This is a genomic window from Echinicola sediminis (genome assembly GCF_054777495.1).
In genome coordinates this window covers 12901-70571 of sequence record NZ_BAAHAP010000019.1, presented here as the reverse complement: position 1 = coordinate 70571, position 57671 = coordinate 12901, and the positions used below count along the sequence as shown (strand labels likewise).

Here is a 57671-nt window from a genome sequence, read left to right as displayed (position 1 = left end):
CCGGTAATCACCACACGTCCTTTAGAACCTAATATCCCCATTACGCAGGATTCGAAACCTTCATCAATGTTGGAAATCATATTTTGAAGGGCTTCGGCTTCGGTTTGAAGAACTTTTGCGGCACTCTTTTTAATATTTTTTATTATATTCAATTTTACCGAGGTTATTATTAAATTTGTACAAAGGTAAAATTATTTACTTTAAATATTTAATGAAAAGCATTCGGCACATCATTAAAAAGAGAGAATGGAGTGGATATAAACGTTAAAGAAAACCTCAAAAAGATTTTTGGCTTCAATCAATTTCGAGGAAACCAAGAAGCAATCGTAGACAATATATTACAGGGTAAAAACACCTTTGTAATCATGCCCACAGGAGCCGGCAAATCGCTGTGCTATCAGCTACCTGCAGTCACCAACCATGGCACGGCAATTGTCATTTCTCCACTGATCGCCCTGATGAAAAACCAGGTGGATCAATTGAATGCCTTCGGCATCAATGCCCATTTCCTAAATTCCACCTTAAGCAAGACCGAGTCCAACCGGGTAAAAAAAGAGGTGCTCAGCGGAGACACAAAACTGCTGTATGTCGCCCCTGAATCCCTGACCAAGGAGGAAAACATAGAGTTCCTAAAAACGGCCAGGCTCTCATTTGTAGCCATCGATGAAGCACACTGTATCTCTGAATGGGGACATGATTTCCGTCCGGAATACCGCAAAATAAAATCCATCATCGGTCAAATCGGCGAAAATCTTCCGATCATCGCCCTGACCGCAACGGCCACCCCAAAGGTTCAGCAGGACATCCAGCGAAACCTGACCATGGAAGAAGCCGACCTGTTCAAATCTTCCTTTAACAGGACTAACCTCTTTTATGAGGTCAGGCCTAAAGTCAAAAGCGACACCAAAAAGCAGCTCATCAAGTACGTAAAATCCCACAAAGGCAAATCGGGGATCATCTACTGCCTGAGCCGTAAAAAGGTAGAGGAAATCGCAGAGCTCCTGAAAGTAAACGGCGTCAATGCCGCTCCTTACCACGCGGGGCTGGAATCCAACACCCGGATCAAAAACCAGGACGACTTCCTTAATGAAGAAGTCGATGTGGTTGTGGCCACCATTGCCTTTGGCATGGGGATCGACAAACCTGACGTACGCTATGTGGTACATTACGACGTACCAAAATCCCTGGAAGGCTACTATCAGGAAACCGGAAGAGCCGGAAGGGACGGACTGGAAGGCCATTGCTTGATGTTCTACAAGTACGATGACATCATCAAGCTTGAAAAGTTCAACAAAGACAAACCTGTAAATGAGCGTGAAAATGCCAAGGTCCTGCTTCAGGAAATGGCTGCTTACGCCGAAAGCTCCGTATGTCGCCGAAGGGTCCTCCTTCACTACTTTGGGGAAAACCTGAAGGAAGACTGCGGTTTCTGTGACAACTGCAAAAAGAAAAAAGACGCTTTTGATGGCCAAAAGGACATCCAGATTGCCATCGAAGCTGTCAAAGAGACCAAACAACGCTTCAACCTCGACCATATCGTCAACGTCATTCGTGGAGAGCAAAACGAATACATGGAGAGCTACCAACATGACGGACTGCCAGTATTTGGTCAAGGCAAAGAGCAAGAAGAAAAACATTGGAGGAGTGTCCTTAGACAGGCCATGATCCTTAATTTCCTCGAAAAGGACATTGAAAACTACGGAGTTATCAAACTCTCGCCTGTCAGTGAAGATTTCCTTAACAATCCCCAATCGGTGATGTTGAGCAAAGACCATGATTTCGAAGAAATGATCGAAAATGATGAGTCTGAAGACATCAATGGAAGCAACAAAGCTTACGACGAGAAACTCTTTGAGCTCCTTAAACTGGAAAGAAAGAAAGTCGCCAAGTCCAAAGGGCTGCCCCCCTATGTCATCTTCCAAGATCCCTCTTTGGAGGAAATGGCCACCGTATATCCTACCTCAAGGGAAGAACTTGCCCAAATAAATGGTGTAGGTATGGGAAAAGTGGCTAAATTTGGGGCACCGTTTCTGAAACTGATCTCGAATTATGTGGAAGAAAACGATATCATCACGGCCTCCGATGTGGTGGTTAAAACTGCGGGAACACGTTCAAAAGTAAAAATATCTATCATTCAGCAGGTCGACCGAAAAATAGATTTAGATGAAATAGCCACCAATCTGAACATAGAAATGTCGGAGCTGCTACAAGAAATAGAACAAATCATATATAGTGGCACCAAGCTTAACATCAATTATTACATCCATAATATTATGGACGAGGAGCGGGAAGATATCCTTCATGATTATTTCATGTCCGCTGAAACCGACAACATAAGGGAGGCTCTAAAAGAACTTGAAGACGAAGATTTTGGAGAAGAAGAGATCCGCGTCTACAGAATCAAGTTCATTTCTGACCATGCCAATTAAAATTAAGATTTAAATTCATGAATATATTATTATTAGGAAGCGGAGGAAGAGAACATGCCTTTGCTTATAAAATTGCCAATAGCCCAAAGTGTGACCAATTATTTGTAGCTCCGGGGAATGCAGGCACCAAGGAAATTGCCCAAAATGTTCCATTGAGCATCACGGACTTCCCCGCACTGAAAGCCTTTGTGCTCGAAAACCGTATTGACCTGATCGTAGTGGGACCTGAAGAACCTTTGGTCAAGGGGGTAGCCGATTATTTTGCAGACCAAGAAGAGACCAAGTCTCTGCCCGTGGTTGGTCCCAAACAGCTTGGTGCTACTTTAGAAGGCAGCAAAGATTTTTCCAAGCAATTCATGCAGCGAAATAATGTCCCTACTGCAGCATCAGAGACATTCACCCAGAAAAACATCGAAGAAGGACTACAGTTTATCCGTTCTCAAAAACTTCCTGTTGTGCTGAAAGCAGATGGGCTCGCCGCCGGCAAGGGGGTGTTGATCTGTGAGTCTTACGATGATGCAGAAAAGTCCTTTAAAGAGATGCTTCTTGAAAGCAAGTTTGGCGCAGCCTCGGACAAAGTGGTTGTGGAAGAGTTTCTTTCAGGCATAGAACTCTCTGTCTTTGTGGCAACAGATGGAAAAAGCTACAAAATCCTCCCTGAGGCAAAAGATTACAAACGTATCGGCGAAAAAGACACCGGCCTGAATACCGGAGGAATGGGAGCTGTTAGCCCCGTACCGTTTGCGGATGCCTCGTTCATGAGCAAAGTGGAAGAAAACGTGGTTAAACCTACGATCAAAGGGCTCGAAAAAGAAAACATTGACTATAAGGGTTTCATATTCATCGGATTGATGAATATGAAGGGAGAACCCTATGTCATCGAATATAATGTCAGGATGGGCGATCCTGAAACGCAAGCTGTCCTTCCTAGGATCAAAAGTGATTTCGTTGACTTGCTATACGCAATCGGAACAGGAAAACTGGCTGAATATCAGCTTGAATTGGAAACATTCACCGCTACTACAGTTGTTATGGTAGCAGGAGGATATCCAGGATCCTATCCGAAAGGAGACGCTATCAGCGGACTGGATCAGGAAAACGGAACCAGTATTACCTTTCATGCCGGAACGACCACCAATGATCAAGGAGAAGTAGTAACCAATGGAGGAAGGGTTTTGGGAATCACAGGCAAAGGAGACAGTCTGGAAGAAGCACTTTCCAATGCGTACTCCAGGGTAAACGAGATCAGCTGGAAAGATGTCTATTTCCGTAAGGATATCGGACAGGACATCTTAAATTATGGTAAATAACACCATAATCACTTCACGAGGAGTTTGCGGTAACGTACTCCCTAAAATATAGATAGATTTATGGCAGGATGTAGTAGCTGCTCTACCACATCAGGAAGCGGAGGGTGCCAAAACAACGGCACTTGTGGTACGAGCGATTGTAATAAAATGAATTCATTTGATTGGTTGGCCCATATGGGAATTCCAACGGTGGATACATTTGACATAGTAGAGATAAAGTTTAAGGGGGGCAGAAAGGATTATTTCCAAAATGCCAACCATCTTAAACTTACCACCGGCGATCCGGTGGTAGTGGACGTACCCAACGGCCATCACATAGGTTATGTATCCCTGCAGGGTGAGCTTGTCCGCCTGCAGATGCAAAAGCGGAAAATCAAAAACGATGACAACATTCTAAAGATTTACCGCCTTGCCAACCAAAAGGATTTGGAGAAATGGGAAGAAGCAAAAAACCGCGAAATCCCTACTCTCTACCGCACAAAACAGATCATTGATGAAATAAAACTTGACATGAAGTTGTCTGATGTGGAATACCAGGCAGACAACTCCAAGGCCACTTTCTATTACTCTGCCGATGACCGAGTGGACTTCAGAGAGCTGATCAAAATACTTGCCTCTGAGTTTAAAATCCGTGTGGAAATGAGGCAGATAAGCCTCAGACAAGAGGCAGGAAGACTAGGTGGCATCGGTGTCTGCGGAAGGGAACTTTGCTGCGCTACCTGGATCCATGATTTCAAAAGTGTAAGTACTTCAGCGGCACGCTACCAAAACCTTTCGCTCAATCCCACCAAATTATCGGGGCAATGCGGCAGGTTAAAGTGTTGTCTTAATTATGAGCTGGACACCTATATGTCCGCACTGGAAGATATTCCAGCCGTTGAAAAACCCTTACAAACAGAAGCAGGACTGGCCAAGCTCCAAAAAACGGACATCTTCAGAAAGCTGATGTGGTTCAGTTATAACAACGAGAACAATTGGCATTCCATTGATTGCGATAGGGTGAGGGAAATCATTGAGATGAACGAGGAGGGCAAAAAGCCTTTTAGCCTGGAACTCGACGACATGATGGACATGGATGAAGATCCAAACAAATCCAATATGGACTTGGAAATGTTAGATCAGAAATTCAAATCCAAAAACAAAAAAAGAAAAAAACGAAAGCCTAGGCCTAAAGGTCAACCAGGCGGTCCCCAAAACACCGGTCAGGCCAGAGAAGCCAAACCTGCAGTAAAACCAGAGGGACAACAGCAGGCTGCCCCTAAGGGCAAAAAACCAAGGAGAAACGCAACCGGCAGAAAAAGGAATGAAACTCCCAAAGGGAATACGCCTAATAAGCCTGCGCCTAAGGCCTCTGCGGAAAAAGGCAATGCAGAAAACCGTTCTGCCCAACCGCAGGGACAGCAAAAACCAAAAACCAACAGAAGAAAGAACGCACCGAGAAAAAAGAACAATAACAACAACCAAAATAAAGGTTCAAAAAATGAATAAGCGTTTTGAGCCAATGTATCTGCTACTCTCTTTTGCAATGCTCTTTACCACTTTGTCTGGCTGTGACGAAAGGAGAGTTTATGAAGAATACTATGGGCTGGAAGATTATTCTTGGCCCGTATCCGATACTTTGAGTTTCAACGTAAATAAAAAAACGGATGGCCAGGTATCTTCAACCTTACGAATCAAATACAATGAGAGCTATGACTATTACAACATCTATGTGAGGTACCTTCTCAAAGACAGCCTGAACAACACATTGGATAATCAGCTCTTAGACCTAACCTTATTTGATCCGAAAACGGGGAAACCATTGGGCAGCGGATTTGGAAATTCTTTTACCCAAACAGGAACACTTCCGCTCAATTCACTGGCTGATTTAGGCCCTATCACCATTCAGCTGGTCCAGTACATGAGAAGTAGCGACCTGAAAGGCATTGAATCGGTGGGCATCAAATTAGAAAAGGAGTGAATTAATTCACTCCTTTTTTTTGACTCTCTAATTTTGCTTTCAGCATCTCATGCTTATTCAACCAATATTCCCTGCTAAAAACATGTTGTACATCCCAACCTTTCTCCTTGAGTAACTTGGGATGGTAAACAAAAGCTTCTTTTGCAGTTTTAGCGGCAAAAAGACGGTCGTCGTCTGTCAAGATCGTACCAACCACCTTCCCCTCCTTAAACAGTTCGAGATCCATCAACCGGGAAACAGTACAGTTTTTCACCTCGTGACTTCCATGTTTTCCAATAAGCCTATTCTTCAGGTACCATCCTACTTGAAAGCCACTTAAAGGCAGTTCTTTGATCCCCACATGCTCTCCTGCTGCTACACGCTCCACATACTCCAGGTATTCCTTTAGCAGCTTCACCCCGGGATTCATGAGTTGTCTGGCTTTAAAATCAGTGCCTGATATACTGGAAACCACTGTAATACGCCTTCGGGCCCTTGTCACGGCCACATTCAGCCTGTTTCCTCCTCCTTCTTTGGAGAGCAAGCCAAAATTAGCAGTGAATTTCCCTGATTTATTTTTCGCATATCCAATGGAAAAAACCACCTGATCAAATTCATCTCCCTGCACATTCTCTATATTCTTCACTTTAACGTTTGCCCTGGCCAGCCTTTTATCTTTATCAATAAGGTCTTTGATAAGTTCCATTTGAAAGAAATTAAATGTGATCACCCCGATAGAGAACGCCTCATCGCTGTCCAATACCTCTCTTAGCTCATTTACAACAGCTTTTGCTTCGGCCAAATTGGTCTGCTTATCCCAAACACCCTCTACCTTGATCCACTTATAAGAATTCCTATTTTGGTTGAGTGCTTCCATTTCAGGAAGCATGGTCAGCTTATCTTGATAAAAATGCCGATTAGAAAACGCTATCAAGGACAAATCCTTACTTCTATAATGACCTTCCAGAGCATACTTCTTAAAATAATTGGAGGCCAGATCAAGTAAGGAGGTAGCTTCCAGGGCTATCCCATCCTCTTCCGTATCCAATCTCACTTTGTACAGATCAAAAGGCTGCAGTTGTTGCTTATCCCCCGCAATAACCACCTGCTTGCCTCTCAACATTGCCGGAAGCCCTCTTTCCGCAAAACATTGGGACGATTCATCAAAAACCACCAAATCAAAACGACTTTCCATAGGAAACAATGCAGAAACTGTTTCTGGTGAAGCCATCCAACATGGGACGAGTTTGAAGACTTCCTCTTCAAAATACGCTACTAGTTTTTTAATGGTCCATAACCTCTTTTTCTTCCCCACTTGGTGATTAAGTTCCCTGAAACTGATCAGGTTGTTGAGCCTATTGTACTTAAGCTCTGTAAAGGTATTTTCACGCAAGCGCAGCGCAGTAATGTACCTGCTAAGCTTCAGCTTTTCATCAATGGCTGCGGAAAATTCACGCAGCGAATCCTTCACTTTAGGTAAATTGATTTGTTGTAGAACGGGATATTTGGTTTCAATATGTTCTATCCAACTCATTTTCAGACCTGCCAAAAAAACCTCCTTAAGCGATTCAAATTCTCTTTCCGGATATTTATCCAAGAGCTTATTGATTACCTCAAGGTCTATTGCCCTCAACTTCTTCTTTAGGCGGTCCATTGCGACAATTTCGGTGAAATCCTGCAAAATGGTCTGTCGGACATTATCCAGTTTAGTGTCATCAGGAGCCGTAAGCAGGTGCTTTATCTGAATTGTCGTAAAATAATTGTTCCAGTTTTCTGCCTTCATCTCTATCAGTCCATTGATCCCGATGAGTTCCTGTAGCACCATCTGAAACTGGTCAAAGTCCATTTTTTCAGAGATCAGGTAAGATGAAAGTAAGCCTAGCTCTTCAAGAAGAAAACGGGCGTTGACCGCTTTGGTGAGCACGCTAAACCGGTGGTTACACAAAGTAAAATCAAAAGGTTTGGAGGGCATATCGATCCATTCCTTCCTTTCCAATAAGGTATATTGATGATTCAGGTTGAGACGGTTTTCAAGCATTTTGGCCAATACTGCCAATCCATCCTTGTCATTATCAAGCTGATTCTTTTTCAGCAGATCCCAGACTTCACGGTACTCTTTTCTGTAGAATTTTAAGGACAACGACTTCCACCAGGATTCCCGCAGGCTCATAACATGGAGTACTTTCTGATAGGCCTGCTCCTCTTCTCCATCCTTAACAGACCACTCTATCCCTTCTTCAGACAACAGCTTTTTGACAATATCCACTTTATTTACCAACCACAATCTATCCAGGTCTTTGACAGGATAACGCAACAGTTCCTTGAGCTTTGAAAATATCTCCTCAGATGAAACACTTTTCTGCAATTCCTCTAGTCGGTCCTTATGCTCAAAGGATTGATAAATCAATGGAAATTCGAAAGGCTGGTTAAGTAAGTTGCCCAGAATATTTTCAGCAGTAAGCTTCAATTCCTTAATTTCATCCAGGTTTTCTTTGAACCGGTGAATGACGTTAGGGGTAAACTGGGCAAAGTCTACCCTGTGCAACCAAAAGGAATCTGCACTCTCATATTTAGGCCGGTAGTAAAAGTATTCCTTAAAATCCCCAAGCACCTCATCCAAACCGTTCCAATGATAATGTTTATAATATTGGGTAAGTTCTATATGTTCATCCTGAAATGAAGCATCCATATAAAGCTCCTTCACTGGAACCCCGCACTCCTCTGTGTTAAAAAGAGCATGCCGATAATCCTCAAAGAAATCAGCATGATTCTGAATTTTCCTGATGGTCTTGCTAAAACTCCTCTCTAGCTGAATGGCATCCAAACTTCGGTTAAGCTCCTGATACTTTTCCAGGGAGTTGATCTGACTACTAATATTGTGAAAAAGCTCTTTTCGATCAGCCCTAAAATCATGCACCAAAGCCAAAAAAGCTCCAAACCCTTGTTCCTTGAGCCTTTCATGAACAACATCTAATGCCGCTCGTTTTTGAGACACGACAAGGACCTTTTTTCCTCTGGAAATAAAATCGGTCACCAGATTACAGATCAACTGGGATTTACCGGTCCCAGGAGGACCTTCTACAACACATGAATTCCCTTCTCGTACTGACTTGAGCACTGCTTCCTGGCTGGCATCAACGGGAAAGGTGTTGAACATATTCCCATCTTTCGTACTGCCTACTTCCTCTCTGTCACCGGCAAACCATTCATCAAAAAGCTCGTCCAAGCCATCCACCCTATACCTCTCCATGAGCTCCTCATAATCCTCCATCAGAAAAGAACTTTTCTGCGAGAACTGCCCCAAAACCCCATAAGGCTTGAGCTGCAACACCCCTGTCTTAAAAAGCTTTTCACTCTCCGCCCTATCGGTCTCTAAAAAGGCCTCCAACTTGTTCTCGAAAAGCTCCTGGGTAAAATTTAAGGTCAGCTCTTTTTTTAGGTAATGATATAATTCTGTCCGAAATGGGGTAGGGTCTTTTGATAAATTCTCCACAGGGTTCTCCCACCATTCCTTTTTGAATGCCTGCTGATTGGCATGCGTGTATGCCAATAAAAATGCTTTATTGAGAAAAGGCTGGTCCCCTGACTTTTTTCTCAGCACCCAAAACGAGCCATCCCTGATCAGTTTTACAGGAAAAAACAACAAGGGACATCTGACGATCTGCCCATCTGCTAACTTGCCTTCCACAAAAGGCCAAGCTACAAAAAGGCTTTTTTCTCCGCTTTCCTCCTCAGCAACCTGAACATGCTCTTGGATTCTCTTGAGCCTGTTCGATAATTCGTTGATATGCTTATCCCTTGCATCTCCTACCTTTATCAGGGGAATTTTCTTTTTTCTTCCCAGTAGGTCCTCTATATAATCAAAAGTATTGTTCCTTTCTAAAAATTCTAAGTCTTTCAGGTCTACCATTTGTGAACCAATCAGCTTTGGAAGGTATATGGACCTGTTTTTCGTGGATAGATCCATAAGCCTGTTCATATAAACCTGAAAGACATCTTTTATCATATATACCTATTTAAAAGGGGAATCTTTCTCCTTTGCCATGTGGTTATAAACTATTCCATCCATGATACCCGGTATCCATTTGTTCAAAAAAACGGCCAGTTTTCCTTCCCTGGTGAGCACCAGGTCACGCTTGCGCCGCAGCGTTGCTTTGACAATATGATTGGCGACTTCCTCTGAAGTCATCATATCATCCTCGTTCCTCGGCGATTCGCCCTGGGAGCTACCATCAGCGGTCAGCGCATTGTTTCTGATATTGGAAGCGGTAAAGCCTGGACAGGCCACTAATACATGCACCCCCCTTTTCATCACCTCAGTCCTTAAGGACTCCATAAAACCGTTCATGGCATACTTGCTGGCGGTATAGGCCGTTCTTGCAGGGGTTCCCCGATAACCATTGATGGATGAAATACCTATCACAGAGCCTTTATGTTCTATTATGGAAGGCAAACAGTACTTGGTAGCATATACTGTTCCCCAAAAATTTGTATCCATCACCTTGTGAAAAACGGCCGTATCCAGTTCTTCAAAAAGTGCCCGCATGGATATTCCGGCATTATTCACCAAAACATCTATCCTCCCAAAATGCGCTATCGTTTTATCCGCAAGCCTTTGGTTATCTTCCTCCACACTTGCATCTGCCAGAATCCCCAAACATTCAACACCCTCTTTTTCCAGATGCTGTAAACTAGCATCAAGCTTTGGCTGGCTCCTTCCGGTGATAACTACCTTTGCCCCTTCTTTCCCGAATGCCAAGGCACACGCCTCCCCTATGCCAGATGTGGCACCTGTTACGATGACTACTTTACCTTCAAATTTCATTTTCACTCTTACTTTAAGCCTAAATATAAGCATTTCGACAAATATGGGGCTTTTGTAACTGATAACTTATTCTTTTGGCCGATAATCAACGTATTCCTACTGCTCTTTCCCCTCTCTATCACAGCTCTCTTCTTATCGGCTTGCCTCATTTCAAAGAATATGCTTAATTTTGCAGCCTATGTCGAGAAAGATGAAAAATAAGGTTTTGGAAAACCTTACTATTGAGCGGATCGCCTCAGAAGGCAAAAGTGTCACCCACTATGAAGGGAAGGTGGTATTTGTGCCCCAAGTAGCACCTGGTGATGTTGTTGACATCCGTGTTACCCGTGGCAAAAGCAGTTTTATGGAAGGCGAAGCCATCAAATTCCACAAATATTCAGAGGACAGGGTAGCACCTTTCTGTTCCCACTTTGGTGTATGCGGGGGCTGTAAATGGCAGCATATCAATTATGAGCTGCAGCTTTCCTACAAAAGACAACAAGTAGTGGACCAGTTCAGCCGTATCGCAAAGGTCCCTATCCCTGAAGTAATGCCGATCATTGGTTCTGCCGAAACTCAGTATTATAGGAACAAACTTGATTTCACTTTCTCCAATAACCGATGGCTGACACGTGAACAGATCGATTCTGGTGAAGAATTTGAAAGGAATGCACTTGGTTTCCATATTCCTAAGCGCTTTGACAAAATTGTGGACATCGAGCACTGCTACCTGCAGGGAGGCATTTCCAATGATGTCCGAAATGAGCTCAGGAAATTTGCCTTGGAAAACAACATCACCTTTTTCGACATGATCCAGCAGGTCGGCTTGCTCAGAAACCTTATCATCAGGAGCAGCTCCACCGGGGAAACCATGGTCATCGTGCAATTTGGCGAAGACAATCCCGATGATATCCAAAAAGTGATGGAATTTCTGGCCAACAAGTTTCCCGAAATCACCTCACTGCTATACATCATCAACCTCAAGAAAAACGAAACCTTCCATGATCAGGAAATTCACACCTTTAGCGGCAGGGATTATATCATAGAAAAAATGGAAGACCTGGAGTTTAGGGTGGGACCGAAATCCTTCTATCAGACCAACTCAGACCAGGCTTATGAGCTGTATAAGGTGACCAGGGAATTTGCCGGATTGGCGGGGGACGAAGTAGTTTATGACCTGTATACCGGAACAGGCACCATTGCCAATTTTGTAGCCAAAAAAGCCCAACAGGTTATCGGTATAGAATATGTGGAAGCAGCCATTGAGGATGCCAAGCTTAATGCAGAGGTCAATGGCCTCAACAACACGCTATTTTATGCTGGAGACATGAAAGACATCCTCAACGATGAGTTCATTGCCCAGCATTCCGCGGCGGATGTCATCATCACCGACCCTCCAAGGGCAGGTATGCATGAAGATGTGGTCAAAATGCTGTTGAAACTGGAAGCCCCCAAAATAGTCTATGTAAGCTGTAATCCCGCTACCCAGGCCCGGGATGTGGCCTTACTGGGCGAAAAATACCAAGTGGATAAAATCCAGCCTGTGGACATGTTCCCTCAAACGTACCATGTAGAAAATGTTGTATTACTGACGCTAAAAAAATGATGAGAGACGATAATGATCCAGAACTAAGCGGCAAATACTTGGGCACCATCACCAAGGATTTTGTCAAAGTGGCAGAAACGCTAAAGGAAGCATCCTACCAGGTCAGGTCGAGAAAATTTTCGGACCATCCCATATTCCCCATCTGTAAAACAGAACAGCCTATTGGCCAGTTGCTGATCAATAACACTGAACTGAAAGTGGATTGGAACTATTACATTACTTACCTGGATGAGTTCATTCAAAGAAAACTGATCGACCAGGAAGCCATTGAAGAATTCAAAAAGGCGTATAAAGATCCTGATGAATTTTGCTGTCTTTTTGTAGTGGATCAGGACTTTACCAATTTTGTATACATTCCCTATCCCAATGACTCTGACACTAAAAAGGCCTCGCAGATGATCTGCGAGGCCTTTTTAGTGTCAGCTTTTATTTTTCTTTAAAGGTGCACTTCTTTTTTAATCTTCTCTGCAATCTCTGCCATTTCTTCATTGCCCAGCTTCAGCTTGGGTCGGGTAAAATTAATATCATCCATGGTATTTAGCGGTACCAGGTGAACATGTACATGTGGCACTTCCAGTCCAATGACGGCTACCCCTACCCTGGTGCACTTAATGGTTTTGTCAATCGCCTTAGCTACTTTTTTTGCAAAGATATGTAGCCCGGAAAGCAACTCATCTTCAAGGTCAAAAATATAGTCAACTTCTTTTTTGGGGACGACCAAAACGTGCCCTTTTACCAAGGGCATAATATCCAGAAACGCAATGAAATTATCATCCTCAGCCACAATATGGCCGGGAATCTCTCTGTTGATGATCTTTGTGAAAATACTTGCCATGGGATAAAAATAAAAAATCCCGAATGGATTTCCATCGGGATTATAGGTATTTAGTAATTAATTTCCAGTACTTCAAACTCTATCACACCCGCCGGGGCTTTGATCTGGGCTATTTCCCCTACTTTCTTACCCAGAAGCCCTTTTCCAAACGGAGAAGCCAGGGAGATTTTATTTGCTTTCAAATCAGCTTCTTCTTCGGACACCAAGGTATAAGCTACCGTCATGCCATTTTTTACATTCTTGATCTTCACGGTGCTTAAAATACCCACTTTGGAAGTATCCATTTTGGAATTGTCCAATACCCGGGCATTGCCCACCACTTCCTCAAGCTTGGATATCTTTAATTCAAGAAGCCCTTGGGCGTCTTTGGCGGCATCATACTCTGCATTCTCACTAAGGTCTCCCTTGTCTCTTGCCTCTGCAATTTGTCGGGCAATATCCTGCCTTCCCTTCGTCTTCAATTCCTGAAGCTCATCTTTTAGCTTCCTCAGGCCTTCTTCTGTGTAATATTGTACTTTTCCCATAGTCACTTTTAATTTAACAAAGCTTGAAAAATAAAAGAACGGTCTCATTGCTGAAGACCGTTTACGTATTCTTGCTTTTATTTGCTTCTTAGGCAAATATAATCATTACAAAACGATAATACAATCTTAAGGTTTAGATTATTAATGGACCAAAAATCATTTCAAAGGGAAAGCTGCCTTGATTTTTCCCACCAAAACCTGATTGATTTTTTCATAGGACTGAAACGTCCAACCTGCGATATGTGGGGTAAAAAGCACATTGTCTCTTTCCACCAGTCGATCGAAGGATATTTTCTGCGCGGTGTTTAATGTGTGCAATTTTTCGTTTTCCAGCACATCCAACAAGGCCCCCTTAAGAAGTCCCTCAGAAAGGGCATTGTTCAATGTATCCAAGCTGATCACCTCTCCTCTTGCGGTGTTGATGAGATAAAAAGGCTTCTTGAATCCAGCCAACACGGAGGGAGTAAAAAAGTCCCTGGTTTCCTCTGTCAAAGGGACGTGAATGCTCAGCACATCGGCCTGCTCCTGGATTTCCTCAAAACTGGCTTCAGCGGCATAGTTATCACCGTAGTTTTCCCGGTATTTGTCATAAGCCAGTACTTTCACCCCAAAACCGCTCAGCCTTCTAGCAAATGCCTGTCCCATATTCCCATAGCCAAAGACCCCAACCGTCTTGCCCTCTAGCTCCTCTCCACGGTTTCCTTCACGGTCCCAGATTCCTTTCCTTACCTCTTTATCCGCTTTGTTGAGATTATTGAACAAGGCCAACAGCATCCCTATGGCATGTTCCCCAACAGCATCCCTGTTCCCCTCTGGGGCATGGAAAAGCTGCACCCCTTTTTCTTCCATAAAATCCAGGTCTATCTTATCCAGACCAGCTCCTGCCCTTCCTATAAACTTCAGTTTTTCCGCCTTTTCCAACAGGGCCCTGTTCATGGGTGTTTTGGACCGGATCAATAAGCCATCATAATCCCCTACCACTTCTTCTATTTCTGGCCGGGTAATGTCGGGCCTATAATCCACGGAAAATCCCGCCTCCTCCAACAAAGGAGTAATACTGGAATGCATGTCATCTATGATGAGTACTTTCATTTTTCTTTTTTTATCAAATCAAAAGTTAGTTCGAATAATTCCCAGGAGCAATCTTCCTATAATTTGAGCAGCATCATCGCCACTAAAAAATAGACCCCTAAGCCCAACAAATCATTGGCGGTGGTAATAAAAGGACCTGAAGCCATCGCTGGATTCACCCCAATTCTATCCAGGACAATGGGGGTCAATGTCCCCATAAAAGAAGCCAGCAATACCACACTGAATAGTGCCAGACCAACCACAACCCCAAACTCTGGGGTATTCCCATAAACCAACACCACGGTCAAAAATACCACCAGCCCCAAAACGATCCCGTTTAGCATAGCTACCAATAGCACCTTTGCGAAACGCTTACCAATACTCTCTGCAAAAACAGATTTGGCGGCAAGGGACTGAACCACCAATGAGGAAGACTGTATGCCCACATTTCCGCCCGTTGCAGTTATCAAAGGAATAAAAGAAGCCAATTCGATGTATTTACTCAGTCCTTCATCAAATATCCCTATGATCCTTGCCCCCATCAAACCACCAATAATCCCGATCAGCAACCAAGGGAGTCTTGCTTTGGAAAGCCTGAATACAGAATCCGATTCTTCCACATCATCCGAGATACCGGTCATAGCCTGCATATCCTCTTCTGCCTGCTCCCTGATCACATCCAAAACGTCATCGACGGTAATTCGGCCCACCAATTTGTTTTTGGCATTGACCACAGGCAGCGCCTCCAGGTCATATTTACGCATGATCTCCGCCACTTCCTCCTCTTCCATATAAGTGGGCACAGAAATAATATCCTCTTCGTAAATGTCCTTCACCTTGGTATTGGAAGAGGACAGGATAATTTTCTTCAGGGCCACCCTGCCGAGGAGGCTCTCCTTGTTGTCCACCACATAGATGGAATAGATTTTCTCCACATTTTCAGCCTGCCGCCTGATCTCATCAATGGTCTGCACCACCGTCCAGTTGAGGTTGGCCTTGATAAATTCCTTTGCCATCAGGGCACCGGCACTTCCCTCTTCATAGCGCAGCAGCTCCTGAATGTACCCCGACTTTTCGGACTCCTTCAGGTAACTGATCACCTCTTCCCTATCCTTTACCACTAGTTGGTGCAGGATATCCACCGCATCATCCGACTCCATCTTATCCAGCAACTCGGCAAGTTCGACAGAGTCCATTTCCTGCACCACCTTAAATTGCGGTTCCTCGTCCAGCTCAATCAGCACATCCGCGGCAAAGTCTTTCTCCAGTAACCTTAGGACAAAGAGCGCCTCCTCCATGTCCAGCTCATCCAAAAGTGCTGCCACATCAGCTTCATTGACCCCCTCTAAGGATCCGCGAATGGAAACAGAATCCTCCGCTTCGATGCTTTCCCTTAAGGACTCCAGGTACTCTTTCGAAAGTTCAAATTCTCTTATTTTTTCCAAGATGCTTCCAGTTTATTGGTTAGGGTAATAAAAGCTTCCACACTCAACTGCTCAGCCCTTTTATCCAAAATGGGATCTTGCTTCATCTCTTCAGTCAGTCCCATGGATTTCAGGGCATTCCTCAGGGTCTTTCTTCTGGTACTGAACCCTTGTTTGACCACCCTAAAAAACAGTTTTTCATCACAGCCAAGGTTCTCCACATCATTTCTCCTTAAGCGGATCACCCCACTGTTCACCTTAGGCGGAGGATCAAACACTCCGGGAGGCACAGTAAAGAGGTACTCAATATCATAATATGCCTGCAAAAGGACACTTAAGATCCCATAGTCTTTATTACCATGGGGAGACGCTATGCGCTGTGCCACCTCTTTCTGTAGCATACACACGACCTCCGTTACGGTATTTCTATCATTCAAAACCTTAAAAAAGATCTGGGAAGAAATATTGTAGGGAAAATTCCCCGCTATGATATAGGGCCCATCGATGTCCTTTCCGAAGTCATATTTCAAAAAATCGCCATCGATGATCTTACCCTCCAACTGAGGGTATTTTTTATTGAGGTAAGCAATGGATTCTTTATCAATATCCACCAAAAACAGCTCCCAGTTGCCCTCCAGAAGAAAGTCCGTCAATACCCCCATGCCGGGGCCTATCTCCAGCACCTGCTTCACTTCCCGGTGCCCTGTTACCGACTGGGCGATTTTCTCCGCAATTCCCAAGTCGGTAAGAAAATGTTGGCCCAGGTGCTTTTTTGCTCTGACTTTCTCCATCTTTAATTCTCTGATAAAATTATAGTAAATTGCCATTCAAAATTAAGACAATATATGTTAACCGCCATAAGATTACTAGACTCTCCAACAAATCTTCTGTCTGAAGCTGGAGAGGTTTTTATTTCATCTGAAGATGAAATCAACCTATTGCCTCTGGAAGAGGATAAACGAGCTTTTGTCCAAAAAGAGCTTTATGAAAACAAAAGACATGATATCAAATGGACCGACGGCATAACTGACCTCCACTTTATCAAGTCAAAATCGCATGAAGAAGCCGCCTACAAACTTGAATTGGCGAGAAAAGCCGGCGCCCAAAGCTGGAAGTCCATCAGGGAATCAAAGTCCCCAAAAGTATATTACTTTGGCCGGTCGGAAAAGCTTTTGCTAGCCTACCTGGAAGGCATCCTCCTGGCATCTTACAAGTTTGATAAATATAAAAGCAACAAAAAAAGCACCGTTCATCACTTAGAGGTATTTACCGATATTACTGATGAGAACAATATAGAAGAGTTGCTCATCACGGCAAAAGCCACCTTTGAGTCAAGGAACCTGGTCAATGAGCCGGTGATTTACCTCAACGCCCTCAAACTGGGAGAGGAAATTGAAAGGTTGGGAGAAGAATACGGCTTCCAAACCGAGGTATTTGATGAAACCAAAATCGCCTCATTGAAGATGGCGGGATTGCAAGCTGTAAATGCAGGAAGTGAAATCCCTCCCACATTCTCTGTCCTCCATTACAAACCAAATTCCGGGAGGAAGTTCAAAAAACCGATTATTCTAGTCGGTAAAGGAGTCGTGTATGACACTGGAGGTTTAAGTCTGAAGCCCACGCCAAATTCCATGGACTTTATGAAAGCAGACATGGCGGGGGCAGCGGCAGTCATCGGCGCACTCTGTGCGGTGGCAAGGCTAAAGCTACCCATTGAGGTGATTGGACTTATCCCTGCTACCGACAACCGCCCTGGTTTTAATGCGGTAACTCCCGGAGATATTATTACTTTTGCCAATAATAAATCGGTGGAGATCCTCAATACGGATGCTGAAGGCAGGTTGATTTTGGCCGATGCTTTAATCTACGCCAAGAAATACGACCCCAAGCTGGTCATAGATTTGGCCACGCTGACCGGGGCTGCAGCAGGAGCTTTGGGAAAAGAAGGCGCTGTCATGATGGGCAAGGCCTATGATGAAGAGAAAAGTTTCCTTAAAATTGCAGGGCAAGAGGTATTTGAACGATTAGTCGAGTTTCCCCTTTGGGAAGAATATGGAGAACAGCTCAAATCCGAGATTGCGGATATCAGTAACTTGGGCGGGCCCACGGGAGGCGCCATTACAGCAGGAAAATTCCTTGAGCATTTTATAGATTATAACTGGATCCATATCGATATTGCCGGACCGGCTTTTATCAAATCCGGGGAGGATTATAAGCCTGCGGGAGGCACAGGATTTGGCGTCAGGCTAATCACACAGTTTTTGAAAAATATTTCTAATTGATCACTCATGAATCAGAAAAAAAATAAACCCGTCATTGGGATCACCATAGGAGACATCAACGGCATCAGTGCTGAGGTGACGATGAAAGCATTGATGGACAACAGGATGCTGAAACAAATCATCCCGGTGATTTATGCCCATGGCAAAGCAATTACTTTTTACAGAAAACTGCTGAAACTCGAAGATTTCAATTTCATGCAAATCAGAAACATTGACGAAATTCATCCGAAAAAAGTCAATGTCATCAATGTGGTCGAAAACTGTCCTGAGGTAATCCCCGGAGTGGAGACATTGGAATCAGGAAAAATGGCACTTGCCGCCTTGGATCATGCCATTGCAGACCTCAAGAGCAACAAACTGGACGCACTCGTCACTGCCCCGCTCAATAAAAACAACATCAATTCTGAGGAATTGAAATTTGTGGGACATACGGAATACCTCACTTCGGCGTTTGAATCAAAGGAAAGTATGATGTTTATGGTTTCCGAAGACATTCGAGTAGGTTTGGTATCTGGTCATGTGCCATTAGGGGAGATCGTCAAGAATGTCACTCAGGACAAAATCAAGCAGAAACTAAAGATAATGCTGAAATCTTTAACAGAAGATTTCGGGATCCAAAAACCAAAAATTGCAGTCCTTGGACTGAACCCCCATGCGGGAGAAGACGGTTTGCTGGGCAAAGAGGAAGAAGAGATCATCAAGCCCGCCATTAGGGAATTCAAGGATCAGGGACACATGATTTTCGGTCCCTATGCTGCCGATGGTTTCTTTGGGATGATGCACCAAAAAAAGTTTGACGGGGTCCTGGCCATGTACCATGACCAGGGACTGATTCCTTTCAAAGCACTGGCATTTGAGTCAGGGGTAAACTTTACAGCAGGTCTGCCTGTTACTAGAACATCCCCCGACCACGGCACCGCTTATAATATAGCGGGAAAAAACATCGCAGAAGAGGGCTCCATGCGTGCAGCCATCTTTACGGCCTATGATATTATCGCTCAGAAAAAGGACTGGGAAGTAGAAGAAGAAAATTAATTAGTGGCATATTTTATATTACCAAAATAGTTCACTAAATTTGCGGTCTTAAATTAGCAGGAGGAATAGTGAAATTCTGGAGAGCTTTTGACATTGAAATCATCAAATTAAACGAAGGAGAACATGAGTTCACCTTCGATATTAACGATGAATTCTTTAGTCATTTTAAACACAATGACCTTGTTGAAAAAGGTAAATTGACAGCAAGGGTATTGCTTCGCAAAGAAGCTAACCTGCTGGAGGCAATATTTGATATAAATGGAACAGTGCAGCTTGTCTGTGACAGGAGTTTGGAAAACTTTGACCATCTTCTGGAGACCGAGCAAAAAACCATTTATAAGTATGGACCGGAGGAAAAAGAGATCAACGAAGACATCTTCATGATCACCAGAGACACCCCCACCATCAATGTTGCCCAATTGATATATGAGTTTATCATTCTTGCCTTGCCGGCCAAAAGAATCCATCCCGATTACCGGGACGACGAAAACGAGGATGACTTTGACAGTGAAGGCGAATTGGTATATTGGTCTGACGACTCGGATGATGAAGAGAACACTTCTCCTGATCAACCTGAAAACGAAGACCCTGTAGATCCCAGATGGGAAGCTTTAAAAAATATAAAGAAAAAAGATTAATCTAAAAATTGTATAGAGATGGCACATCCTAAACGAAAAATTTCAAAAACCAGAAGAAACAAGAGAAGAACGCATTATAAGTTGAACGCTCCTGGTTTGGCACAATGTCCTACTACAGGCGAGTTTCACCTTCCTCACAGAGCTTACTGGCTAGACGGTAAACTTTACTACAAAGGACAGGTAATCATTGAAAAAGAGGTTCTTGCATAAGCAAGAAAGATCACTAAAGAGTAAATGGCGTCAACCGCTCATTTCAAAAGCTTAAATCCATTTGGAAGTACCCAAATGGATTTTTTTTATGAGTATTAGACGATCCCAATTATTTCGCCCATAAAAAAGTGACATTTAGGATTCTACTTGTTAAAATACTTGGTGGTAAAGCACATTTTAAATAATTTTGGAAGCCTAATTTATTTTGCTGGAAGCGCGCGAACTTAGGAGAATAAGCGCAGCAGCAAAATGGTACACCAAGGAGTAAACGTCACCTGCCCTCCTCTACCTGCAAGTGTTCGTTTGGCCAAAACACAAATTAAATGGAAAAAACTAGAGCTGTTATAACCGGGGTGCACGGATGGGTCCCTGACTACATCCTAACCAATAAAGAGCTGGAAACCATGGTAGAAACCAGTGACGAATGGATCACTACCAGAACCGGTATAAAAGAAAGAAGAATACTGAAAGGAGAAAACCAAGGCACATCGGTAATTGGAGCCAACGCTGTAAAAGGCCTACTGGAAAAAACCAATACCGACCCCAAAGACATCGACCTGATCATTTGTGCCACTGTAACACCTGACATGCCTTTCCCTTCCTGCGCCAACATCATTGCAGATAAAGTAGGCGCTACCAACAGTTACAGTTTTGATATTTCTGCAGCCTGTTCAGGCTTTATCTATGCCCTTACCATGGGTAGCCAGTTTATAGAAACCGGCATGCACAAAAAAGTAATCGTCATCGGCGCGGATAAAATGTCCTCTATCGTCAATTATGAAGACCGGACCACGTGCATCATTTTCGGAGACGGAGGCGGAGCGGTTCTCCTCGAACCAACTACAGAAGAACTTGGTGTAATGGACTCCATCCACCGCACTGACGGTTCCGGAGCCCCCTACCTACACATTAAAGCGGGCGGAAGCCTTATCCCTGCAAGCGAGGAATCAGTAAAGGCCAGACAACATTATGCCTACCAAGAAGGCTCTACTGTGTTTAAATTCGCCGTCACCAATATGGCCGAGGTGAGTGCACAGATCATGGAAAAGAACAAGCTCAAAGGAGAAGACATTGCTTGGCTGGTACCGCACCAGGCCAATAAAAGGATCATCGATGCCACTGCCAATAGAGCTGGAGTAGGCAAGGAAAAGGTAATGATGAATATCGAGAAATACGGCAACACCACCGCCGGCACGATCCCTCTATGCCTTTGGGACTATGAATCACAACTCAAAAAAGGAGACAACCTTATCCTTGCTGCTTTTGGCGGAGGCTTTACTTGGGGGTCAGTCTACCTTAAATGGGGATACGACCCGAAATAATTTAAACAATCACTAAAAAAATCATAATGGCAAGTACTGCAGATTTCAAAAATGGTTTATGCTTGGAATTCAATCATGACATCTACAGCATTGTGGAATTCCAGCACGTAAAACCCGGCAAAGGAGCTGCTTTCGTCAGAACAAAACTCAAAAGCCTAACTACCGGAAAAGTACTGGACAAGACATTTAACGCCGGAGAAAAAGTCACTACTGCAAGAGTAGAAAGAAGGCAGCACCAGTTTTTGTACGCAGACGACATGGGCTTCCATTTCATGGACACTACTACTTTCGAACAGCTTCCTATAGAAGAAAAACTGATCGAAAGAGCCGACCTTATGAAGGAAGGCCAGCTGGTAGACATTTTGATCCATGACGAAACGGACACTCCACTTGGCGTGGAGCTTCCTCCATTTGTGGAGCTGCTGATCACTTATACGGAGCCAGGCCTAAAAGGAGATACAGCTACAAACGCCCTTAAACCGGCCACTTTGGAAACCGGTGCTACAGTAATGGTTCCTCTATTTGTGGACCAGGATACCGTAATCAAAGTGGACACCCGAGACGGGTCTTATTCAGAAAGAGTAAAATAATTGCGTAGGCAAAGGGATTTTTCTAAATTTCGATGCGTACTGTTTTTATAATCCCAAAAAAGGGCCCTTTACTTCGGAAGGGTTTTTTAAAAAAATAAAATTATGAAAGCGAAAGAAATCCAAGAACTAATAGATTTTATTTCAAACTCGGGATTAGCCGAGGTGAAGATTGAAACAGATGAATTTAAACTTTCAATCAAAAAAAATGCAGAAGTACAGGCCGTAAAAGCCGTTGACCATGCGCCAGTGGCTACTAACCCTGCACCGGCTGCACAAGCGGCCACCCCTGCTCCAGCTGCAGAAAAACCTGCCGCCCCAGCGGCCGACACTTCCAATTATGTGGAGATAAAATCTCCAATGATAGGAACGTTCTATGCTTCACCGAACCCTGAATCGGATGTATTCGTGAACGTAGGCGACACTGTTAAAACTGGCCAAACAGTTTGTATAATTGAGGCCATGAAACTTTTCAACGAAATTGAATCTGAAATTTCTGGAAAAATAGTTAAAGTGCTGGTAGAAGACTCCACACCGGTAGAGTACGACCAACCTCTTTTCCTAGTTGATCCAGCTGGATAAATCTTTTTTTACACCAATCAGAAATCAATCGTGTTTAACAAAATACTTATTGCCAACAGGGGAGAAATTGCACTAAGGGTAATCCGTTCCTGCAAAGAGATGGGTATAAAAACAGTGGCGGTGTACTCTACGGCGGACAAGGACAGCCTTCATGTACGATTTGCTGACGAAGCAGTATGCATCGGTGCTGCCCCTAGCCGGGAGTCTTACCTGAACATCCCTAGAATCATTGCTGCGGCAGAAATCACCAATGCAGATGCCATTCACCCAGGTTATGGATTCCTTTCTGAAAACGCAGAGTTTTCTAAGATCTGTGAAGAATACAACATCAAATTCATCGGCGCCAGTGCTGAGATGATTGAAAAAATGGGGGATAAGGCCACGGCCAAAGCCACCATGAAAGAAGCAGGCGTCCCCACTATCCCAGGCTCTGAGGGACTATTGGAATCCATGGAGCAGGGTGTTAAAATCGCCCAGGAAATGGGCTATCCTGTTATTCTAAAAGCAACCGCCGGTGGCGGAGGCAGAGGTATGCGGATCGTACGTCAAGAAAGCGAATTCAAAAAAGCATGGGATGACGCAAGACAGGAATCAGGAGCAGCATTCGGTAATGACGGACTGTATCTTGAGAAATTTGTCGAGGAACCGAGACACATAGAAATCCAGGTAGTGGGCGACAGTACAGGCAAAGCCTGTCATTTGTCCGAAAGAGACTGTTCCATCCAAAGAAGACACCAAAAGCTGGTAGAAGAAACCCCTTCCCCTTTCATCACAGATGAGCTAAGGGAAGCCATGGGTAAAGCAGCCATCAAGGGGGCTGAGGCCATAGGTTACGAAGGAGCAGGAACCATAGAATTTTTAGTGGACAAGCACCGAAAATTCTACTTCATGGAAATGAACACCAGAATACAGGTAGAGCACCCCATTACTGAAGAGGTTACCGATTTTGACCTCATCAAGGAACAGATCAAGGTGGCTGCAGGAATTCCAATTTCAGGTCAAAACTATTACCCGAAACTTTATGCCATGGAATGCCGAATCAATGCCGAAGATGCTGCCAATGGCTTCAGACCTAGTCCTGGAAAGATCAATAACCTCCACCTCCCGGGAGGCCGTGGGGTAAGGGTAGACAGCCATGTGTATGCAGGCTATGTCATCCCGCCAAACTATGATTCAATGATTGCTAAACTAATTGTCAGTGGACAATCAAGAGAGGAAGTCATTGTCAGAATGAAGAGGGCTCTTGAGGAGTTTGTTATCGACGGAATAAAAACTACCATTCCTTTCCATTTAGCGCTATTGGAAGACGAAGAGTTTAAAGCAGGAAACTTCACTACCAAGTTCTTGGAATCCTTTGACTTTTCGGTCATTAAAGGATAAAAGTAAGGTACAACAAAAGGCCATTCCAAATTGGAATGGCCTTTTTCATTGGGCTCACAAAAACGGATGCTTTTTCTTCCCTCAAAGGGAATCACTTTCTTGAAGCATGCCTGTTTTTTCTAATCCACACATACCACCTGTTTTCGAGCCTCAACAACTATTGAATAATAAGAAAAGCGGGGCAGCACTACTTCATAATACACCCATTCCTCTCCCGTCGGCTGCGTTGCTGTCCCTTTGTGGGTATTTAAAAGTTCCGGAGAAATTTTCTCCGTGGGCACCTCATTGTACCCTCCCACTTTGATATTGGCGATATCTGGAGTAAACTCCCAATCGGGAACGTCAATCCTCACCTGAAGCCTGACAAATTGGCCAGGACTTGCTCCATCCGGAACCTCACTTATCAAAAGTTCCCGAACTTTAGCTGCTCCAATGAACTCACCACTATTCTCCAATCTCAAATAAACCCACATTATTTCTTTTCCTACCTCCGCATTTTCATCGTAAGCAGGAATTTCCACATAATTTACTCTTTCTCCTTCAAGATTGTACCGTCCCCCTTTGGCCCAAGCTGTCTTCATATCATAACATATTGGATCTTCAGGGTCCACTTCTTTACAGGCGGCAAGCACTGTAAACAACGCTACCAACGCTAAGCCCAAAACCTTGCTTGGGTAACTAGCTGAAAAAAAATTCCCCATAATTTATTTTAGTTTATCGTAAACGAATATAAGTTTATTGTAAATAAATATACCACTTTTTCAAATACAAAAAAAGTATTTTAAACAACAAAAATCTATATTTAAAATATAAAAATACAAAACCAATTATTTTGTATGCAAAACCAATAAAGACGTAAACAAACATGCGTTTATCTCGATTTTCCGTGATTTAACAAAATATAAATCGGAAAAATATTTTCAACAGCACATTGGATCATACTTCGATTTTTTGGGTATATTGAGTAAAGTCCACATCAAAACCTCACCGTCTATGCAAACCATACTTGGATCCGGAGGAATTATTGGCACATTGCTGGCCAAGGAATTGAGGACATATACCAATAAGGTCCGTTTGGTCAGTAGATCTCCCAAGTCCGTCAATGCTAATGATGAGCTATTTCCTGCCAACCTTTTAGAGTTTAAAGAAGTACAAAGGGCCCTGAAGGACACAAAAACCGCCTACCTCACCGTCGGATTCCCTTATAAAACCAAACTATGGCAGGTATTTTGGCCAAAAGTCATGGACAATGTATTAAGAGCCTGTTCGGAAAACCAGGTAAAGCTGGTCTTCTTCGACAATGTCTATATGTATGATCCCAATTTCATCGGACAGATGACGGAGCTGACCCCTATAAGACCGGTCAGTAAAAAAGGACTCATCAGGGCTAAAACCCAGGACATGCTCCTTGAGGCTGTAGCAAAGGGTGAGCTGGAGGCCTTAATCGCCCGATCCGCTGATTTCTATGGGCCAAACACCCCTTTAAAAAGTATCCTAACTGAAATGGTATTCAAGCCTTTGTCCAAATCAAAAAGAGCCAAATGGTTTGGAAACTCCCACAGCCCCCATTCATTTACCTTTACCCAAGATGCAGCCAAAGCCACTGCCTTATTGGGCAACACACCGGACGCTTCTAACCAAGTATGGCACCTTCCCACAGCTCCGAATCCCCCATCAGGAAAAGAATGGATTCATATGATTGCAAAGGAAATGGGAGTCAGTCCACATTATCAGATCATTCCCAAATGGGTGTTCAACCTTTCTGAAATATTTATTCCTTTTATGAAAGAGCTGAACGAAATGCTTTATCAGTACGAACGCCCTTACGTCTTTGACAGCACTAAATTTGAAAAGCTGTTTTTCTTCAAGCCAACAGACTATTTGGAAGGTATCAGGAGGATTATCAGCACCGAACATCCCGCTTTGGCCAAACATAAAGACGACCTGCTTTACTGAACAAAGCAGGTCGTCGACAATCTGACATTAAAGTGCGCATCTCCCTTAGGGTATAAAGGCACGACTTGTTCCCGTTATCAAGGACTAATTACCCCATCTACACAAAGGAAGGCCTTGCCCTAGATATAAGGTTGTAAGCAGCACCAACTACTCCCCTTCGATCTCTCGCACCAATTCCTCATACCATGCTTCCCCATACTTTCTGATCAGCGCATCTTTTACAAATTTATAGATAGGCACATTCAGTGATTTCCCTAGGGAACAAGCAGCACTGCAGATATCCCATCGGTCATAATTCAAGGCGTCATACTCCTCATATTTAGTTACCCTTACAGGGTAAAGGTGGCAGCTGAGAGGCTTTTTATAATCTATATCCCCATGTATATGGGCCTCTTCAATACCACACTTGAGTATCCCACGCTCGTCCGTTATCGCATAAGCACACTCTTTATTTTCCCCAATGGTAGGGGTTCCTTTGTCCCCATCCATATCATAAACCCAAGTCCCCTGCTCTTCAATCACCTTCCTTCCTTCAGCAGTAATGTACTTCTTTACCTTTGGGTAGATATTTTCCAATATCTCGGTTTCCTCATCTTCCAGAGGTGCCCCCGCATCCCCTTCCACACAGCATGCCCCTTTACACTTTTCCAAATTACATACAAAGAAGTGCTCTTTTATGTCATCACTGAGCACCGCATTTCCTACTAATATCATAACACTCTCTTTATCTTTACAAAGTTAGGAAAACAAATACGTTCTTCATTATAAATAAGCAAGCTTTCCCCTCAAACGGGCAACAATAACTCAATTTAGTTCATAAAAAATCAATGGAAATAACTTATTTTGCAAGGTGCAAGCCAACTTGTCGCCACAGTGTTTCTCTGAAACAAACTGGGGAGGAAAGTCCGGGCAACATAGAGCGCCATACTTCCTAACGGGAAGGGGTTCCGCTGGTAACGGCGGGATTACAGACAGTGCCACAGAAAACAAACCGCCCCAGTCCCGAATTCGGGATCGGGGTAAGGGTGAAAAGGTAGGGTAAGAGCCTACCGGGTGTTGGGCGACCAATATCGCAGGGTAAACCTTATGGGTTGAAAGATCAAATAGGCCCCGGTCCAAGAGCTGCTCGTTCAATCCCGTCAGTCCGCAAGGACGCGGGAAACCGGGGTGGGTAGATCGATAGATCCTGACTGTGAAGTCAGGACCAGATAAATGACAAGTATCCATCTTGATTGTTATCAGGAGGAGACAGAACCCGGCTTATAGGCTTGCACTCTTTTTTTTACATGAAAAAATCAAATGATCATATGCCAAAAATCTTGATTATTGATGACGAAAAGGTCATCAGATCCACGCTAAAAGAGATCCTAGAATATGAAAATTATGACATCGCCGAAGCCCAGGACGGAGTGGAAGGCCTGAAGATGATTGAAAAACAGGACTTCGATTTGGTTTTGTGCGACATCAAGATGCCAAAAATGGACGGCCTGGAAGTTCTGGACAAAGTTTGCCAAATGGACAGGCAGCCCCAGTTCATCATGATTTCAGCACATGGCTCCATCGAATCAGCCGTGGAAGCTACCAAAAAGGGGGCATTTGATTTCATTCCTAAGCCACCTGATTTAAATAGACTATTATTAACAGTCAGAAATGCTTTGGAGAAAAAAGACCTGGTAACAGAAACCAAAGTACTAAAGAAAAAACTCTCCAAAAAGCTGGACATGGTCGGTGAATCTGAAGCCATTGCCCAGGTCAAGGACACCATAGAAAAGGTAGCCCCCACTGATGCCAGAGTACTCATTACCGGTCCTAACGGCACCGGAAAAGAACTTGTCGCCCATTGGCTTCACCAAAAAAGCAACCGGGCACAGGCCCCATTCATTGCAGTCAACTGCGCTGCCATCCCTTCCGAGCTGATCGAAAGTGAATTGTTCGGACATGAGAAAGGCGCCTTCACCTCTGCCAACAAACAACGTCAGGGAAAATTCGAACAAGCCAACGGCGGCACCATTTTCCTGGATGAAATTGGCGATATGAGCCTTTCGGCACAGGCAAAGGTGCTCCGCGCATTGCAGGAACATAAAATAACGCGCGTAGGTGGAGATAAAGACATCAAGGTGGATGTCCGCGTCCTGGCGGCAACCAACAAAGATCTAAAAAAGGAAATTGAGGAAAACAACTTCAGGGAAGACCTTTACCACCGACTGAGTGTGATTTTAATACAGGTTCCGCCACTGAAAGAAAGAAAAGACGATATCCCCTTATTGGTGGACCGTTTTCTGGAAGACATTGCCAATGAATACGGATCGTCAAAAAAGAAAATTGAAGATAAGGCCCTCAAACAATTACAGGAGTTCCCCTGGACGGGCAATATTAGGGAATTAAGAAATGTTGTCGAAAGGTTGGTGATTTTATGCAATCAAACCATCACCTTGGAGGACATAAAAAAATACGCTGATTATTAAACCAGCGTATTTTTTTATCCCTTCACTTCTTTATTATCCAATGCCTTGACATAGGCGGGACAAGGCTTACTGGAAGCACATGCTCCTAATGCCAGTATACTGATGGCTAAAATAACAGCTGCTAGTTTTCTCATAATTTTTATTTTTTGAATTAACCAAATATGTTTATTTATAAAGCGAATACAAAATTAATTGACCATTAAATTGCACCCCCTGATTTCACTGTTGTCAAAGCGACCTAAAATTTCCAGTTCCCCTTTTTTATTATAACGTCCCAAATCCTGGGTCTCTATAAAAGCACAGGAATGAAAATTGGCCAGATCAATGATATTCACTCCTCCCTGGTTCCGTTCACTCCATGACAAGGGGTCGTTTACATCCCTTAAATACACCCGCATAGAAGCAGGCAACACATAACCTCCCCCTCCTTTTGAATAAGCCTGCGACATCAATTCGGTCATTCCGTATTCTGAATGGATATTTTCAACTTTGAAGGCTTTCTTTAAGCCTTCATGGAGTTCTTCACGTATCATTTCTTTTCTTCGCCCCTTCATCCCACCGGTTTCCATCACCACCAAATTGTCCATTTCCGGAAAATCAGCCGAAAATTGCTCTGCAAGATCCAACAGGGCAAAAGTCACCCCCAGCAGCAATACTTTTTTTCCATCGTTTGAAGACTTGAGTTCCTGAAGCTTATTTAATAGTTCCTGATAATTATATAAATAGAACCCGGAATGCTCGGAACCGGAAAGTCTGATAAAATGATCTGCCATGGACACCAGTGAGCTCCCTTTCCTTTCCAGATACGCCGGAAGCAATGCCAAGACATGAAAATCACCAAGCTCCCCGTAGAATTGATTAAAAATTTCCGTGGCATGATCGAGATAAAAACGCTCAGACCATATATAATGCTTACTGGTAATCTGTCCTGTGGTACCGCTGCTGGAAAAAAAACCGCTAAAGCCACTCTCCTCACCGCAGACCACTGGATGGGACTTAAAAAAACCAATGGGCAAGAAGGGGATGTCCTTCACTCTCTTTACACTATCTGGCTCCACCTTCCTGGCTTTTAGATAAGCTTGATAAAGCTTGTTTTCTTTTGCCTGAAAGCGGAATAAATCCAAGGCCATTTCATCAAATTGAACGGCAGACATGTTTTCCACTTTGGCTGAAAAACTTTTGAAATATTTCATCGTTTTATTATCAATAGTGGACAAATTTAGGCAAATTTAGAATTAGGAGTATTTTATCAGAATATTACAATAATATGAAAGCATTCGGCATTACATATGCATTGATTTTGTTTTTTTTAATGGGAGCATGTGTATCTCCTCCCGACAATTTCCCTACAGTACCTGAAATCAGCTTTTCCAATGTCTCCTATATCGAAGTAGAAAGCGCCACTGATTCCCTGATCGTCTCCATCAAATTCAAAGACGCCGAGGGAGACCTTGGTTTAGATGCCCGGGACATCAATCCCCCCTTCCATCCTTTGGAATATTTAAGAGACAACCAGGGAGAGCTCATCACCTATAGCAGCCGCCCACCAGAAGCTCCTGTGTACAACCCCATTGACTGGGTGATCAATCCTTTAGTGGACAACATTGAGGTAAAAGACACCATTTGGGTGGAACAAAACCCGAATTTCAACAATATTTTCGTGCAGTTTTTCATCAAAAGGAATGGCGTATTCAATGAATTCAAATGGTCCGACCCTCCTTATTATACTACTTTTAACGGAAGGTTCCCTGTTATCCTTTCTGGAAACAACCCCCGTTCTGTGGAAGGCACCATCAAGTACTCCATGCAGTCCTTAGGATGGAGATCCATTTTCAGAAATGACACCATCAGACTGGACATACAGGTCCAAGACCGTGACCTTAACAAGAGCAATGTCGTCTCCACGCCTGAATTCACCTTAAACCAAATCATGAAATAAAAACAGCTTCCTTTCCAGGAAGCTGTTTTTATTTCACTTTCACCGTCTCTTTTATACTTACCACATCGGATAAGATACAGGATCCACTTCATGCATGATCCGATAGGCCTTTTCGATCACATCATCCACACTCGGCTTGGAAAAATAATCACCATCCGATGAATAGGCTGGACGATGTGCTTTTGCTGGCAAAGTTACCGGTTCGGAATCCAAATAATAGTAAGCTCCCTGTTCCTCCAAAACCTGCTGCATCATAAAGGCAGTCCCGCCTCCAGGTACATCTTCATCGGTAAACAGCACCCTGTTGGTTTTCTTTATCGAATCAGCAATGACATGGTGCACATCAAAAGGAAGTAATGTCTGCACATCTATCACTTCAATAGAAACACCGTATTCATCCAAATGCTCCGCCGCTTCCATCACTATTTTGCACATGGCCCCATAAGTGACCACGCTAATATCTGTCCCTTCTCTAAGTACTTCTGGCTTTCCAAGAGGAACAGTAAATTCCCCCACATTGGAAGGCATTCTTTCCTTTAGTCTATAGCCATTAAGACATTCTATCATCAATGCCGGCTCATCACTTTTGAGCAGGGTATTGTACATTCCCGCCGCCTGGGTCATATTCCGTGGCACACACACTAGCATCCCTCTCAAACTACCCAAAATAGCAGACATTGGGGATCCTGAATGCCACACTCCTTCGAGTCTGTGTCCACGGGTCCTCACGATCAAAGGAGCTTTTTGGCCTCCTTTGGTCCGATAATGTAAGCAAGCCAGGTCATCGGTCAAGGTCATCAATGCATAGTAGAAATAATCCAGGTATTGGATTTCAGTGATGGGACGTAGCCCCCTCAAAGCTGCTCCTATACCTTGACCAATAATGGTCGTTTCTCTAATGCCAGTGTCGGTAACCCTATGTTCTCCATGTTTTGCCTGAAGTCCCGCAAAAGCCTGATTAACGTCGCCAATTTTGCCCACATCCTCACCAATGGCAAACACCCGGGGATCTCTGCTCATCATCCTGTCAAAGCATGCCTGCAAAACTTCCCGACCATCTACAACGGCCGATTTTTCATCATATTCTACAGGAACCTCCTTTACCTTCAAGCTACTTTCGTCTGATTCACTATATAAATGACTGTTATACCGGTCCTTATTTAATTCCTGATGCTGTTTGTACCATTCCTTCAAATCTGCCCTTACTTCCTCCGCATCAAACCTCATCAGAAACAAGGCCCTCCTCACTGTCCCCATCACATCCTTACGGATAGGATTCAGTGTTTTGGACAATTCCTCAGCGATTTGGCTCAAAACAGCGCTCTTTGCACTTTTTGGAGCAGCCTCCTTTATTATGGCTACAGCCTCATTAAGCTCTTCTTTGATGGCTCCGGAAAAAGACTTCCAGGCCTTTTCCTTCTCCTCCCTAACATATTTTACAGCCTCTTGGTCAATTTCAGCCAGCTCCTCTTCCGTGGCAATTTCATTTTCAAGGATATATGACCGAAATTTCAGAATGCAGTCATGCTGCGCCTCCCACTCAAGCCGCTCTTTGGACTTGTAGCGCTCATGGGACCCAGAAGTAGAATGTCCCTGTGGTTGGGTCATTTCTGTAACATGAATCAGGGAAGGTACAGATTCTTCCCTAGCGAGCCGCTCAGCCTTTTTGTAGGCATTGTGCAGCGCTTCGTAATCCCAGCCATTGACTAGAATAATTTCAAACCCTGGCTTGCCCTCTTCCCGCTGAAAGCCTGCCAAGGCCTCGGAAATACTCTCTTTGGTCGTTTGGTATTTGTTCGGTACTGAAATACCATATTCATCATCCCAAACGGACATGATCATAGGAATCTGAAGTACACCGGCAGCATTGATGGTTTCATAAAACATCCCTTGCGCTGTAGAGGCATTTCCAATGGTACCCCAGGCTATTTCCTTTCCTAGTCCTTTAAACTCCTCCATTTCCTGAAGGGCTTTATTTTCCCTAAAAAGCTTTGTGGCATACCCCAGTCCTACCAGTTTTGGAACTTGGGCTGCTGTGGAAGAAATATCACCGGCAGAGTTTTTCATTTTCCTCAGATCCTTCCAGCTCCCATCATCATGAAGTGAACGTGTAGCAAAATGCCCGTTCATCAATCTCCCTCCCGAAGCGGGCTCTTCATCAACATCCACATGAGCATATAACTGGGCGAAATAAGCCCTCACTTCCAGTTCATCAATGGCCAGCATAAAGGTTTGGTCCCGATAATAGCCTGACCGAAAATCCCCCCTTTTAAAATACTTGGCCATAACCACTTGGGCCAGCTCCTTACCGTCTCCAAAAATCCCAAATTTTGCCTTGCCCATAAAAACCTCCTTTCTCCCCATCAGGGATGCTTGTCGGCTCCTTTGAGCAATCTTGTAATCGCGTAAAATCTGATCTTTTTTTATTTCTATTTTAACCGTATTTTGAGGCAACGTCTCCACTTCTTCCATGTTTATAATTTAAAAGCAATTTTGGGTTTTTTCAAGGTATTCCAAAAATACAGATTTTTGACATTTTAACAAATAATCCCCAGATGCCAACAAACCTAATAACCATAAAATATTTTAAAATAATTAAATTATAACAATTCAATTGAAATTATATTCCGATTTTAACAAAACCAGTTAAATATTGCGATTTTTTAAACATTCCCCGTAAGTCGTTAACCCTTCGCTAATTTTAGCCAAAAAAACCTCCAAACAAAACCCATCAATAAATCGCATAGACAAAATACCCTACACCACAATACGTAGAAACAGAATATTATTTCAAAATTAATAAAAAACTATATACATATCAAAATTTTCATTAATCAAAAAGCCATCAATCGGATTCTTATCTATATATTTACATAGATATAATTCAAGTCCAAATATTTCCGATTATGATAATAGGAATACCTAAAGAGATTAAAAACAACGAGAACAGGGTGGCCCTCACTCCGGCCGGTGCTCAGGAATTGGTAAAACGTGGTCACACGGTTTACATCCAACACACTGCAGGAGAAGGGAGCGGATTCCTTGATGAAACGTATGTTCAGGCGGGAGCTAAAATCCTCCCCACTATTGAAGAAACCTACGCTGCAGCAGAAATGATCATCAAGGTGAAGGAACCCATAGAACCGGAATATGAGCTTATCCGAAAAGACCAGCTTCTTTTTACTTATTTCCACTTTGCCTCCCATGAGCCCCTGACAAAAGCCATGATCAAAAGCGAATCAGTCTGCCTGGCCTATGAAACGGTAGAAAAACATGGTGGAGGACTTCCATTGCTCGTCCCAATGTCAGAAGTAGCCGGTAGAATGGCCACGCAAAAAGGCGCCAATTACCTCGAAAAACCCTTAGGAGGAAAAGGCATATTAATGGGAGGTGTCCCCGGGACATTACCTGCCAAAGTCCTCGTGCTTGGCGGTGGGGTGGTAGGAACCCAAGCTGCATGGATGGCAGCGGGACTAAAAGCGGATGTAACGATTTTGGATGTTTCTCTTCCTAGAATGAGGCACTTATCAGACATCATGCCCGCCAATGTCAAAACCAGGATGTCCAATGAGTTCAACATAAGGGAGCTTATCAAAACTGCCGACCTGATCATAGGGGCAGTTCTGATCCCCGGAGCAAAAGCCCCGCACCTGATCACCAGGGATATGCTGAAAGAGATGCAGCCCGGAACGGTTTTGGTAGACGTGGCCGTTGACCAGGGAGGATGCATCGAAACATGCAAACCCACCACACATGAAAATCCAACGTTTACGATTGACGGTGTTCTGCACTATTGCGTAGCCAATATGCCGGGCGCAGTCCCCTACACCTCCACGGTTGCCCTTACCAACGCTACACTTCCCTATGCCATACAGCTAGCGGACAAAGGCTGGAAAAAGGCCTCACAGGAAAACAGTGAATTGGCGAAAGGCCTGAACGTTATTAAAGGTGATGTGGTTTACAAAGCCGTAGCAGATGCCTTCGACTTGGACTACACCCCTGTGGAAAAATACCTAAACAATTGAGCAGAGTATTACCCAAATAGTTAGAAAGACTGCCCTCCAGCAGTCTTTCCTTATTTAACCCCGGTTTGCCCGGATAAAGTCACTCACCAAATAACTCACCAACTTACCAGTGGTCTCATCACAAAGCCCTCCTTCCATCTTCACCGCTCCCTCACATAAATGCAAATAAGCCACCTCCTTTTTGGACCCAAAAAAATGAACGTATTGCCTTGATTGGGTAGCGCTGATCCCCACTGGGCTCAAAGCACTCGAAAGCACCTTTTCAATCGCGTCCATATCCAGTTCAATTCCTAAACTATCCCCCCTTATAAAATCAAAGGTTTCTTCCATAGCTTGTCCAAAAGTCATTTTGCCCTCAAGAAAGATCTCCTCCCAAAAACACAGTTTTACCTCCTCCATGGACATCAGCTCCTCCAACATTTTTTGGGAATTGTAATTTTTGCTCAACCCCACCACAGCATACTTCCCGATAAAACCTTCCTGATAAGCATACCGAAATCCGTTGCCACTGTGCCTGCCTTCAAGGGCCCTAAAATCTGCATGCGCATCCAGGTTCACCACATTCAACTGTGGAGCGGTCAGTTTCCCCAACATATATAAACCCTCTGCAACTCCCTTAATAATAGGGTAGCAGTTATTATGTCCTCCTCCGATGATAATAGGTGTTTTTTCATGGGCTATGATTTCCTTCACCACTTCCGATACTGCCCTGTCAATTTCCAAAACCGCCTGCCTCCATTCATCCAAGCTTGCATCTTTTTCAGGCTCCAAAAGCGAAAAGTCAAAATACCCCAGCACCGCCACCTCATCTCCTGCAAACTCAACCGTGCTTTGAATGTTTACAAAAGCATCCAAAAAAGCGGGCCACAGACTCTCTGTTCCGCCCCTTCCCCAATTGGCCTTCACCCCAATGGCTTCTGGAACACCCAAAATAACATATCGACTCCCCTCAAAGCCCACTTTGAGCACTTCTCCCAGCTTAGTCTCTCCAGCTCTTAAGGACAATCTGGACCTAATTTCTTCTTGTTCTATTCGTATTAAATAGTTCATAGCCCCCCCCCTAAAACTCTCCCGCTATCATCACCTTATCAATCACATTATCCCCAAAAGCATAGGGTAAATAGGCAATTGAGCTGATCGGCTTAGTAAAAATCAAATTAGCTTTTTTCCCTACCGCGATACTCCCCAGTTCCTGTTCCAAACCCAAGGCGCATGCCCCATTGAGTGTCACCGCATTGATAGCTTCCTCCGGCGTCATTTTCATTTGTATACAAGAAAGAGCGATCAGGAAAGGAACATTTCCGCTGGGGGAAGAACCGGGATTATAGTCGGTCGCCAAAACAACTCCCAATCCCTCATCAATCATTTTTCGGGCCGGAGGGTAAGGCATCCTCAGAAAAAAAGCAGCTGAAGGGAGCAGCGCAGGAATAACCGTACTGTTTTTCAAGGCTTCAATTTCATCGTCCCCAATACTCTCCAAATGATCAACAGACCAAAGCCCATGTTCCACTCCAAACTGTACTCCGCCTGAATTACTCAGTTGATTGGCGTGCAATTTTGCCTTTAACCCCAAACTTACCGCCTTATCGACCACCTGTTTCGTTTCTGAGGCATTGAAAAAACCTTGCTCAAAGAACACATCCACATATTCGGCCAAATTTTCTTCCACCACCCTGGGGAGCATTTGATCGCAGATCAGATCAATATATCCCTGATGATTTTCCTTATACTCATTAGGAAAAGCATGCGCCCCCAAAAACGTCGCTTTTATACTCAGAGTGGACTTTTCTTTGAGGCGTTTGATTACCCTGAGCATCTTCAATTCCCCGTCAACACTCAAACCATATCCACTCTTAATTTCTATTGCTCCTGTCCCCATCTCGCGGACTTTTTGAAGTCTCTCCCAGGCCTGACTAAAAAGCTCATCTTCTGAAGTATCCCTTAAAAGGGCAGCAGAATTGAGGATGCCTCCACCTTTTTGGGCTATTTCTGCATAACTCAAGCCTTTGATCTTGTCCACAAATTCATTCTCCCTGCTTCCTGCATAGACCAAGTGCGTATGGGAATCACACCAGGCGGGCAACACATACTGGCCGGTAGCATCCAACAGATCCTCGCGCCTTAATTTATCAGGGGCAAGGCCGGCCATGGGGCCAAAACCAGTTATCCGCCCTTCTTTTATCTCCAAATAAGCATTTTCAAGGGCAGGAAGCTCGGCCATTTCCTTGCCTTTTAAAAATCTTGATCCGCTTCTCACACCACAAAGCGCTTTTATATTGATTACCAGCATCAAATCCTGTCATTTAAGTCCAAACCATGTCGACGGGCGGTTTCTTGGGCAATTTCATAGCCGGCATCCGCATGCCGGATGACCCCTAATCCGGGATCATTTCTGAGCACCCTGGCCAAGCGTTTTTCTGCTTCAACTGTCCCATCTGCCACAATCACCATACCTGCATGGATGGAATACCCCATCCCCACTCCACCTCCATGATGAAGTGACACCCAGCTTGCCCCTCCGGCAGTATTCATCAAGGCATTCAGGATAGGCCAATCCGCTACCGCATCTGATCCGTCCTTCATCCCCTCGGTCTCACGATTGGGCGACGCAACCGATCCAGTATCCAGATGATCCCTTCCAATCACCACTGGAGCCTTGAGCTCTCCTTTTCTCACCATCTCATTGAAGGCAAGGCCTGCCTTTTCCCGCTCTCCCTGACCTAACCAGCAAATCCTTGCCGGCAAGCCTTGGAAAGCAATCCGTTCCTGGGCCAGCGTAATCCACCTTTTAAGCGATTCATTTTCAGGGAAGAGCTCCAGAATTTTCGCATCTGTTTTTCGAATGTCCTCTGGATCCCCTGATAGGGCCGCCCACCTAAAAGGGCCTTTCCCTTCACAAAAAAGAGGACGGATAAAAGCGGGCACAAATCCTGGAAAACCAAAAGCATTTTCCAACCCACGCTCATGAGCCCTTGCCCGTAAATTATTGCCATAATCAAACGTCACCACTCCCTTTTCCTGAAACTCCAACATCAGCGAGACATGCCGGTACATCGACTCATAGGCAAAATCAATGTACTTTTGGGTATTCTCCTTCCGCATCACATTGGCTTCCTCCACCGTCAAAGTATGGGGATAATACCCCGTCAGAGGATCATGCGCAGAAGTCTGATCGGTCAGCGTATCCGGAACGACACCTCGCTTGTTCAGCCGCTCCAACAGCAGCACCGCATTGACCGGCACACCAATGGAAATCGCTTTCTTTTCTTTTTTGGCAGCCAGGGCAACATCAATGGCTTCATCTACATCTTCGATCATCCTGTCCAAGTACCGTGTTTCCAGCCGCTTTTCAATTCGCCACTTTTCCACTTCCGCCACCAGGCAGACCCCTTGATTCATGGTAATGGCCAGTGGCTGCGCCCCTCCCATGCCTCCAAGTCCGGCAGTCACATTTAACCGCCCCTTTAAACCCCCGTCATAGTACTGCCTTGCCAGCTCTGCATAGGTTTCAAAGGTCCCTTGCACAATCCCTTGCGACCCGATATAGATCCATGATCCAGCTGTCATTTGCCCATACATCATCAAGCCCGCCTTTTCTAACTTGTCAAAATGTTCCCAATTTGCCCACTTAGGCACCAGCTGGGAATTTGAGATCAACACCCTGGGTGCATCTTTATGGGTCTGCACAATACCCACAGGTTTCCCGGACTGCACCAGTAAGGTTTCATCTTCCTCCAACACCTCTAATCCGCGAATGATCTTATCCAACGCATCAAAGTCTCTGGCAGCCTTGCCTCTCCCTCCATACACGATAAGCTCCTCAGGCTTTTCCGCTACTTCTGGATCCAAATTGTTCAACAGCATCCTCAGTGCGGCTTCCTGAATCCATCCTTTGCAGCTCAGTTTATCCCCAGTAGGAGTTCCGTATTTTTCTTTGGTATATTTTGAGGAAATCGTCTTCATTTCTTTTGTGTATTTAACCTTTAAAATCTTCTACATCATGTTTTTGGATAAAATGGATTGACTGTCCTATGTCCGTGGCCAACACCCTGTCCTGCGTATTAAAACTTACCTCTTCCCGGTACTTGGCTACCATTTTCTCCACTATTGGAGAGCTTTTCACCGGCTTCCTAAACTCCAAAGCCTGGGCAGCAGTCAACAACTCGATCGCCAGGATTTTCTCCAAATTCCTCAAAACCCGCAGGCATTTGGTGGCCCCATTGGCCCCCATACTTACATGATCCTCTTGCCCGTTGGAAGAGACAATCGAATCCACAGAAGCGGGCGTGCACAATTGCTTGTTTTCACTCACCACACTGGCAGCGGTATACTGAGGGATCATCAGGCCGGACTGCAGCCCGGGATCATTGACCAAAAACAAGGGCAAGCCCCGCTGTCCGGACAACAACTGATAAGTGCGCCTTTCGGAAATACTCCCTACTTCCGCCATGGCAATGGCCAAAAAATCAAAGCCCAAAGCCAAAGGCTGTCCATGGAAATTACCTCCAGAAAGAATTTGGTCTTCTTCTGGAAAAATATTGGGATTGTCCGTCACAGAATTGGCCTCTCTTTCAAAAGTCCCATAGACAAACTCCAAGGTATCTTTTGATGCGCCATGGACTTGGGGTATGCACCTAAAGGAATAAGGGTCCTGCACCTGTTTTCCTTCTGCAGAAGCAATCTCACTCCCCTTAAGGTATTCGCGAATAATTGCAGCCGTATCCACCTGTCCTTTATGGGGCCGCACAGCATGGATAAGAGGGTGAAAGGGCTGTACATTACAGTTAAATGCTTCCAATGATAAAGCCGCCACCAAATCGGCCCACTTAAAAAGCCTCTGGGCTTCGGAAAGAACATAAAGCCCATAGCTCAACATAAATTGGGTACCATTGATCAGTGACAGCCCCTCCTTGGACCTAAGCACAATCGGCTCCCACCCTAATTGCCTGAGAACTTCCCCGCTTTTGCGGAGCTTTCCTTTATAATATACCTCTCCCAAACCAATAAGGGGCAAACTTAAATGGGACAGCGGGGACAAATCACCTGAAGCCCCCAAAGAACCTTGCTCATATACTACGGGTAAAACCCCCTCATTATAAAAATCTATCAAGCGGTTTACGGTCTCGAGCTGTACCCCGGAATACCCTTGTGACAGAGAAAGAATCTTGGTGAACAACATGATCTTGACCAGATTTTCAGGCACCTTTTCCCCTACTCCGCAGGCATGGGACTGTAGTAAATTATGCTGTAACTGTTGGATTTCTTTTCGGTCTATCCTTACCTGTTGCAAATAACCAAAGCCCGTATTGACCCCATAAAACAGTGCCTCCTCATCCTCACTGATCTTTTTATCAAGATACTCCCTACAGGCCAAAACTTTTCCTATGGCCTCATCCGACAAGGACAAGCGCTTCCCTTGGCGCAGCACATCCATTACGGCTCTCAGGCTGATCGGCTTACTGCCAATTTGATATGTATTGTTTATTGATTCCACCTCCACCATGAACAGGGTAATTTATTGATTTAAATAGGTTTATATTCTTATAACACAAAGTTCAAGATTATATATAATAATAAAAAATAGTATTAAATTGACTATTTAATAACCAAAAGTGATTAGTTATGGAACTTAGGCAACTCAGGTATTTCCTAACTCTTTCGGAAGAATTGCATTTCCATAGAGCCGCCGAAAAACTTTTTATAGTCCAACCTGCCCTTTCGAAACAAATCAAACAACTGGAAGAGGAACTGGGGATTGACCTGTTGAAGAGAGACAAGAGAAACGTAAAGCTAACCCCCGCCGGTGAGTACTTTAAAAAAGAGGTGAAAACCCTTCTTGATCAGCTGGAGCTGGTCAAAAGCCACACAAGACTTATTCAAGAAGGGGAAAAAGGCGAAATCCGAATAGGATATGTAGGCTCCTGCATTCACACTTTTCTTCCGGACACCCTTACTGAATTGCACGAAGCCTACCCACACATTCAAACTTACCTGAATGAAATGACTTCCTCCACCCAACTTGAAGCCATCCAAAACGGAGAACTGGACATTGCTTTCCTGAGAAACCCAGTACCGCATCCCCAATTTGACAGCAGGCTGGTCTTTCGAGAAACATTTTCGCTTGTTCTGCCTGAAACCCACCACATCACCCCAAACAACTTCCAGGGCATCGGACAGCTTTCAGCGGAAGAATTTATTTTGCCAACAAGAACCGATGGAGAACTATACTATCGCTTGCAATTGAGCATTTGTGAGGACGCGGGATTTACACCACAAATAGCCCATGAAACCGTCCATGGCCACACCGTGCTCAACTTGGTGGACCACGGCTTGGGCATCACATTTCTCCCTACCTCCTTTCAAGACGTCACCAGCGCATCGGTGAGGTTTATCGAACTTCAAAACATTCCGCAAAGAGCCGAAATAACCGCTTTATGGAACAAAGAAAACCCTAACCCCAGTCTATCCAAACTTCTCTCCTTTATCTCAGCACCCTAAACCTTGGGCAGCAGCACAAAATCTTCCTGCACCCTCCAGCAACCCCTTAAACACTACCAATGACATGCACAAAAAACTGAAAAAACTTTATTTACCTTATTTAATTAATTAAAAACTTTCGTTAACTTTCTATATTATTTCAAAAATTATCGAAAATTAATGATTTTAGAGCGGAGGCACTCGTGAACTCATTTACAAAATGTTTGGACCGGGGGTGTCTAACCAAAAATAAAGATAATCATATCACTTTAATAAATATATCATGAAAACTAAATTCTGGATGATCATTTTGACCTGCCTGTGGATCGGATCCACGCAGGCTCAGCAGACATCAATTCCATCTATTATCCCAAAGCCCGCTAACATCACCCAAAAGGAAGGCCATTTCATTCTGAGTGAAAAAGCATACATTATCGCAAAAGAAGATAAAACTAGAAAATCCGCTTCCCTTTTCAACAGTTTCCTTAAGGACCATTATGGCGTTTCGCTAAAGATCAGTGAACAAGATCAAACCGGACAAAACATCCAACTATCCTTGGACAGCGAGGCCGCTGACCAGGAAGCTTACAAACTGGAAGTATCACCGGAAGGTATCTTGATCTCCGGAGGACACAGCGGTCTATTTTACGGATTGCAGACGACACTACAATTGATAGAAAGCGGCAGAGGACAGCTTAGCATTCCTTCTGTTTCCATTGAAGACCAACCTGAATTTGCCTATAGAGGCATCATGTTGGACGTCAGTCGCCACTTCTTCCCTGTTGATCAGATCAAGAAGATGATCGACCTTATGGCCTATTTCAAGTTCAACAAGATGCACTGGCACCTGACCGAAGACCAAGGATGGAGATTGGAAATCAAAAAATACCCTAAACTCACAGAAATCTCTGCCTGGAGAGACTCCACGATCATAGGCCAGTATTATGACTTCAAGCCGTTCATCTACGATGGCAAAAAGCACGGCGGTTACTATACCCAAGAAGAGGCAAAAGAAATTGTACAGTATGCAGCAGAGAGGATGATCACCGTAATACCCGAAATCGAACTTCCCGGACACAGCTCTGCAGCTTTGGCTGCTTACCCACAGTTTGGCAGCTTTGAGTCCAAAGACAGCAAACCTGAGGACAACAAGCCACTTTCAGGGAGTATCATGGCCATGAATGAAAAAGGCGAGCCCTACGACAATGACCTCAACACACAAGTACCAGGCTTTTGGGGAGTACACCCAAACATCTACGGCGTCAAGGAAGAAACCTTCCAGTTCCTGGAAGATGTTTTGACCGAAGTAATGGAAATATTCCCTAGCCAATACATCCATATAGGTGGCGATGAAGTACCTAAAGACCACTGGAAAACCTCAGAAATTTCCCAAAAGCTCATCAAGAAAGAAAAACTACAGGACGAGCACGAACTTCAGAGTTATTTCATTACCCGAATCGAAAAATTCCTGAACAAGAACGGAAGGGACCTCATCGGCTGGGACGAAATCCTGGAAGGCGGACTGGCACCAAATGCCACTGTAATGAGCTGGAGGGGTGAAAAAGGCGGTATTGCCGCGGCAAAAATGAACCACGATGTCATCATGACACCGAACAGCCACATGTACTTTGACCATTATCAAGCGGAAGACAAGACCACCGAACCCTTGGCAATTGGCGGCTTCTTACCACTGGAAAAAGTTTACAGCTACTCCCCTCGCCCTGAAGCCCTCACAGCAGAAGAACAAAAACACGTACTTGGAGTACAGGCCAATCTCTGGACGGAATACATTGCCACCAACAACAAAATGGAATACCACCTCTTCCCAAGAGCGCTGGCACTTTCTGAAGTAGCATGGTCCAACAAAGACAAAAAGGATTTCACTGAATTCAGCCAAAAAAGACTTCCAGCCCGCCTTGCCGAGCTGGAAAAGATGGATGTCTTCTACAGGGTGCCCGAAGCCAATGTAGCCATTACAAAAGACAGCAACTCAGGCAGACATTCAGTAGTCATTACTCCATTTGTAAAAGGCAGCAAGGTATTCTACACCGTAGACGGCCACAAAGCAGACCAAACTGCCCACCTTTACCGCGCACCTTTTCTAGCCCCCATCCCGGGAGCAGAGCAAGCCCCTTTGACATTGCGATACATCATCGTAACTCCCGAAGGAAGACAGAGTAACCAATTTGAGGTAACCATCCAATAAAGTAATAAAAGGCTGGCTTTTCGCAGAAATGGCCAGCCTTACCTTTATCAAACTATCCCCAAAGCCATAGCATGAAAACTTCATATTACCCATTGACCCTGCTTTTTACCGCACTTTTCCTCTGCAACTGCAAACCCAAAGAAACCGTGCTCACGTTGATGACCTACAATATCTACCACGGAGAAAATGCCTATCAAGAAGGCAAGAGTAACATGGAAGACATAGCCCAACTTATTAAAGAGATCGACCCGGATTTTGTCGCCTTGCAGGAAGTAGACAGCATGACCCAAAGAACAGCCTCAATAAGAGACGGCAAAGCACTTGATCTAGTAGCAGAACTGGCCAAGCAAACCGGCATGCAGGGTTATTTCGCAAAAGCCATAGACTTCAGCAACGGCGGATATGGTGAAGGGCTCTTAAGCAAGCATCCGGCGAAAATGACCAAAATAGACTTACCTATCCCATTGGGGGGAGAAGGCAGAGCAATGGCCATCGCCACGCTAGAAATGGAAAATGGACAACAGCTGGCTTTTGGAGCCACCCACTTGTGCCATCAATATGACAGCAATAGGGTAGCCCAAACCAAGGCCATCATAGACCATATGAAAGACCTATCCATCCCCTCCATCGTATCAGGAGACTTGAATTTCAAGCCTGAAAGCAACCCCTATCCAATAATGGCAACAGACTATATGGATGCCGCTGCTGAATTCGGCAAGCCAAAGCCCTCCATCCCTTTTGACCAACCGAGATCTAGAATTGACTATGTTTGGCTATCAAAAAATGCTAATTGGGAAATTCTGGACGTCCAAGTCCTTCCGGTCGGATTCTCAGACCACATGCCGGTGGTAGTCAAAGTAAAACTGACCGAAAACTAACAATAAAGCCCGGCATTGATCAATACCGGGCTTTTTACACTCTTTATCTACAACTAAGTCCTAGCTGGCTATAATCACCTCCACATTATTTCTTTCCAGCATTTTTACGTATTCCGTTTCAATACGATCATCGGTTATGACCTTATTGATCTTATTAAAGCCAGATATGAATGCCAGGCCAATTTTCTTGAATTTGGTGGAATCGGATACCACGATCACATCCTCAGCAATATCGATCATGATCTGGTTCAAATAAGCTTCCTCCATATAATGGGTAAAAACCCCAACATCGGCCTTAAAGCCATCAACCCCTAAGAAAAGCTTGTTGCAATGAAGCTGTTTCAGGTTCCTTTCTGCCATCGGCCCAACCAAAGACATTGAAAACTCCTTTAGATAGCCCCCAGGCATCATCACTTCCAGATTGTCATAACTTGCCAAATTATTGACAATATCCAGGGCATTGCTGATCACTGTCAACTTTTCAAACTTACCCAAGTTGTTGGAAATCTCAAATGTGGTCGTTCCGGAATCCAGAATGATCGAATCGTTTTCCTCAATCAGGGAAACCGCCTTCTTCCCGATCTTTCTTTTAAGATCTAAATTTATCTTTTTCTTTTCCGTTACCGGAAGCGCCATATTATTGGTTTTAAAAGCCCCACCATGGGCCCTCACCAGCAACTTATTACGCTCAAGATTGGCCAAATCATTCCTGATGGTCACCTCACTCACCCCAAGATCTTTACTGAGTTCACTCACGTTTACCTGACCATGCTCGTCCAGGACTTCTAAAATTCTGGATCTACGCTGTGCCGTTTTTTTCATAGTTCGGTTATTAATTAAATCGAATAATGTCGTTTCTTAAAAAATCTTTCGAAAATTACTCATTTAGTTTCATTTTTCAAATACGCCCTTCATTAAATTAACCATAACTTTAAAAGAAAGAAAAGAAAACCTCAATTTATCAAACTTTAATTTTAACATAAACAAAAAATAAGAAACATTGAACCGGAAACAATACAAAACATAAAACACCTTTTTAGCAAAGAAGCTCAGCACATACATTCTTTAAATCATAAAGTCTACTTACCAAATCACTCCTGAAAGTTTATATGAACGCCATTTAGTTACTTTTATTGCCCGGCTACAGGATAATATCTTAAGAGAAATACTTCAAAACCTTTTCTAAACAATTAAAAAAATCAGGGCTATGATAAATAGAAGCCCTTTTACCTAGCATAAGCAAGAACTTAATATAAGAAAACAAAAATATTTATTTTCGTTTTATTTGCATTCTCGTCTTTTTTACCGACCTTAGTGTCAAGATAAAGATTATCTGGTTTGTTAGGGTTATTTTTCAAAAAAAGCCGATCTCTATACCACACATAGAGGATCGGCCTTTTTTTATCAAAACCTCTTTCTTCTGCGAACAAAAGCACTACATTTACCTAACAACCAAAAAACCTTGACCTTCAAGCATGAAACGATTGTCCTTATTCTTTATCCTCTCCTTACTGTCATTAAGCCATCTTTTTTCCCAACAGATCCCTAATGGCTACAAATTGCTTTATCAACAAAATTTTGACGACCCTAAAGCATGGAGTCAGTTTGAAATGAGCGATCCCGAAGCATGGAAACTGAGCAAAGAAGACAACGGTTATGCCCTGGAAATCCATAAAGCCAGTGACTACACCCCTAAAGTCCGGTCTCCTTTTAACATTGCCATTATTTCAGGACAACAATTTGGGAGCTTTATCCTGGAAGCCATGCTTCAGCAGACAGGAAAAGAATACGGACACCGGGACCTTTGCCTCTTTTTTGGAATGAAAGATCCTGCCAATTTTTATTATTCGCATATTGCCTCAAAACCAGACCCGCATGCCCACAATATCTTTATCGTCAATGATGAGCCCAGAGTCGCCATTGCAAGCTGGACAAATAACGGAATAGACTGGGGAAAAACAGACAAATGGCATAAAATTCGTCTCGAAAGAAACATAGAAACGGGAACGATCAAAATCTATTTTGACAACATGAAACTCCCTATTATGGAGGCCACTGACACCCATTTTGACTATGGCCATATCGGGTTCGGCACATTTGATGACATCGGTAAATTTGACAACATAAAAATATGGGGACCAGCTGAGGCCCCTAGCAAAAAATCATTTTTCAAATGAGGACGGAGCATTTGCATATTTCTTAAGCTCTTGATCAATCAGCAGGTTCCATCGCTCTTGCGCCATTTTGTTTTTACCATGATCGGTTTCCTGATCATAAGCCTCTTGCATCTTGTTCATTTCCCTGTAAGTCTCTATATAGAGAAAACCGATCTTGCCATCATATGAATCCGGTGTCAACTCCATTTGACGGACCTTTTCCTTAAAACGCTCCACAATAATTTTGGTAATATCAAAGTGGCGCTGTTCATGATTCAACCCATAATCATCCCTAACGCTGGCCTTTACCCAAGAGGAAGCTTTCAACATAAAAACCTTGACCACAAGCTCCAAGTTCAAGGCCCCTTCTTCGACAAACGGATCACCCTCCCATGCAAAACTCGTAAAAATAGAGGCCGAATAACTGCTACCGGGATGGGGCCTTGCCTCAAAATCATCCCAAGTAAGCTTTCTGTCATTATGGTAAAAAACAGTATCCCCTTTTTCTTTGAGCCCATAATCCACTATACTCAGCTTAACCCCTTTGGCTAATTTTATATTATGCGGAGCCTCCTGGCTTATCCAGTCATTGAAATAGTTAAGCGAACTAACCAAAGACTGCTTCAGCGCCGAAGTGATAACCGAATACCTTCCACTTGATCTCTTATACCTCGCCCCTCCCTTGTAATCTAATAAGTGAACTAAACTATCACCTTTCTCCAACATAAACGAAAAAAACAAACCAACCTCACCTTGCACCAAACCATTCCCCATAAGTTCTTCTTCAACCTGGCACTTTTTCACCTGAACAATAACTGGCCGTAAAGTCCGATCTTGGCGGAAACTCTTTTGCATAAAGCCACTTAATGCAGCCTTCAGCCCTCCTTGCACATCCAGTAGCTCCGTGCTTTTCCCGGCACCATTCGATAGGCTTAGGCGGCCAATTCCACTTTTATCCTTTCTTACATCCAGTACCTCTTTTATATAAAATTCTTCAGGCACCAAAGGAAGTACCTCCGGCTTTAAAATAAGATAAGAGGTGGACTGTGCCAAAGTGCTTCTAACACTCATTAAAACCACAACAATACATAAAGTTAAAATACGACACCCCGATAACCTCATCTGCCCCGACATTTACCTAATTGTTCTTTCATTTTTTCCTTAAGATAAAAAAAACTGCCCATGAATAACGGGCAGTTTATAAAAACTAAAAAATGAAGCACAAACTATGGTAAGATCACCGCATTAATAACGTGTACCACCCCGTTGGTTGCATGGATATTCAAGAGTCCCGTATTCAAGGCAGCTCCCCCTACGGTTCCGGCGCCGAGATCCACATCCAACATGGCATTTTCATTTAAGGTTGGCAGCGATGCACCATCCCTCAAGTCTTGCGAAAAAGCACGGGCAGGCACAACATGAGCTGTTAATACCGCTGTCAGGGTTTCCAAAGGAATATCATTAAAATCATTCCACTCAGGATTGGTATCATACAATGCTTGAAACGCTGCATCCGTAGGAGCAAAAACAGTCAAATCTCCGTCATCACCGCTGACAGCGTCAACTAAATTTGCCCGTTGAAGAGCCCCGACAAGCTGGGTAAATTCAGGAGAGGAAGCGCCCGCCATTCGAACAGCGATCTCCGCGATGGATTCTGAAGGAGGAACTATGACATAATCCAAAACATGAATCACGCCATTCGTGGCATCTATATCCGTATCTAAAATCTGTGCACTGCCATTGATCCACAGATTACCGTTAACATCCTGACTGATATAAAAGCTCTTATTATTCAAAGCTTGAACCTCTCCTGTACTTACCATCGAAGCGGTAACTTTACCGGATACCACATGGTAGGTAAGAACATCACCCAAGGCAGGACTAGCCAATAAATCACTCGCTGAAATACCATTATCGCTTAAATAAGCATTAAAAGCAGCATTAGAAGGAGCAAAAACGGTAAACGGCCCATCCGCTTTCAAGGCAGTTACCAAATCTGCTTCCACAACAGCTGCTTCCAGTGTGGAAAAGTTATCGCTTTCCACAACTATATCTACAATATCATCCGCAACAATTACAGGTTTTTCATCATCGTTACAGGCCATTAGAAACATCCAGCTGGAGAACAGCAGGAGCAATACAGGAAATTTTACATTCGTGGTTTTCATTGTTCAGTTGATTTAAGTGGAAACTCCAATTACAACTTACTAACAACCCACTTTTAGTTTTGTTTAAGATTTAAGAAAAATAATTAAACATTTTTTTTCACTCTTCGAGATCATACCATTCTATGTTTTCCAAATTGGCTCTCCTACCTCTCTGAACTGGAGCATAATATTTTGACAGATAAGCCACAATTATCTCCTCATTGCTTCCCAAATCCCAAAGTCCCTGTGTTTCTTGCATCCAATCTATCAGCTCCATCCATCGCTCCTCAGTCCCTCTATTTTGGGTAATTAAATCAGCAGCATGGCAATTAGTACAGTTTGCAATGACCGTTTCATACCCGTCCTCCGCCACCAAACCAGTGGCCACATGAACACCATCTTTCACCAAATCTGCCTGCCCCTCCTCTAATGAGGGCACAGGGCTATCTTCTTTTTGACTGACAAAAATATTCGGATTATGTTGAAATAAAAGCACCGCCCCCATTAACAAAACCACCGTTACTCCCAGCATAAATACCAGCTGGACCAGTACTTTCAATTGCTTTAAATAATCATCCCCCATCTTAACCTACTTTTACTGCGATTCTATGGCATGCATTATTGAGATAGCCTTTAGGATTCCAACCAGGAACAACCATTGGCTGGCTTACCCCGTTGCTATCGGTCGCTTGGGTCCATACCTCATAATAGCCTTCCTGTGGAAATTCCACTTCCGCCGAAAAATGTTGCCAAGCCAACCTGTTTACCGGCCTTTCCACCGCACATTTCTTCCAGGTAGCCCCAAAATCAATCGACAATTTCATCTCTACCACCTCATATTCACCCGCCCAGGCATGTCCTCTCACCGCCAGTTTCTTTCCAGATGGAATCATCGCCCCACTCTTGGGATAGGTAATCAACGACTTCACGGGCATCGATTCGATAATGCACATTTCCTCATCGGGGACTTTAGCACCAGGCGCTACTGGCTTGCACGGCACCCGATAGGATGGTGACTCCATTTTCGCCCCATCATGCACTTTATTGCGGACTGAAATACCTTTAAGCCACTTCCCGGAAACTGATGCCGGGAAACCACCCGCCACTAAACGCAGTGGGAAGCCATGTGCCAAAGGAATATCCTTCCCATTCATGGCAAAAGCGATAAGCGTTTCCTCCTGCAGGGCCTTGGATATGGGAACGCCTCTAGAAATAGGGGCTTTGTCCGGATTCCCGCTCAAATGCACATCTGCTGCATGATACCCTATATAGACTGCATCATCATTAATGCCTACGTCCGCTAAAACGTCCTTCAGCCGTACGCCAGTCCAGGCAGCACAAGACACTGCCCCCGTCTTCCACTGATTACCACTTGCCGGTGGATAGAATTCACTTCTACCGTTTCCGCCACATTCTAATGTAAGCTGATAAGTATGATGTTTAAACTTAGTTTTGAGCTCTTGAAGGGAATAAGTCTTTGAAGACTTCACCGACTCCCCATCTATTTTCAAGGTCCATGCAGCAGGGTCTATATCCTTAGGGATTAATCCATTGTTTCTTACAAACATCTTGTCCGCCGGCGTCACTTTATCATCGAGAAGATGGGGCTGGGACTCCATATTCCAAGGCTTATTATTGAGGACGATCAACTCACTGTGCTTTTTAAACAACTTATAGGGATCGTCATCCTGTAATACAACAGGAACATAGCCTTTGGGCATCGATTCACCAAAAACGATGTTAGCCCCGATTGCGGCAGCAAATGTTCCCAATGAAGCGTTTCTTAAAAATTTCCTTCTACTCTTAGCCTCCTGGTTTTTGGATGAGTTTTTTGACATGCTTTTTCTTTTTATGGCCTAGGATCATTAGGGTCATCCTTCAAGACTATCAAAAATAAAGAAGTTTTAAAAATTAATATCACAAAAAATATTAGTGGATGGTATGCAGACTCGAACGGTCTCTGAGCGACATAAAAAAAGGAACTAGACACTGAAGTTATACCTGTTCATTTTTAATGAGTTGTTCCGGACAATAAAAATGATTTAAAGGCCCTTCACCTTGGCCTGTCAGCACATCCTTTCCTGCCATAAGCGCTCCCCTAATATACTCCCGGGCAGCTTTTACAGCCTCCCTGATGCTCAAACCTCTTGCGAGAAAAGCAGCAGTTGCCGATGACAGGGTACAACCGGTTCCATGGGTATTCGATGTCTGAATTTTCGTACCTTCAAAAATTTCACACCCACTTTTACTCTTCAGGACATCAAACACCACTTCCCCCTTTAAATGTCCTCCCTTTACCAGCACATACCTTGCATTATATTCCAACAGCGACTCGGCAGCCTGTATCATCCCTTCCTTATCATCAATGGTATATCCAACCAGCGCTGCTACCTCATTCAGATTAGGGGTGATAAGATGAGAAAGAGGAAACAATGCCGTCTTTAATAAGGAAGTGGTTTCCTCCTGGATCAACCTATCCCCACTACTTGCCACCATCACAGGGTCAAAGACTACAGGTACATCTGGATACTTTCTCAATTCCTCAGCCAGTCGGCTTACTACTTCAGGCCGGTTGAGCATACCTATTTTAATAGCCTGGGGACTTATATCGGACATCACAGCCTGAAATTGATCAATTATGTGATCCACTGGAATATCATGAATACTTTTCACTCCCAATGTATTTTGGGCCGTAGTCGCAGTAATGACACTGGTACCAAAGCAGCCCAAAGCTGAAAAAGTTTTCAAATCTGCTTGAATACCTGCCCCTCCGCCACTGTCTGACCCAGCTATGGTTAAGACCGGTATATACGTTTTACTTCTCAATGTCATATGGTATATTCAATTCTACTCCAACTTAGCACTTCTTATTCAGGTTGAATAAACAGATCCAGCAACCAACAATTCCAAAAATCAGGTGAATTTACCACTTTTCATATACAAGGCAAAGCCCTCCTTTTCACTCCAAAAATCATTAAGAAACAAAACACTCGGCGGCAAGCTCATAAGACCTGAGCCTCTCCCCATGATCATAAATATGGGAACAAACCATAATTTCATCCACTTGAGCAATTTCTTGAAAACTCTTCAAGTCTTCCTTTACGGAGGCCTTTGACCCAACAAAGCTACAGGCCATCATTTGGTGAATTGCAGCTGCCTCTTGCTCCGTCCATAAGCCTTTCATGGAATCCACCGGCTTCCTTAGCGGATAAGACTTCCTTCGGACAATCCCCAGGGCCATCTGGAAAAATGAAGTGGCCATCTGATGGGCTTTCGACTCTTCATCAGCAGCGATGATATTGACGCAGGATATGACGTAAGGCCTGTCCAAGTACCGGCTCGGCTGAAAATTTTCTTTGTAATAACGTATAGCGCTGATAAATTGGGAAGGAGCAAAATGACTGGCAAAAGCATAGGGTAATCCCCTCTCAGCAGCCAGAATGGCGCTGCTCATACTGCTGCCCAAAAGGTAAATAGGAATATCCAGCCCCTCACCGGGAATCGCCCTGACACTCCCGTCGACATTTTCATCGGATAGGTACAACTGAAGCTCTTCCAAATCAGAAGGGAATTCTTCAACCGTTTCAAGACGATTTCTCCTCAGCGCCCTTGCGGTGTTCTGATCTGTTCCGGGAGCCCTACCAAGCCCTAAATCAATCCTATCAGGGTACAGGGAGGCGAGGGTTCCAAATTGTTCCGCAACCATAAGTGGAGAATGATTAGGCAACATAATCCCTCCAGAACCCACCCGAATTGTTTGGGTGCCTTCAGCTATATAACCAATCAGCAAGGCTGTAGCAGAACTTCCCACATGTTCCATATTGTGATGTTCCGCCAACCAAAACCTTTTGTATCCCAAACCCTCAGCATGTTTAGCCAAATCCAGACTGCGTCCATAAGCATCCCGAGCATCGTACCCTTCCTTAATGATCGCTAAATCCAAAACGGAATACGCAATTTGATGGAGTTTTTTATCCCTTTCCATGTAAATAAAAATCGAGTTTAATACCCAACCAATCTGCCAAGAGAATCGTTCTGCATATTTCTTCAAATTATAGGATAAGATCAATCGAGCATAAAAAAAGCCGAGTCAAATCTAAATTTAACTCGGCTTTCTCCATGCTCTGGCATTTGATGTATTATCCAAATAAATCTGAGCTCAAATACCTATCTCCTCTGTCGCATGTAATGCAGACAATTACTCCCTCATCCAATGTTTCGGCCAGCTTAATAGCCGCATGAAGCGCGCCACCACTACTCATTCCCGCCAAAATCCCCTCTTCTTTGGCCATTCTTCTCGTCATTTCTGTTGCTTCTTCCTGGCTTACATCAATGATTTGATCCACCCTGGAAGCTTCGTAAATCTTGGGCAAAAACTCAGGAGACCACCTTCTGATACCGGGAATGCTGGAACCATCCGTAGGCTGGGTGCCCACTATCTGAATAGCAGGATTCTTTTCCTTCAAATACCTCGACACCCCCATAATGGTTCCCGTGGTTCCCATCGCAGATACAAAATGAGTAATCTCCCCATTGGTATCGCGCATGATCTCCGGCCCGGTACCTTCATAGTGCGCCTGATAATTGTCCGGATTGGCGAATTGGTTAAGGATAAAATAGCCTTCCTTCTCCGCCATCTCCTCTGCCAAGGTTCTGGAATATTCTATGGTCTTCTCCGCTGGGGTTAAGATAACTTTTGCCCCATAGGCCTCCATAGACACCACCCTTTCTTTGGTTGAATTATCGGGCATTATCAGCGTCATCCCCACACCCAAAACTTGGGCGATCATGGCCAATGCGATCCCTGTATTACCGCTTGTGGCTTCAATGAGCTTGTCGCCTTTTTTTATTTCCCCTCTTTCCATTGCCCGTTTGATCATGCTGTAAGCGGCGCGGTCCTTGACACTCCCCCCGGGGTTCTGTCCTTCCAGTTTACAGAAAATTTTTACTTTTGGTTTTGTAGGTATATGTTGAAGCTCCACTAAGGGAGTATTCCCAATCAACTCAAATAGCTTCATTGAGCATCGTTTTTAAAAATGTACATGTCCGTGGTTTCCGCACTTGCGTCATACATTTTAGTCTGATAATATATTTTACTTTTGGCGGGGATACTTTTGGTCAACCACACGTTACCTCCTACTACACTTCCTTCACCGATGACCGTTTTTCCTCCCAATATCGTAGCTCCCGCATAGATAACGACATTGTCCCCTATCGTTGGATGCCGTTGGATATCCGCATCCTCTTTGTTTACACTAAGTGCACCAAGGGTCACCCCCTGGTAAATCTTCACGTGATCCCCAATAATGGTCGTCTCACCGATCACCACTCCCGTGCCGTGATCTATACAGAAATAACGGCCCACCTGAGCGCCAGGGTGGATATCAATCCCAGTTTTACTATGGGCAAATTCCGTAATCATCCTCGGGATCAAAGAAACACCTTGAACTTTTAACAAATGGGCTATTCTATAGGCGGCAATGGCATAAAATCCAGGGTAACTTCTAATGACTTCCGTCTTAGACCTGGCTGCCGGGTCACCAGCAAACATCGCGTCCACATCTTCTAAGATAGCATCATATACGCCCGATAATTGTTGGAAAAACTCTTCAGCGACAACCTCACTTTCTTGATCAATCAGCTTCTTATTCTTACCCAAAATGCCTTGAAGCTGGATTTCATAATAATTAAGCTTGTCATCAACCTCCTGCTTATCCAGCAAAATCTTATCTGCAAATTCGGGGAATAAGACGCCTAATAAGCCCTCGAAAAACTCCTGTACAAGCCTTGGCGAAGGACACTCAGGGCATTGCTTATGAGAATCGTAAATTTTATCAATAAATGATTTTCTAAAATCCATAGTCTTCTTACGCTGTTAGAGTACAAAACCAGCCCTGATCACATATGGTTCATTATAGGGTGATTTCAAATTGTCATAAATAACATTATACAAAATAGTTAAATTTATCCCACCTTTTCTTCCAAAGGGAACAAAATACCCTCCGCCTAAGAAAAGTCCGGGAACCCACTCCCTATATTCTTCAAATCCGGTACTAGTTTCCCGAATCAGCTCGACATTTAAAGACTCGAACTCCGCATGTGCAAAGAGGTTTTGAACAACATTGTAACGGTTAAAAACCCTCCCCCCAAAAACACTGGAGGAGGCATTCGCGAAATCCTTATAATTCAAATATTGATAGGTAACACCCAAACCTGCGGAATAGCGGTCGGTGATCATCACCCCTACCAAAGGTGACACGTCAACGTAGGTAACCCTTCCAAACTGCAATCCAAAATTCCCTCCAAAATACAGACGTTCACTCAAAGGCACTTTTTCTCCTTCTTCCTGATAAAACTCCCGCTGTGCTAAAGCTTCTCTCGATCCCCCTAGGAAGAGCGTTATGAAAAATAAAATGGAAAAAACATATCTATTCATCAATGATAACATAAAGATCCTCTGTTTTCTTCTTCATCAAATACCTTTCACGGGCAAACTTCTCCAAAAGTTCGTAGTTGCTCAGCAATTCTTCCCTTTCCTCTTTTATTTTTTCCTTACGTTCCAAATAAAACTCTTTCTGATCTTTCAAATGGGAAAGCTTAGCCCGTAAGGTAAATTGACTAATGATATCATTGGTATCAATAAAAATCATCCAAATCACAAAAAGAACAGTAAATATAAAGTAGAAATTCTTCGTGTATTTCAGGTATTTTCCCATAATGGCCCAAGTTATAGTAAAACAAATATAGGCAATAGAATTGACTAAGCCCCCAACACATCCCCTATAATGTACCCTGAGTACCTAAATCAAAAAACACAGTTTCCAAAAACAAAAAAAGCATCCCGATGATTCGGGATGCTTTCTATAATACAATTCTGCTCAGTTTATTTCTTAGGGAAATAAGCTGTATCTCCGAGCAACTCTTCTATTCTTAACAACTGGTTGTACTTGGCCATTCTATCAGAACGGGAAGCAGAACCAGTTTTGATCTGACCTGTATTGCAAGCTACTGCCAAATCAGCAATGGTTGCATCTTCAGTCTCTCCTGATCTGTGTGACATCACCGCAGTGAACCCAGCCTTATGAGCTAGCTCAATGGCATCCAACGTCTCTGTCAATGTACCGATTTGGTTTACTTTGATCAGAATAGAATTGGCAGACTTCTCTTCAATACCTCTCTGAAGGAATTTCACATTGGTTACGAAAAGATCATCACCTACCAACTGCACTTTATCACCGATTTTAGCGGTAAGCATAGCCCAGCCTTCCCAGTCTTCCTCAGCACATCCATCTTCGATGGAGTCGATAGGATATTTCTCGGTAAGTTCGGCCAAATAAGCCACTTGCTCTTCTCTGCTTCTGGCTACGCCAGTGTCGCCTTCAAACTTCTTATAGTTATAGGTTCCATCTTCAAAGAACTCAGAAGATGCACAGTCCAAAGCAATCGTAACATCAGATCCTGCTTTGTAACCGGCTTTAGAGATGGCATCCAAAATACATTCTAATGCTTCTTCAGTTCCACCTGAGAAATTCGGTGCAAAACCACCCTCATCACCTACTGCAGTGCTAAGGTTTTTGTCATGTAGGATCTTTTTAAGGTTATGGAAGATCTCGGCTCCTGTTCTCATTGCTTCTGAGAAAGTAGGCGCACCTACTGGACGGATCATAAACTCCTGGAAGGCAATAGGAGCATCTGAATGGGATCCTCCATTGATGATATTCATCATTGGCACAGGAAGGGTCTTGGCGTTAGTTCCGCCTACATACCTGAACAATGGCAGTCCCAATTCATCAGCAGCCGCTTTAGCGACAGCCAAAGAAACGCCTAGAATGGCATTGGCACCTAATTTGGATTTTGTATCAGTACCATCCAATTTGATCATCAGTTCATCGATTCCTCTCTGATCGAATACGTCCTGACCAATCAACTCAGGCTGGATGATTTCATTTACATTTTTAACAGCTTGAAGCACTCCTTTTCCAAGGTACTTGCTCTTGTCACCGTCACGTAGTTCTACTGCTTCATTGACTCCTGTAGAAGCTCCACTTGGAACGGCAGCTCTACCGAAGGCTCCAGCCTCAGTAACTACATCTACTTCCACAGTTGGGTTACCTCTGGAATCTAAAATTTGTCTAGCATGAATTGCTGTAATCAAAGTCATAATACTAAAAGGTTTATAGGTTGATTCTATTTATTGATTAAAGAAATGAAATCATCAAACAGGTACCTGGAATCATGTGGTCCCGGAGATGATTCCGGGTGATATTGTACGGAGAACGCAGGGCGATCCTTCAGCTTGATCCCCGCCACGGTGTTATCGTTCAAGTGAACATGGGTGATTTCTACTTCCGGATGCTGTTCAGTATCTTCCCTTACCACATTAAAGCCGTGATTTTGCGAGGTAATCTCGCTCTTACCGGTAAGCAGGTTTTTGATGGGATGATTGAGACCACGATGGCCATGGTGCATTTTGTAGGTTTTGATTCCTACTGCCTCGGCTAAGATCTGATGTCCAAGACAAATACCGAACACCGGCTTATCCAGTTTTAGGATAGCTTTGACAGTATCTACAGCGTAGTCCATTACCGCCGGATCTCCTGGGCCATTTGACAGAAAATAGGCATTTGGTCCCCAAGATTCCATTTCCTCCAATTTGGTTTTAGCAGGAAATACCTTACAGTACGCTCCCCGCTCTACCAAGCTTCTGAGGATATTTTTCTTGATACCAAAATCAAGGCAAGCCACTTTAATAGATGAATTTTCATCACCCAAGAAATAAGGCTCCTTTGTACATACCTGCGATGAAAGTTCCAGTCCATTCATATCAGGAACTTTATCCAATTCCTTCTGAATATCTTCCAGCTTATCGTATTCAGAAGTGATTATCGCATTCATTGCCCCTTTTGAACGGAGGTGTTTTACAAGTTTTCTGGTATCCACTTCTGCAATGCCCGTGATCCCGTTACTTTCCAAGTAATCTTGCAAAGACTGGGTCGCATCAAGCCTACTGTAGATTTCAGAAAAACTGTTTACCACTATGCCCGCAATGGTTGGCGCATCTGATTCCACTTCAGTATCTATCACACCATAATTACCAATGTGAGGGGTGGTGTTTACAACGATTTGCCCTGTATAGGAAGGGTCTGTGTAGATTTCCTGATAACCGGTCATACCTGTATTGAAACAGATTTCACCGCCATTCGTACCATGTTTACCGATCAATGTTCCGTGAAATACGGTTCCATCCTGAAGAAGGAGAGTTGCTTTTTGTTTGTCCATTTATTGAAATTGAATGCCCAAATTTAAGGATTTTATCACTAAGAGACAGAATAATTTTAAAAAGGATAATAAAAAAGGGATTGAACCAAAGTCCAACCCCTTTATATTTCCATTAAAGTAAATGCATCTATTATTCAGATTTAGTTTCCTCACCTGAATCAGCAT

Annotated in this window: 50 protein-coding genes, 1 other RNA gene and 1 pseudogene (1 of these 52 running past the window's edge); 23 read left to right on the top strand and 29 right to left on the bottom strand. The window is 43.8% G+C overall.

What is annotated here, in order from left to right:
* Nucleotides 1-152 carry the beginning of a KpsF/GutQ family sugar-phosphate isomerase gene (locus ACYVAA_RS07330; RefSeq protein ID WP_460540029.1) on the bottom strand. 817 nt of this gene lie to the left of the window's left edge, so only the first 152 of its 969 coding nucleotides appear in the window; its start codon is at nucleotides 150-152; its stop codon lies off the left edge, out of view.
* A 99-nt stretch (nucleotides 153-251) separates the two neighbouring features.
* Between ACYVAA_RS07330 and recQ the strand changes: the two genes are divergently transcribed.
* From recQ to ACYVAA_RS07310, 4 genes are all read left to right on the top strand, one after another.
* Nucleotides 252-2429, top strand: a complete 2178-nt coding sequence (recQ, locus tag ACYVAA_RS07325) for a RecQ family ATP-dependent DNA helicase (protein WP_460540027.1) — start codon at nucleotides 252-254, stop codon at nucleotides 2427-2429.
* A gap of 17 nt (nucleotides 2430-2446) precedes the next feature.
* Nucleotides 2447-3739 (top strand): phosphoribosylamine--glycine ligase, encoded by a 1293-nt coding sequence (gene purD, locus ACYVAA_RS07320; protein WP_460540025.1) that lies wholly within the window; start codon nucleotides 2447-2449, stop codon nucleotides 3737-3739.
* A gap of 147 nt (nucleotides 3740-3886) precedes the next feature.
* Nucleotides 3887-5227 (top strand): PSP1 domain-containing protein, encoded by a 1341-nt coding sequence (locus ACYVAA_RS07315; protein ID WP_460540023.1) that lies wholly within the window; start codon nucleotides 3887-3889, stop codon nucleotides 5225-5227.
* Nucleotides 5220-5699, top strand: coding sequence for a gliding motility lipoprotein GldH (locus ACYVAA_RS07310; RefSeq protein WP_460540021.1), 480 nt, complete (start codon nucleotides 5220-5222; stop codon nucleotides 5697-5699). The genes ACYVAA_RS07315 and ACYVAA_RS07310 overlap by 8 nt, the downstream gene beginning before the upstream one ends.
* A 1-nt stretch (nucleotide 5700) precedes the next feature.
* Here the strand turns inward: ACYVAA_RS07310 and ACYVAA_RS07305 are convergent, their stop codons facing one another.
* Nucleotides 5701-9684 (bottom strand): AAA domain-containing protein, encoded by a 3984-nt coding sequence (locus ACYVAA_RS07305; protein WP_460540019.1) that lies wholly within the window; start codon nucleotides 9682-9684, stop codon nucleotides 5701-5703.
* Nucleotides 9685-9690: 6 nt separating this feature from the next.
* Entirely contained in the window at nucleotides 9691-10503 is an 813-nt protein-coding gene (locus ACYVAA_RS07300; RefSeq protein ID WP_460540017.1) for an SDR family oxidoreductase, read from the bottom strand.
* Nucleotides 10504-10681: 178 nt separating this feature from the next.
* Between ACYVAA_RS07300 and rlmD the strand changes: the two genes are divergently transcribed.
* Nucleotides 10682-12088: a 23S rRNA (uracil(1939)-C(5))-methyltransferase RlmD gene (gene rlmD, locus ACYVAA_RS07295; RefSeq protein ID WP_460540015.1), complete on the top strand. Its 1407-nt coding sequence runs from the start codon at nucleotides 10682-10684 to the stop codon at nucleotides 12086-12088.
* Nucleotides 12085-12459: pseudogene (locus ACYVAA_RS07290) on the top strand (hypothetical protein); the annotation flags it as partial. The gene rlmD and the pseudogene ACYVAA_RS07290, both read left to right, overlap by 4 nt.
* A gap of 65 nt (nucleotides 12460-12524) precedes the next feature.
* Here ACYVAA_RS07290 and ACYVAA_RS07285 read toward each other — a convergent pair.
* From ACYVAA_RS07285 to rsmA, 5 genes are all read right to left on the bottom strand, one after another.
* The gene (locus ACYVAA_RS07285; protein WP_460540013.1) at nucleotides 12525-12923 is read right to left on the bottom strand and encodes an HIT family protein; all 399 of its coding nucleotides are present in this window, start codon (nucleotides 12921-12923) and stop codon (nucleotides 12525-12527) included.
* A 50-nt stretch (nucleotides 12924-12973) separates the two neighbouring features.
* Nucleotides 12974-13447, bottom strand: coding sequence for a transcription elongation factor GreA (gene greA / locus ACYVAA_RS07280; protein WP_460540011.1), 474 nt, complete (start codon nucleotides 13445-13447; stop codon nucleotides 12974-12976).
* Nucleotides 13448-13603: 156 nt separating this feature from the next.
* A complete protein-coding gene (locus tag ACYVAA_RS07275; RefSeq protein ID WP_460540009.1) occupies nucleotides 13604-14539 on the bottom strand; it encodes a 2-hydroxyacid dehydrogenase in 936 nt (311 codons plus the stop codon).
* 56 nt (nucleotides 14540-14595) lie between these two features.
* Complete coding sequence (gene mgtE, locus ACYVAA_RS07270; protein ID WP_460540007.1) at nucleotides 14596-15963, bottom strand: magnesium transporter; 1368 nt, start codon at nucleotides 15961-15963, stop codon at nucleotides 14596-14598.
* Nucleotides 15951-16733, bottom strand: coding sequence for a 16S rRNA (adenine(1518)-N(6)/adenine(1519)-N(6))-dimethyltransferase RsmA (gene rsmA / locus ACYVAA_RS07265; protein ID WP_460540005.1), 783 nt, complete (start codon nucleotides 16731-16733; stop codon nucleotides 15951-15953). The genes mgtE and rsmA overlap by 13 nt, the downstream gene beginning before the upstream one ends.
* Nucleotides 16734-16787: 54 nt before the next feature.
* Here rsmA and ACYVAA_RS07260 point away from each other — a divergent pair, with 54 nt between their 5' ends.
* The 8 genes from ACYVAA_RS07260 to accC all read left to right on the top strand — a co-directional run bounded on the left by ACYVAA_RS07260 (nucleotide 16788) and on the right by accC (nucleotide 23978).
* Entirely contained in the window at nucleotides 16788-18224 is a 1437-nt protein-coding gene (locus tag ACYVAA_RS07260) for a leucyl aminopeptidase family protein (RefSeq protein ID WP_460540003.1), read from the top strand.
* A gap of 6 nt (nucleotides 18225-18230) precedes the next feature.
* A complete protein-coding gene (gene pdxA, locus ACYVAA_RS07255) occupies nucleotides 18231-19259 on the top strand; it encodes a PdxA family dehydrogenase (protein ID WP_460540001.1) in 1029 nt (342 codons plus the stop codon).
* A 68-nt stretch (nucleotides 19260-19327) separates the two neighbouring features.
* Nucleotides 19328-19897, top strand: a complete 570-nt coding sequence (locus ACYVAA_RS07250) for a YceD family protein (protein WP_460539999.1) — start codon at nucleotides 19328-19330, stop codon at nucleotides 19895-19897.
* A gap of 18 nt (nucleotides 19898-19915) precedes the next feature.
* Entirely contained in the window at nucleotides 19916-20107 is a 192-nt protein-coding gene (rpmF, locus tag ACYVAA_RS07245; protein WP_460539997.1) for a large ribosomal subunit protein bL32, read from the top strand.
* A gap of 323 nt (nucleotides 20108-20430) precedes the next feature.
* Entirely contained in the window at nucleotides 20431-21429 is a 999-nt protein-coding gene (locus ACYVAA_RS07240) for a beta-ketoacyl-ACP synthase III (protein ID WP_460539995.1), read from the top strand.
* A gap of 26 nt (nucleotides 21430-21455) precedes the next feature.
* A complete protein-coding gene (gene efp / locus ACYVAA_RS07235) occupies nucleotides 21456-22019 on the top strand; it encodes an elongation factor P (RefSeq protein ID WP_460539993.1) in 564 nt (187 codons plus the stop codon).
* 102 nt (nucleotides 22020-22121) lie between these two features.
* Complete coding sequence (accB, locus tag ACYVAA_RS07230) at nucleotides 22122-22598, top strand: acetyl-CoA carboxylase biotin carboxyl carrier protein (RefSeq protein WP_460539990.1); 477 nt, start codon at nucleotides 22122-22124, stop codon at nucleotides 22596-22598.
* 30 nt (nucleotides 22599-22628) lie between these two features.
* The gene (gene accC / locus ACYVAA_RS07225) at nucleotides 22629-23978 is read left to right on the top strand and encodes an acetyl-CoA carboxylase biotin carboxylase subunit (RefSeq protein ID WP_460539988.1); all 1350 of its coding nucleotides are present in this window, start codon (nucleotides 22629-22631) and stop codon (nucleotides 23976-23978) included.
* A 119-nt stretch (nucleotides 23979-24097) separates the two neighbouring features.
* On the opposite strand, the gene ACYVAA_RS07220 is transcribed toward accC, so the two are convergent.
* Entirely contained in the window at nucleotides 24098-24679 is a 582-nt protein-coding gene (locus ACYVAA_RS07220; RefSeq protein WP_460539986.1) for a hypothetical protein, read from the bottom strand.
* Nucleotides 24680-24971: 292 nt separating this feature from the next.
* On the opposite strand from ACYVAA_RS07220, the gene ACYVAA_RS07215 reads away from it, so the two are divergent.
* Nucleotides 24972-25934, top strand: coding sequence for a Rossmann-fold NAD(P)-binding domain-containing protein (locus ACYVAA_RS07215; RefSeq protein WP_460539984.1), 963 nt, complete (start codon nucleotides 24972-24974; stop codon nucleotides 25932-25934).
* Between the two features lie 147 nt (nucleotides 25935-26081).
* Here the strand turns inward: ACYVAA_RS07215 and ACYVAA_RS07210 are convergent, their stop codons facing one another.
* The gene (locus ACYVAA_RS07210; RefSeq protein WP_460539982.1) at nucleotides 26082-26648 is read right to left on the bottom strand and encodes a DUF3109 family protein; all 567 of its coding nucleotides are present in this window, start codon (nucleotides 26646-26648) and stop codon (nucleotides 26082-26084) included.
* A 135-nt stretch (nucleotides 26649-26783) separates the two neighbouring features.
* On the opposite strand from ACYVAA_RS07210, the gene rnpB reads away from it, so the two are divergent.
* An RNA gene (gene rnpB / locus ACYVAA_RS07205) (RNase P RNA component class A) lies at nucleotides 26784-27213 on the top strand.
* Nucleotides 27214-27241: 28 nt separating this feature from the next.
* Nucleotides 27242-28399 (top strand): sigma-54-dependent transcriptional regulator, encoded by a 1158-nt coding sequence (locus ACYVAA_RS07200; protein ID WP_460539980.1) that lies wholly within the window; start codon nucleotides 27242-27244, stop codon nucleotides 28397-28399.
* Nucleotides 28400-28587: 188 nt separating this feature from the next.
* Here ACYVAA_RS07200 and ACYVAA_RS07195 read toward each other — a convergent pair whose 3' ends face one another.
* Complete coding sequence (locus tag ACYVAA_RS07195; protein ID WP_460539978.1) at nucleotides 28588-29592, bottom strand: LuxE/PaaK family acyltransferase; 1005 nt, start codon at nucleotides 29590-29592, stop codon at nucleotides 28588-28590.
* Nucleotides 29593-29666: 74 nt separating this feature from the next.
* On the opposite strand from ACYVAA_RS07195, the gene ACYVAA_RS07190 reads away from it, so the two are divergent.
* Nucleotides 29667-30338, top strand: a complete 672-nt coding sequence (locus ACYVAA_RS07190; RefSeq protein ID WP_460539976.1) for a hypothetical protein — start codon at nucleotides 29667-29669, stop codon at nucleotides 30336-30338.
* Nucleotides 30339-30395: 57 nt separating this feature from the next.
* Here the strand turns inward: ACYVAA_RS07190 and ACYVAA_RS07185 are convergent, their stop codons facing one another.
* Nucleotides 30396-32810 (bottom strand): alpha-ketoacid dehydrogenase subunit alpha/beta, encoded by a 2415-nt coding sequence (locus ACYVAA_RS07185; RefSeq protein ID WP_460539974.1) that lies wholly within the window; start codon nucleotides 32808-32810, stop codon nucleotides 30396-30398.
* Nucleotides 32811-33244: 434 nt separating this feature from the next.
* Between ACYVAA_RS07185 and ald the strand changes: the two genes are divergently transcribed.
* Complete coding sequence (gene ald / locus ACYVAA_RS07180) at nucleotides 33245-34363, top strand: alanine dehydrogenase (RefSeq protein WP_460539972.1); 1119 nt, start codon at nucleotides 33245-33247, stop codon at nucleotides 34361-34363.
* A 54-nt stretch (nucleotides 34364-34417) separates the two neighbouring features.
* Here the strand turns inward: ald and ACYVAA_RS07175 are convergent, their stop codons facing one another.
* The 4 genes from ACYVAA_RS07175 to hutH are packed head-to-tail and all read right to left on the bottom strand — an operon-like array spanning nucleotide 34418 to nucleotide 39866.
* Nucleotides 34418-35413, bottom strand: coding sequence for a formimidoylglutamase (locus ACYVAA_RS07175; protein ID WP_460539970.1), 996 nt, complete (start codon nucleotides 35411-35413; stop codon nucleotides 34418-34420).
* 10 nt (nucleotides 35414-35423) lie between these two features.
* Nucleotides 35424-36653: an amidohydrolase family protein gene (gene hutI / locus ACYVAA_RS07170; RefSeq protein WP_460539968.1), complete on the bottom strand. Its 1230-nt coding sequence runs from the start codon at nucleotides 36651-36653 to the stop codon at nucleotides 35424-35426.
* Nucleotides 36653-38326, bottom strand: a complete 1674-nt coding sequence (gene hutU / locus ACYVAA_RS07165) for a urocanate hydratase (RefSeq protein ID WP_460539966.1) — start codon at nucleotides 38324-38326, stop codon at nucleotides 36653-36655. Before hutU ends, hutI begins: the two co-directional genes overlap by 1 nt.
* Before the next feature lie 13 nt (nucleotides 38327-38339).
* Nucleotides 38340-39866 (bottom strand): HAL/PAL/TAL family ammonia-lyase, encoded by a 1527-nt coding sequence (gene hutH, locus ACYVAA_RS07160; protein ID WP_460539964.1) that lies wholly within the window; start codon nucleotides 39864-39866, stop codon nucleotides 38340-38342.
* Between the two features lie 119 nt (nucleotides 39867-39985).
* Here hutH and ACYVAA_RS07155 point away from each other — a divergent pair, with 119 nt between their 5' ends.
* The 3 genes from ACYVAA_RS07155 to ACYVAA_RS07145 all read left to right on the top strand — a co-directional run bounded on the left by ACYVAA_RS07155 (nucleotide 39986) and on the right by ACYVAA_RS07145 (nucleotide 43924).
* On the top strand, nucleotides 39986-40861 hold the full coding sequence (locus ACYVAA_RS07155; RefSeq protein WP_460539962.1) for a type 2 periplasmic-binding domain-containing protein: 876 nt from the start codon (nucleotides 39986-39988) through the stop codon (nucleotides 40859-40861).
* Nucleotides 40862-41123: 262 nt separating this feature from the next.
* Nucleotides 41124-43046 (top strand): beta-N-acetylhexosaminidase, encoded by a 1923-nt coding sequence (locus ACYVAA_RS07150; RefSeq protein WP_460539959.1) that lies wholly within the window; start codon nucleotides 41124-41126, stop codon nucleotides 43044-43046.
* A 71-nt stretch (nucleotides 43047-43117) separates the two neighbouring features.
* Complete coding sequence (locus tag ACYVAA_RS07145) at nucleotides 43118-43924, top strand: endonuclease/exonuclease/phosphatase family protein (protein ID WP_460539957.1); 807 nt, start codon at nucleotides 43118-43120, stop codon at nucleotides 43922-43924.
* Nucleotides 43925-43984: 60 nt separating this feature from the next.
* Here ACYVAA_RS07145 and agaR read toward each other — a convergent pair whose 3' ends face one another.
* Nucleotides 43985-44746 (bottom strand): DeoR/GlpR family DNA-binding transcription regulator, encoded by a 762-nt coding sequence (gene agaR / locus ACYVAA_RS07140; RefSeq protein WP_460539955.1) that lies wholly within the window; start codon nucleotides 44744-44746, stop codon nucleotides 43985-43987.
* Nucleotides 44747-45399: 653 nt separating this feature from the next.
* Between agaR and ACYVAA_RS07135 the strand changes: the two genes are divergently transcribed.
* The gene (locus ACYVAA_RS07135; protein WP_460539953.1) at nucleotides 45400-46101 is read left to right on the top strand and encodes a hypothetical protein; all 702 of its coding nucleotides are present in this window, start codon (nucleotides 45400-45402) and stop codon (nucleotides 46099-46101) included.
* Here ACYVAA_RS07135 and ACYVAA_RS07130 read toward each other — a convergent pair.
* The 12 genes from ACYVAA_RS07130 to carA all read right to left on the bottom strand — a co-directional run bounded on the left by ACYVAA_RS07130 (nucleotide 46087) and on the right by carA (nucleotide 57506).
* Nucleotides 46087-47151 (bottom strand): hypothetical protein, encoded by a 1065-nt coding sequence (locus ACYVAA_RS07130; RefSeq protein ID WP_460539951.1) that lies wholly within the window; start codon nucleotides 47149-47151, stop codon nucleotides 46087-46089. The two genes, ACYVAA_RS07135 and ACYVAA_RS07130, sit on opposite strands and share 15 nt — an antisense overlap.
* A 155-nt stretch (nucleotides 47152-47306) precedes the next feature.
* The gene (locus tag ACYVAA_RS07125) at nucleotides 47307-48248 is read right to left on the bottom strand and encodes a fasciclin domain-containing protein (protein WP_460539949.1); all 942 of its coding nucleotides are present in this window, start codon (nucleotides 48246-48248) and stop codon (nucleotides 47307-47309) included.
* Nucleotides 48249-48345: 97 nt separating this feature from the next.
* Nucleotides 48346-48810, bottom strand: coding sequence for a hypothetical protein (locus tag ACYVAA_RS07120; protein ID WP_460539947.1), 465 nt, complete (start codon nucleotides 48808-48810; stop codon nucleotides 48346-48348).
* A gap of 1 nt (nucleotide 48811) precedes the next feature.
* A complete protein-coding gene (locus ACYVAA_RS07115; protein WP_460539946.1) occupies nucleotides 48812-50065 on the bottom strand; it encodes a sulfite oxidase in 1254 nt (417 codons plus the stop codon).
* 157 nt (nucleotides 50066-50222) lie between these two features.
* Entirely contained in the window at nucleotides 50223-51059 is an 837-nt protein-coding gene (gene thiD, locus ACYVAA_RS07110) for a bifunctional hydroxymethylpyrimidine kinase/phosphomethylpyrimidine kinase (RefSeq protein ID WP_460539944.1), read from the bottom strand.
* Between the two features lie 142 nt (nucleotides 51060-51201).
* Nucleotides 51202-52212: an LLM class flavin-dependent oxidoreductase gene (locus tag ACYVAA_RS07105; RefSeq protein ID WP_460539942.1), complete on the bottom strand. Its 1011-nt coding sequence runs from the start codon at nucleotides 52210-52212 to the stop codon at nucleotides 51202-51204.
* A 154-nt stretch (nucleotides 52213-52366) separates the two neighbouring features.
* Nucleotides 52367-53245, bottom strand: coding sequence for a cysteine synthase CysM (cysM, locus tag ACYVAA_RS07100; protein ID WP_460539939.1), 879 nt, complete (start codon nucleotides 53243-53245; stop codon nucleotides 52367-52369).
* Nucleotides 53242-54087 carry a serine O-acetyltransferase gene (locus ACYVAA_RS07095; protein WP_460539937.1) on the bottom strand — a complete coding sequence of 282 codons (846 nt, stop codon included), beginning with the start codon at nucleotides 54085-54087 and terminating at the stop codon, nucleotides 53242-53244. Before ACYVAA_RS07095 ends, cysM begins: the two co-directional genes overlap by 4 nt.
* A gap of 15 nt (nucleotides 54088-54102) precedes the next feature.
* Nucleotides 54103-54663: a hypothetical protein gene (locus ACYVAA_RS07090; RefSeq protein WP_460539934.1), complete on the bottom strand. Its 561-nt coding sequence runs from the start codon at nucleotides 54661-54663 to the stop codon at nucleotides 54103-54105.
* Complete coding sequence (locus ACYVAA_RS07085) at nucleotides 54656-54943, bottom strand: septum formation initiator family protein (RefSeq protein ID WP_460539932.1); 288 nt, start codon at nucleotides 54941-54943, stop codon at nucleotides 54656-54658. The genes ACYVAA_RS07090 and ACYVAA_RS07085 overlap by 8 nt, the downstream gene beginning before the upstream one ends.
* A 167-nt stretch (nucleotides 54944-55110) precedes the next feature.
* On the bottom strand, nucleotides 55111-56388 hold the full coding sequence (gene eno, locus ACYVAA_RS07080; RefSeq protein ID WP_460539930.1) for a phosphopyruvate hydratase: 1278 nt from the start codon (nucleotides 56386-56388) through the stop codon (nucleotides 55111-55113).
* Between the two features lie 26 nt (nucleotides 56389-56414).
* Nucleotides 56415-57506, bottom strand: coding sequence for a carbamoyl-phosphate synthase small subunit (gene carA, locus ACYVAA_RS07075; protein WP_460539928.1), 1092 nt, complete (start codon nucleotides 57504-57506; stop codon nucleotides 56415-56417).
* Nucleotides 57507-57671 lie beyond the last annotated feature (165 nt).

Bases quoted from the DNA above. Each gene is read 5' to 3' on its own strand.
- ACYVAA_RS07195 (WP_460539978.1), bottom strand. From the start codon at position 29,592: ATGAAATATTTCAAAAGTTTTTCAGCCAAAGTGGAAAACATGTCTGCC.
- ACYVAA_RS07150 (WP_460539959.1), top strand. From the start codon at position 41,124: ATGAAAACTAAATTCTGGATGATCATTTTGACCTGCCTGTGGATCGGA.
- ACYVAA_RS07315 (WP_460540023.1), top strand. From the start codon at position 3,887: ATGAATTCATTTGATTGGTTGGCCCATATGGGAATTCCAACGGTGGAT.
- hutI (WP_460539968.1), bottom strand. From the start codon at position 36,653: ATGCTGGTAATCAATATAAAAGCGCTTTGTGGTGTGAGAAGCGGATCA.
- hutH (WP_460539964.1), bottom strand. From the start codon at position 39,866: ATGGTGGAGGTGGAATCAATAAACAATACATATCAAATTGGCAGTAAG.
- greA (WP_460540011.1), bottom strand. From the start codon at position 13,447: ATGGGAAAAGTACAATATTACACAGAAGAAGGCCTGAGGAAGCTAAAA.
- ACYVAA_RS07175 (WP_460539970.1), bottom strand. From the start codon at position 35,413: ATGAACTATTTAATACGAATAGAACAAGAAGAAATTAGGTCCAGATTG.
- purD (WP_460540025.1), top strand. From the start codon at position 2,447: ATGAATATATTATTATTAGGAAGCGGAGGAAGAGAACATGCCTTTGCT.
- ACYVAA_RS07085 (WP_460539932.1), bottom strand. From the start codon at position 54,943: ATGGGAAAATACCTGAAATACACGAAGAATTTCTACTTTATATTTACT.
- rlmD (WP_460540015.1), top strand. From the start codon at position 10,682: ATGTCGAGAAAGATGAAAAATAAGGTTTTGGAAAACCTTACTATTGAG.
- rpmF (WP_460539997.1), top strand. From the start codon at position 19,916: ATGGCACATCCTAAACGAAAAATTTCAAAAACCAGAAGAAACAAGAGA.
- carA (WP_460539928.1), bottom strand. From the start codon at position 57,506: ATGGACAAACAAAAAGCAACTCTCCTTCTTCAGGATGGAACCGTATTT.
- ACYVAA_RS07120 (WP_460539947.1), bottom strand. From the start codon at position 48,810: ATGGGGGATGATTATTTAAAGCAATTGAAAGTACTGGTCCAGCTGGTA.
- ACYVAA_RS07135 (WP_460539953.1), top strand. From the start codon at position 45,400: ATGAAACGATTGTCCTTATTCTTTATCCTCTCCTTACTGTCATTAAGC.
- ACYVAA_RS07210 (WP_460539982.1), bottom strand. From the start codon at position 26,648: ATGATATTAGTAGGAAATGCGGTGCTCAGTGATGACATAAAAGAGCAC.
- rsmA (WP_460540005.1), bottom strand. From the start codon at position 16,733: ATGGAGAAAGTCAGAGCAAAAAAGCACCTGGGCCAACATTTTCTTACC.
- ACYVAA_RS07300 (WP_460540017.1), bottom strand. From the start codon at position 10,503: ATGAAATTTGAAGGTAAAGTAGTCATCGTAACAGGTGCCACATCTGGC.
- ACYVAA_RS07200 (WP_460539980.1), top strand. From the start codon at position 27,242: ATGCCAAAAATCTTGATTATTGATGACGAAAAGGTCATCAGATCCACG.
- ACYVAA_RS07130 (WP_460539951.1), bottom strand. From the start codon at position 47,151: ATGAGTGTTAGAAGCACTTTGGCACAGTCCACCTCTTATCTTATTTTA.
- hutU (WP_460539966.1), bottom strand. From the start codon at position 38,326: ATGAAGACGATTTCCTCAAAATATACCAAAGAAAAATACGGAACTCCT.
- accB (WP_460539990.1), top strand. From the start codon at position 22,122: ATGAAAGCGAAAGAAATCCAAGAACTAATAGATTTTATTTCAAACTCG.
- ACYVAA_RS07185 (WP_460539974.1), bottom strand. From the start codon at position 32,810: ATGGAAGAAGTGGAGACGTTGCCTCAAAATACGGTTAAAATAGAAATA.
- ACYVAA_RS07305 (WP_460540019.1), bottom strand. From the start codon at position 9,684: ATGATAAAAGATGTCTTTCAGGTTTATATGAACAGGCTTATGGATCTA.
- ACYVAA_RS07095 (WP_460539937.1), bottom strand. From the start codon at position 54,087: ATGGATTTTAGAAAATCATTTATTGATAAAATTTACGATTCTCATAAG.
- thiD (WP_460539944.1), bottom strand. From the start codon at position 51,059: ATGACATTGAGAAGTAAAACGTATATACCGGTCTTAACCATAGCTGGG.
- ACYVAA_RS07125 (WP_460539949.1), bottom strand. From the start codon at position 48,248: ATGAAAACCACGAATGTAAAATTTCCTGTATTGCTCCTGCTGTTCTCC.
- ACYVAA_RS07240 (WP_460539995.1), top strand. From the start codon at position 20,431: ATGGAAAAAACTAGAGCTGTTATAACCGGGGTGCACGGATGGGTCCCT.
- eno (WP_460539930.1), bottom strand. From the start codon at position 56,388: ATGACTTTGATTACAGCAATTCATGCTAGACAAATTTTAGATTCCAGA.
- ACYVAA_RS07190 (WP_460539976.1), top strand. From the start codon at position 29,667: ATGAAAGCATTCGGCATTACATATGCATTGATTTTGTTTTTTTTAATG.
- ACYVAA_RS07145 (WP_460539957.1), top strand. From the start codon at position 43,118: ATGAAAACTTCATATTACCCATTGACCCTGCTTTTTACCGCACTTTTC.
- ACYVAA_RS07220 (WP_460539986.1), bottom strand. From the start codon at position 24,679: ATGGGGAATTTTTTTTCAGCTAGTTACCCAAGCAAGGTTTTGGGCTTA.
- ACYVAA_RS07275 (WP_460540009.1), bottom strand. From the start codon at position 14,539: ATGAAAGTACTCATCATAGATGACATGCATTCCAGTATTACTCCTTTG.
- ACYVAA_RS07285 (WP_460540013.1), bottom strand. From the start codon at position 12,923: ATGGCAAGTATTTTCACAAAGATCATCAACAGAGAGATTCCCGGCCAT.
- ACYVAA_RS07115 (WP_460539946.1), bottom strand. From the start codon at position 50,065: ATGTCAAAAAACTCATCCAAAAACCAGGAGGCTAAGAGTAGAAGGAAA.
- agaR (WP_460539955.1), bottom strand. From the start codon at position 44,746: ATGAAAAAAACGGCACAGCGTAGATCCAGAATTTTAGAAGTCCTGGAC.
- pdxA (WP_460540001.1), top strand. From the start codon at position 18,231: ATGAATCAGAAAAAAAATAAACCCGTCATTGGGATCACCATAGGAGAC.
- cysM (WP_460539939.1), bottom strand. From the start codon at position 53,245: ATGAAGCTATTTGAGTTGATTGGGAATACTCCCTTAGTGGAGCTTCAA.
- ACYVAA_RS07310 (WP_460540021.1), top strand. From the start codon at position 5,220: ATGAATAAGCGTTTTGAGCCAATGTATCTGCTACTCTCTTTTGCAATG.
- efp (WP_460539993.1), top strand. From the start codon at position 21,456: ATGGCAAGTACTGCAGATTTCAAAAATGGTTTATGCTTGGAATTCAAT.
- ACYVAA_RS07155 (WP_460539962.1), top strand. From the start codon at position 39,986: ATGGAACTTAGGCAACTCAGGTATTTCCTAACTCTTTCGGAAGAATTG.
- ACYVAA_RS07215 (WP_460539984.1), top strand. From the start codon at position 24,972: ATGCAAACCATACTTGGATCCGGAGGAATTATTGGCACATTGCTGGCC.
- ACYVAA_RS07105 (WP_460539942.1), bottom strand. From the start codon at position 52,212: ATGGAAAGGGATAAAAAACTCCATCAAATTGCGTATTCCGTTTTGGAT.
- ACYVAA_RS07260 (WP_460540003.1), top strand. From the start codon at position 16,788: ATGTTAACCGCCATAAGATTACTAGACTCTCCAACAAATCTTCTGTCT.
- ald (WP_460539972.1), top strand. From the start codon at position 33,245: ATGATAATAGGAATACCTAAAGAGATTAAAAACAACGAGAACAGGGTG.
- ACYVAA_RS07090 (WP_460539934.1), bottom strand. From the start codon at position 54,663: ATGAATAGATATGTTTTTTCCATTTTATTTTTCATAACGCTCTTCCTA.